51 protein-coding genes and 1 tRNA gene (1 of these 52 only partly in view) are annotated in these 56037 nt (G+C 72.0%); 22 read left to right on the plus strand and 30 right to left on the minus strand.

The window, feature by feature from the left end:
* Positions 1-343 precede the first annotated feature (343 nt).
* Positions 344-2950: an ATP-dependent chaperone ClpB gene (gene clpB / locus BLV24_RS17800; RefSeq protein WP_092684337.1), complete on the minus strand. Its 2607-nt coding sequence runs from the start codon at positions 2948-2950 to the stop codon at positions 344-346.
* Positions 2951-3183: 233 nt separating this feature from the next.
* On the opposite strand from clpB, the gene pyrF reads away from it, so the two are divergent.
* On the plus strand, positions 3184-3918 hold the full coding sequence (gene pyrF, locus BLV24_RS17805) for an orotidine-5'-phosphate decarboxylase (protein WP_092684339.1): 735 nt from the start codon (positions 3184-3186) through the stop codon (positions 3916-3918).
* Positions 3919-4155: 237 nt separating this feature from the next.
* Positions 4156-4962: an N-formylglutamate amidohydrolase gene (locus BLV24_RS17810; protein WP_245710647.1), complete on the plus strand. Its 807-nt coding sequence runs from the start codon at positions 4156-4158 to the stop codon at positions 4960-4962.
* 458 nt (positions 4963-5420) lie between these two features.
* Here the strand turns inward: BLV24_RS17810 and BLV24_RS17815 are convergent, their stop codons facing one another.
* Positions 5421-6824: a DNA polymerase IV gene (locus tag BLV24_RS17815; RefSeq protein ID WP_092684569.1), complete on the minus strand. Its 1404-nt coding sequence runs from the start codon at positions 6822-6824 to the stop codon at positions 5421-5423.
* A gap of 920 nt (positions 6825-7744) precedes the next feature.
* Positions 7745-9346 (minus strand): phosphoenolpyruvate carboxykinase, encoded by a 1602-nt coding sequence (locus tag BLV24_RS17820; RefSeq protein ID WP_092684343.1) that lies wholly within the window; start codon positions 9344-9346, stop codon positions 7745-7747.
* A gap of 417 nt (positions 9347-9763) precedes the next feature.
* Between BLV24_RS17820 and BLV24_RS17825 the strand changes: the two genes are divergently transcribed.
* The 6 genes from BLV24_RS17825 (at position 9764) to BLV24_RS17850 (ending at position 14997) form a co-directional block, all read left to right on the plus strand.
* The gene (locus BLV24_RS17825) at positions 9764-10465 is read left to right on the plus strand and encodes a response regulator transcription factor (protein WP_092684345.1); all 702 of its coding nucleotides are present in this window, start codon (positions 9764-9766) and stop codon (positions 10463-10465) included.
* Between the two features lie 7 nt (positions 10466-10472).
* Entirely contained in the window at positions 10473-12386 is a 1914-nt protein-coding gene (locus tag BLV24_RS17830; protein WP_092684347.1) for a stimulus-sensing domain-containing protein, read from the plus strand.
* Positions 12383-12892, plus strand: coding sequence for an HPr kinase/phosphorylase (locus BLV24_RS17835; RefSeq protein WP_092684349.1), 510 nt, complete (start codon positions 12383-12385; stop codon positions 12890-12892). The genes BLV24_RS17830 and BLV24_RS17835 overlap by 4 nt, the downstream gene beginning before the upstream one ends.
* 49 nt (positions 12893-12941) lie before the next feature.
* Positions 12942-13997 carry a RapZ family nucleotide-binding protein gene (locus BLV24_RS17840; RefSeq protein ID WP_092684351.1) on the plus strand — a complete coding sequence of 352 codons (1056 nt, stop codon included), beginning with the start codon at positions 12942-12944 and terminating at the stop codon, positions 13995-13997.
* Between the two features lie 311 nt (positions 13998-14308).
* Positions 14309-14722 (plus strand): PTS sugar transporter subunit IIA, encoded by a 414-nt coding sequence (locus BLV24_RS17845; RefSeq protein WP_092684353.1) that lies wholly within the window; start codon positions 14309-14311, stop codon positions 14720-14722.
* The gene (locus BLV24_RS17850; RefSeq protein ID WP_092684355.1) at positions 14719-14997 is read left to right on the plus strand and encodes an HPr family phosphocarrier protein; all 279 of its coding nucleotides are present in this window, start codon (positions 14719-14721) and stop codon (positions 14995-14997) included. Before BLV24_RS17845 ends, BLV24_RS17850 begins: the two co-directional genes overlap by 4 nt.
* A gap of 312 nt (positions 14998-15309) precedes the next feature.
* Here BLV24_RS17850 and BLV24_RS17855 read toward each other — a convergent pair whose 3' ends face one another.
* Positions 15310-15891, minus strand: a complete 582-nt coding sequence (locus BLV24_RS17855) for a DNA-3-methyladenine glycosylase I (RefSeq protein WP_092684357.1) — start codon at positions 15889-15891, stop codon at positions 15310-15312.
* A 97-nt stretch (positions 15892-15988) separates the two neighbouring features.
* Between BLV24_RS17855 and BLV24_RS17860 the strand changes: the two genes are divergently transcribed.
* Positions 15989-17020 carry an EAL domain-containing protein gene (locus BLV24_RS17860; protein WP_092684359.1) on the plus strand — a complete coding sequence of 344 codons (1032 nt, stop codon included), beginning with the start codon at positions 15989-15991 and terminating at the stop codon, positions 17018-17020.
* A gap of 442 nt (positions 17021-17462) precedes the next feature.
* Here BLV24_RS17860 and phaR read toward each other — a convergent pair whose 3' ends face one another.
* Positions 17463-18074, minus strand: a complete 612-nt coding sequence (phaR, locus tag BLV24_RS17865) for a polyhydroxyalkanoate synthesis repressor PhaR (protein ID WP_245710648.1) — start codon at positions 18072-18074, stop codon at positions 17463-17465.
* 657 nt (positions 18075-18731) lie between these two features.
* On the opposite strand from phaR, the gene BLV24_RS17870 reads away from it, so the two are divergent.
* The 3 genes from BLV24_RS17870 to phbB all read left to right on the plus strand — a co-directional run bounded on the left by BLV24_RS17870 (position 18732) and on the right by phbB (position 22240).
* Entirely contained in the window at positions 18732-19886 is a 1155-nt protein-coding gene (locus BLV24_RS17870; protein ID WP_143040352.1) for an alpha/beta fold hydrolase, read from the plus strand.
* A gap of 204 nt (positions 19887-20090) precedes the next feature.
* A complete protein-coding gene (locus BLV24_RS17875) occupies positions 20091-21266 on the plus strand; it encodes an acetyl-CoA C-acetyltransferase (RefSeq protein ID WP_092684361.1) in 1176 nt (391 codons plus the stop codon).
* Between the two features lie 251 nt (positions 21267-21517).
* Positions 21518-22240, plus strand: a complete 723-nt coding sequence (phbB, locus tag BLV24_RS17880; RefSeq protein ID WP_092684363.1) for an acetoacetyl-CoA reductase — start codon at positions 21518-21520, stop codon at positions 22238-22240.
* Between the two features lie 225 nt (positions 22241-22465).
* Here phbB and trmB read toward each other — a convergent pair whose 3' ends face one another.
* The 8 genes from trmB to BLV24_RS17920 all read right to left on the minus strand — a co-directional run bounded on the left by trmB (position 22466) and on the right by BLV24_RS17920 (position 30802).
* Positions 22466-23188, minus strand: coding sequence for a tRNA (guanosine(46)-N7)-methyltransferase TrmB (gene trmB / locus BLV24_RS17885; RefSeq protein WP_092684365.1), 723 nt, complete (start codon positions 23186-23188; stop codon positions 22466-22468).
* Between the two features lie 233 nt (positions 23189-23421).
* A complete protein-coding gene (locus BLV24_RS17890) occupies positions 23422-23964 on the minus strand; it encodes a GFA family protein (protein ID WP_218133466.1) in 543 nt (180 codons plus the stop codon).
* 114 nt (positions 23965-24078) lie between these two features.
* Entirely contained in the window at positions 24079-25245 is a 1167-nt protein-coding gene (metK, locus tag BLV24_RS17895; RefSeq protein WP_092684367.1) for a methionine adenosyltransferase, read from the minus strand.
* 232 nt (positions 25246-25477) lie between these two features.
* Positions 25478-27073 carry an apolipoprotein N-acyltransferase gene (lnt, locus tag BLV24_RS17900; protein ID WP_092684369.1) on the minus strand — a complete coding sequence of 532 codons (1596 nt, stop codon included), beginning with the start codon at positions 27071-27073 and terminating at the stop codon, positions 25478-25480.
* A gap of 259 nt (positions 27074-27332) precedes the next feature.
* Positions 27333-28346 carry a hemolysin family protein gene (locus tag BLV24_RS17905; protein ID WP_245710650.1) on the minus strand — a complete coding sequence of 338 codons (1014 nt, stop codon included), beginning with the start codon at positions 28344-28346 and terminating at the stop codon, positions 27333-27335.
* Positions 28336-29064 carry an rRNA maturation RNase YbeY gene (gene ybeY / locus BLV24_RS17910; RefSeq protein ID WP_342708002.1) on the minus strand — a complete coding sequence of 243 codons (729 nt, stop codon included), beginning with the start codon at positions 29062-29064 and terminating at the stop codon, positions 28336-28338. Before ybeY ends, BLV24_RS17905 begins: the two co-directional genes overlap by 11 nt.
* Positions 29045-30082 carry a PhoH family protein gene (locus BLV24_RS17915; RefSeq protein ID WP_092684373.1) on the minus strand — a complete coding sequence of 346 codons (1038 nt, stop codon included), beginning with the start codon at positions 30080-30082 and terminating at the stop codon, positions 29045-29047. Before BLV24_RS17915 ends, ybeY begins: the two co-directional genes overlap by 20 nt.
* Before the next feature lie 210 nt (positions 30083-30292).
* Positions 30293-30802, minus strand: a complete 510-nt coding sequence (locus BLV24_RS17920; protein ID WP_092684375.1) for a DUF1178 family protein — start codon at positions 30800-30802, stop codon at positions 30293-30295.
* Between the two features lie 231 nt (positions 30803-31033).
* Here BLV24_RS17920 and BLV24_RS17925 point away from each other — a divergent pair, with 231 nt between their 5' ends.
* The gene (locus BLV24_RS17925; RefSeq protein ID WP_143040353.1) at positions 31034-32410 is read left to right on the plus strand and encodes an ATP-binding protein; all 1377 of its coding nucleotides are present in this window, start codon (positions 31034-31036) and stop codon (positions 32408-32410) included.
* 247 nt (positions 32411-32657) lie between these two features.
* Positions 32658-33377, plus strand: a complete 720-nt coding sequence (locus BLV24_RS17930; protein ID WP_176954811.1) for a phosphate signaling complex PhoU family protein — start codon at positions 32658-32660, stop codon at positions 33375-33377.
* A 124-nt stretch (positions 33378-33501) separates the two neighbouring features.
* Here BLV24_RS17930 and BLV24_RS17935 read toward each other — a convergent pair whose 3' ends face one another.
* The 4 genes from BLV24_RS17935 to BLV24_RS17950 all read right to left on the minus strand — a co-directional run bounded on the left by BLV24_RS17935 (position 33502) and on the right by BLV24_RS17950 (position 36347).
* Positions 33502-34170, minus strand: coding sequence for a GcrA family cell cycle regulator (locus BLV24_RS17935; RefSeq protein ID WP_092684576.1), 669 nt, complete (start codon positions 34168-34170; stop codon positions 33502-33504).
* Between the two features lie 305 nt (positions 34171-34475).
* Positions 34476-34889: an ArsR/SmtB family transcription factor gene (locus BLV24_RS17940; protein ID WP_092684380.1), complete on the minus strand. Its 414-nt coding sequence runs from the start codon at positions 34887-34889 to the stop codon at positions 34476-34478.
* Positions 34882-35343, minus strand: a complete 462-nt coding sequence (locus BLV24_RS17945; protein WP_176954812.1) for an SRPBCC family protein — start codon at positions 35341-35343, stop codon at positions 34882-34884. The genes BLV24_RS17940 and BLV24_RS17945 overlap by 8 nt, the downstream gene beginning before the upstream one ends.
* Before the next feature lie 86 nt (positions 35344-35429).
* Positions 35430-36347 carry a LysR family transcriptional regulator gene (locus tag BLV24_RS17950; protein WP_092684384.1) on the minus strand — a complete coding sequence of 306 codons (918 nt, stop codon included), beginning with the start codon at positions 36345-36347 and terminating at the stop codon, positions 35430-35432.
* A gap of 118 nt (positions 36348-36465) precedes the next feature.
* Between BLV24_RS17950 and BLV24_RS17955 the strand changes: the two genes are divergently transcribed.
* The gene (locus BLV24_RS17955; protein ID WP_092684386.1) at positions 36466-37452 is read left to right on the plus strand and encodes an NmrA family NAD(P)-binding protein; all 987 of its coding nucleotides are present in this window, start codon (positions 36466-36468) and stop codon (positions 37450-37452) included.
* A gap of 34 nt (positions 37453-37486) precedes the next feature.
* On the opposite strand, the gene BLV24_RS17960 is transcribed toward BLV24_RS17955, so the two are convergent.
* Positions 37487-38263, minus strand: coding sequence for a sulfite exporter TauE/SafE family protein (locus BLV24_RS17960; RefSeq protein ID WP_092684388.1), 777 nt, complete (start codon positions 38261-38263; stop codon positions 37487-37489).
* Positions 38264-38581: 318 nt separating this feature from the next.
* Between BLV24_RS17960 and BLV24_RS17965 the strand changes: the two genes are divergently transcribed.
* The 5 genes from BLV24_RS17965 to BLV24_RS17980 all read left to right on the plus strand — a co-directional run bounded on the left by BLV24_RS17965 (position 38582) and on the right by BLV24_RS17980 (position 42884).
* Positions 38582-40270 (plus strand): acyl-CoA dehydrogenase family protein, encoded by a 1689-nt coding sequence (locus BLV24_RS17965; RefSeq protein WP_092684390.1) that lies wholly within the window; start codon positions 38582-38584, stop codon positions 40268-40270.
* Between the two features lie 71 nt (positions 40271-40341).
* The gene (locus BLV24_RS21735) at positions 40342-40947 is read left to right on the plus strand and encodes a DUF4760 domain-containing protein (RefSeq protein WP_143040354.1); all 606 of its coding nucleotides are present in this window, start codon (positions 40342-40344) and stop codon (positions 40945-40947) included.
* A gap of 30 nt (positions 40948-40977) precedes the next feature.
* Positions 40978-41904 carry an ATP-grasp domain-containing protein gene (locus BLV24_RS17970; protein WP_245710657.1) on the plus strand — a complete coding sequence of 309 codons (927 nt, stop codon included), beginning with the start codon at positions 40978-40980 and terminating at the stop codon, positions 41902-41904.
* Positions 41905-42170: 266 nt separating this feature from the next.
* Positions 42171-42611 (plus strand): Hsp20 family protein, encoded by a 441-nt coding sequence (locus tag BLV24_RS17975; RefSeq protein ID WP_092684394.1) that lies wholly within the window; start codon positions 42171-42173, stop codon positions 42609-42611.
* Positions 42612-42638: 27 nt separating this feature from the next.
* A complete protein-coding gene (locus BLV24_RS17980) occupies positions 42639-42884 on the plus strand; it encodes a DUF1150 family protein (protein WP_092684578.1) in 246 nt (81 codons plus the stop codon).
* 123 nt (positions 42885-43007) lie between these two features.
* Here the strand turns inward: BLV24_RS17980 and BLV24_RS17985 are convergent, their stop codons facing one another.
* The 11 genes from BLV24_RS17985 to BLV24_RS18035 all read right to left on the minus strand — a co-directional run bounded on the left by BLV24_RS17985 (position 43008) and on the right by BLV24_RS18035 (position 52148).
* Entirely contained in the window at positions 43008-43577 is a 570-nt protein-coding gene (locus tag BLV24_RS17985) for a HupE/UreJ family protein (RefSeq protein WP_092684396.1), read from the minus strand.
* Between the two features lie 189 nt (positions 43578-43766).
* Positions 43767-44231, minus strand: coding sequence for a PTS sugar transporter subunit IIA (locus BLV24_RS17990; protein WP_092684398.1), 465 nt, complete (start codon positions 44229-44231; stop codon positions 43767-43769).
* Positions 44232-44328: 97 nt separating this feature from the next.
* Positions 44329-44928: a ribosome hibernation-promoting factor, HPF/YfiA family gene (hpf, locus tag BLV24_RS17995; protein ID WP_092684400.1), complete on the minus strand. Its 600-nt coding sequence runs from the start codon at positions 44926-44928 to the stop codon at positions 44329-44331.
* Between the two features lie 211 nt (positions 44929-45139).
* Complete coding sequence (gene rpoN / locus BLV24_RS18000; protein WP_092684580.1) at positions 45140-46741, minus strand: RNA polymerase factor sigma-54; 1602 nt, start codon at positions 46739-46741, stop codon at positions 45140-45142.
* A gap of 55 nt (positions 46742-46796) precedes the next feature.
* Entirely contained in the window at positions 46797-47612 is an 816-nt protein-coding gene (gene lptB / locus BLV24_RS18005) for an LPS export ABC transporter ATP-binding protein (protein WP_092684402.1), read from the minus strand.
* 6 nt (positions 47613-47618) lie between these two features.
* Positions 47619-48221 (minus strand): LptA/OstA family protein, encoded by a 603-nt coding sequence (locus tag BLV24_RS18010; protein WP_176954813.1) that lies wholly within the window; start codon positions 48219-48221, stop codon positions 47619-47621.
* A gap of 101 nt (positions 48222-48322) precedes the next feature.
* Positions 48323-49030 (minus strand): LPS export ABC transporter periplasmic protein LptC, encoded by a 708-nt coding sequence (gene lptC, locus BLV24_RS18015; protein WP_092684406.1) that lies wholly within the window; start codon positions 49028-49030, stop codon positions 48323-48325.
* A 4-nt stretch (positions 49031-49034) separates the two neighbouring features.
* Complete coding sequence (locus BLV24_RS18020; protein WP_092684408.1) at positions 49035-50072, minus strand: KpsF/GutQ family sugar-phosphate isomerase; 1038 nt, start codon at positions 50070-50072, stop codon at positions 49035-49037.
* A gap of 64 nt (positions 50073-50136) precedes the next feature.
* Positions 50137-50748 (minus strand): ribonuclease D, encoded by a 612-nt coding sequence (locus tag BLV24_RS18025; RefSeq protein WP_092684410.1) that lies wholly within the window; start codon positions 50746-50748, stop codon positions 50137-50139.
* Between the two features lie 240 nt (positions 50749-50988).
* Positions 50989-51075, minus strand: a tRNA-Leu gene (locus BLV24_RS18030).
* Positions 51076-51179: 104 nt separating this feature from the next.
* Positions 51180-52148, minus strand: coding sequence for a DUF1835 domain-containing protein (locus BLV24_RS18035; protein WP_483860477.1), 969 nt, complete (start codon positions 52146-52148; stop codon positions 51180-51182).
* 292 nt (positions 52149-52440) lie between these two features.
* Between BLV24_RS18035 and BLV24_RS18040 the strand changes: the two genes are divergently transcribed.
* The gene (locus BLV24_RS18040; protein ID WP_092684414.1) at positions 52441-53436 is read left to right on the plus strand and encodes a complex I NDUFA9 subunit family protein; all 996 of its coding nucleotides are present in this window, start codon (positions 52441-52443) and stop codon (positions 53434-53436) included.
* A gap of 162 nt (positions 53437-53598) precedes the next feature.
* Here the strand turns inward: BLV24_RS18040 and BLV24_RS18045 are convergent, their stop codons facing one another.
* Positions 53599-54402, minus strand: coding sequence for an undecaprenyl-diphosphate phosphatase (locus BLV24_RS18045; RefSeq protein ID WP_092684416.1), 804 nt, complete (start codon positions 54400-54402; stop codon positions 53599-53601).
* Positions 54403-54676: 274 nt separating this feature from the next.
* Between BLV24_RS18045 and BLV24_RS18050 the strand changes: the two genes are divergently transcribed.
* Positions 54677-56037 carry the 5' portion of an NAD(P)-dependent oxidoreductase gene (locus BLV24_RS18050; protein WP_092684582.1) on the plus strand. It continues 64 nt past the right edge of the window, so the window shows 1361 of its 1425 coding nt (coding positions 1-1361); the start codon lies at positions 54677-54679; the stop codon falls past the right edge of the window.

Genomic DNA, 56037 nt, shown 5'->3' on the forward strand with positions numbered 1-56037 from the left:
ACCGAGTGACGTGCAGTAGCGTCCTAAAACGCCGGTCAAACCCATTAGGCTCGAACCGCCCGCACGTCCCTTCCCATCCAAAACTGTCAAAGAGCGGCGACAACCGATCCACATCGTCCCTTTCCTTGGGGCGATCTGGACCCTAGCGGCTGCCGCTGTCCCGGCCGGTGGAGCGTTGCTCCCCTCGTCCGGTGAGCAGGTATCTAGGGGATTCGCCGGGGGGCGTCAACAGCCCTCCGTCAGAAAAGCGTCACGACCTTCGTTTTTTCTTCCCGACATGCCTGCGCCCCCGACAGAGGGGGGCGCAGGTGTTGTTTTCATTGGATAAATTACTTCCGCAGGGTCAGTGGACGGTCGCCGCCGCCTCCTGCGAAGCGCCCCTGGCGAGGTCCCCGATGAGCAATCCATCGGGTCCTGCGCCCACCGAAACCGACTCGCCGTCGCGAATCCCGCCCGAAAGCAGCCGTTCGGCCAGCGGATCCTGCAGCGCCTTCTGAATCACCCGCTTCAGCGGGCGCGCGCCATAGACCGGATCGTAGCCGCGTTCGGCCAGCCACGCCTTCGCCTGGGGGCTCAGCTCCAGCGAGATCTTGCGATCCGCCAGCCGCGCCTCCAGCCCCTGGAGCTGGATCGACACGATCCCCGCCATGTGGGCCCGGCCCAGCCGCTCGAACAGCACGATCTCGTCGAGCCGGTTCAGGAACTCGGGCCGGAAGTGGGACCGCACCGCGGCCATCACCGGCTCGCGCGCGTCGTCCACCCCCGCCCCGTCGGGCAGAGACGTCAGATATTCCGCCCCGAGATTGGAGGTCAGGATCACCAGCGTGTTCCGGAAATCCACCGTGCGCCCCTGGCCGTCGGTCAGTCGCCCTTCGTCCAGAAGCTGGAGCAGCACGTTGAACACGTCCGGATGCGCCTTCTCGACCTCGTCGAACAGGACCACCTGATAGGGACGCCGGCGCACCGCCTCGGTCAGCGAGCCGCCCTCGTCATATCCGACATAGCCCGGAGGCGCGCCGATCAGGCGGGAGACGGAGTGCTTCTCCATGAACTCGGACATGTCGATGCGCACCATCGCCTGGTCGTCGTCGAAGAGGAATTCGGCGAGCGCCTTGGTCAGCTCGGTCTTGCCCACCCCGGTCGGGCCGAGGAACAGGAAGGAGCCGATGGGCCGGTTGGGGTCGGACAGCCCCGCCCGCGCCCGCCGCACGGCGGCGGCCACCGCATGCACGGCCTCGTCCTGGCCCACCACGCGCTCGCCGATCACCTGCTCCATGGTCAGGAGCTTGTCGCGCTCCCCCTCCAGCATCTTGTCCACCGGCACGCCGGTCCAGCGGGAGACGACGGCCGCCACATGTTCGGGCAGCACCGCCTCCTCGACCATGACGTCCTCGTTCTCGGCGCTTTCGGCCTCGGCCAGGCTCTTCTCCAGTCCGGGGATGACGCCGTAGGCAAGCTCCCCGGCCTTCGCCAGGTCCCCGACCCGCTTGGCCGCGTCCAGTTCAGCGCGGGCGCGGTCCAGCCGCTCCTTCAGGTCGCGGGAACCCGCGAGCTTGTCCCGCTCCGCCTGCCAGCGGGCGGTCATCGCGTCGGCTTCCTCCTGCAACTGCGCGAGATCGCCGGTCAGCTTCTCCAGCCGATCGCGGGAGGCGGCGTCGCTCTCCTTCTTGAGGGCCTCGGCCTCGATCTGCTTCTGCAGGATCTCGCGGTCGAGCGTGTCGAGCTCCTCCGGCTTCGAATCGACTTCCATGCGCAGCCGGCTCGCGGCCTCGTCCATCAGGTCGATGGCCTTGTCCGGCAGGAAACGGTCGGAGATGTAGCGGTTGGACAGCAGCGCCGCCGACACCAGGGCGGCGTCGGAGATGCGCACCCCGTGGTGCACCTCATACTTCTCCTTGATCCCGCGCAGGATCGAGATCGCGTCCTCCACCGTCGGCTCGGTCACGAAAACCGGCTGGAAGCGACGGGCCAGCGCCGCGTCCTTCTCCACATGCTTGCGGTATTCGTTCAGCGTGGTGGCGCCGACGCAATGCAGCTCCCCCCGCGCAAGCGCGGGCTTGAGCAGGTTGGACGCGTCCATGGCCCCGTCGCCCTTCCCGGCGCCGACCAGGGTGTGCATCTCGTCGATGAACAGCACCACCTCGCCGTCGGCGGACGTGACCTCGTTCAGCACGGCCTTCAGCCGCTCCTCGAACTCGCCGCGATATTTCGCGCCGGCGATCAGGCTGCCCATGTCGAGGCTCAGCAGGCGCTTGTCCTTCAGGCTCTCGGGCACGTCGCCGTTGACGATGCGCATGGCGAGCCCCTCGGCGATGGCGGTCTTGCCGACGCCGGGCTCCCCGATCAGCACGGGATTGTTCTTGGTGCGCCGGCTCAGCACCTGGATGCAGCGGCGGATCTCCTCGTCCCGGCCGATCACCGGGTCGATCTTGCCCTCCCGCGCCGCCTCGGTGAGATCGCGGGCGTATTTGCCCAGCGCCTCGAAATTGTCCTCGGCCGACGCGCTGTCGGCGGTCCGTCCCTTGCGCATGTCTTCGATGGCTTTCGTCAGCGCCTGCCCGGTCGCCCCGCCTTCGGCGAGCGCCTTGGCGGCGTCGGATTTTTCGGTGGCGAGCGCGACCAGCACGCGCTCCACGGTCACGAAGCTGTCGCCGGCCCTGGCGGCGAGCTGCCCGGCCTGATCCACGACGCGGGCGAACCCCGGGTCCATGTGGAACTGGCCGCCCTCGACCTTCGGCTGCTTGGCGACGGCCAGGTCGACCGCCTTGCGGACCTTGGCCGCGTCCCCGCCCGCGCGCGCGATCAGATTGGCGGCGAAACCCTCGCCGTCATCCATCAGCGCCTTGAGCAGGTGTTCGGGGGTGAGCCTCTGGTGGCTCTCGCGCATCGCGATGGTCTGGGCCGCCTGAACGAACCCGCGCGCGCGATCGGTGAACTTCTCGAAGTCCATGTCGCTCTCCTTTTCAGCGCCTGGGTCTGTCGGGCGCCCGGATGGCGCGCCCCTGCCCGGCCTGCATCTGGGAACCGCCCGCCCTGCGGCGCGGTCCTCTCGTAAAGGATATGTGTAGCGCCCCGGACCTTCACAAGGCTTTCAGCCGTCCCGGAAGGGCGCATTTGGCTTGCGCGGCGGGGGGCGGCGGGGCTATCGCCGCAGGCGACCCCACCAGAACCGGAGACCGCGCCATGCCCCTCGCCGCGACCGCCCAGACCACGGCCACCGCAACCCAGGCCGATCCCCGCGGCCGCGTGATCGTGGCGCTCGACGTGCCCGACGCGGTGTCGGCGCTCGACCTCGTGAAGCGCATCGGGGACGAGGGCGTTTTCTACAAGATCGGGCTCGGCATGCTGACCACCGGCGGCCTCGCCGCAGCGATGGAGCTGAAGGAGCACGGCAAGCGCGTCTTCCTGGACATGAAGCTCTTCGACATCGGCGCGACGGTGGAGGCGGCGGTGAAGCGGCTGGCGGGGTTCGAGCTCGACTTCCTCACCGTGCATGGCGACCCGCATGTGGTGCGCGCCGCGGTCGAGGGGGCCTCGGGCACGGACCTGAAGATCCTGGCGGTGACGGTGCTGACCTCGCTGGACCGCGGCGACCTGGACGCCGCGATGATCGAGGCCGGCGACATCGGCGCCATCGGGACCGAGCGCGCGCGCCGCGCCTTCGACGCCGGGGCGCACGGGGTCATCGCCTCCCCGCATGAAGCCGCCGCGATCCGCGCCCTGCCCGAGGCCGCGGGCCGGCTGATCGTGACGCCGGGCGTGCGGCCGGCCGGCGCCGCGATGGACGACCAGAAGCGCGCCGCGACCCCCGGCGAGGCGATCCGCGCCGGCGCCGATCATATCGTGGTCGGCCGCCCGGTCTGGCGCGCCCCCGACCCGGCCGCCGCGATGCGCGCGATCCACGCCGAGCTGCCCTGACCGCGCGCGATCAGGGGAGGATGAAGCGGGGGCCGCGCGGAGGACCAGCGGCGCCCCCGCCCCGCCCCCCGCGCTCACGGCTCTTTCATCGAAGAAGTCCGTGAGCGCCACCAATCCTGTTCCCGTCGCGCGCGCAGTCGCTATAGTGGGGATATGAACACATCGGATTTCGCAGATTCCGATCGCTTCCGCATCCTTCGCCCCGCCCCGGGCGCGGGCGGGCACAGCGTCGCGAGCGTGTTCTCCTCGCCCCATTCCGGGCGCGACTATCCCGAGGATCTGCTGCGCGCCTCCCGGCTCAACGCCCATGACCTGCGCCGCTCCGAGGACGCCTTCGTGGAACGGCTGTTCGATGCGGCGCCCGACCTGGGCGCGCCGCTGATCCACGCCCTGGCCCCGCGGGCCTATGTCGACCTGAACCGCGGCCCCGAGGAGATGGACCCCGCGCTCATCGCCGGCGTCCGCGCCGCGGGGCTGAACCCGCGCCTCGCCGCCGGGCTGGGCGTGATCCCGCGCGTCGTGGCCGAGGGCGTCACCATATATAACGGCAAGCTGACCCAGGAGGTCGCGCAGGATCGCCTGCGCCGTTGCTACCGCCCCTATCACGCCGCCCTTCAGGGTCTGCTGGACGAAGCCCGCGCCCGGACCGGGCGCGCGCTGCTGATCGACTGCCACTCCATGCCCTCGGACGCGCTGCGCGCCGTGCCCCGGATCCGCGGACGCCGGCCCGAGATCATCCTCGGCGACCGTTTCGGCGTGTCCTGCGCCCCCTGGATCATGGCGGAGTGCGAGCGGGCGTTTTCCGACGTGGGTTTCGCGGTGGCGCGCAACTCGCCCTTCGCCGGCGGCTACATCACCCAGAAATACGGGCGGCCGGCGCGCGGGGTGCATGCCATCCAGGTGGAGATCGACCGCGCGCTTTATCTCGACGAGGCCCGCGTCGCCCCCGGCCCGGCCTTCGAGGCGGTGCGCGCCGCGCTGCGCCCGGTCATCGCCCGGCTCGCCGCGCTCGGGCCCGACGCGACGGCGCTCGCCGCCGAATGAGCCGGCCCCCGGCGCTCTCCGCCGCATAGTTCCGCCGAATAGTTCCGCGGTCTCGCCGCCATGGCGCGGCCTTGAGCACCGCCGACGCATCGCGCGTCGCGGGGGTGTCGTGGCTGTCGGTCAGGGAAGCGGTCAGGGAGGCCGGACGGCGCGGTCGCCGCAGCGCGGCATGCCCCCGGACGAGGGGCGTCCCTCAAAAAAAAAGGGCCAGGACAAGCCCGGCCCAAGTCTAGGGAGGAAACGCCCAGAAGGGCGGTGACGTCAGACGTCACAAGGAAGAAACTATATGTGCGCTGCAGCAAAGGCAACGGGGATCGCGCGGAAAACCGCTTGCCCCCCTACAAAATCCTGATGTTTAGGCACAATTTTTTGCCCAACCGGGAAAAGTTTCGACTTGCGCACTGAAATTCCGAGCATCTCATCGGCAACTGCCCCCATCTTGGGCAGACATCCCCCGCTCATCGCAATGAGCGTCCCTTCAGAATCGCCTTGTCCCCGAAGCGGGCCCGGATCGCGTCGGAGGCCCGCTCCGCCGCTTCGCGCCGCCCCGCGTCGGGGTCCAGCAGATCCGGCGACCGCCCGGCCTCCGCATCCGGCGCCAGCCCGGCCAGCCCCACGCCCAGCAGCCGGAACGGCGCCGCCCCCATCTCCCGCGCCAGCATCGGGCGCGCGGCGCGGTAAAGCGCGTCGGCCAGCTGCACCGGCTCGGCCAGCGTCGCCCGGCGCGAGATCAGGCGGAAGTCGGCGCGCTTGAGCTTCAGCGTCGCCACCCGCCCCGCCAGCCCCCGCGCCTTGGCCCGCCCCGCCGCCTTCTCCGCCATCCGCCACAGGTGCCCGTCGAGCAGATCGGGGTCGGAGACGTCCTCGTCGAAGGTGGTTTCGTTGGACAGGGTCTTCAGGTCCCGGTCGGGCGCGACCGCGCGGGCGTCCTCGCCATGCGCCAGCCGGATCAGCCGGTCGCCGAAGGCGCCGTGGCGGGCGCGCAGGCGGTCCGGATCGGCCCGGCGGATGTCGCGCAGGGTGCGCAGGCCCTCGGCCTGAAGCTTCTCGGCGGTGGCGGCGCCGATGCCCCAGATCAGCCGGACGGGCTGATCCTCCAGGAACGCCGCGGTGTCGCCCCGCCCGATCAGCGCGAAGCCCCGCGGCTTGTCGAGATCCGAGGCGATCTTGGCCAGGAACTTGTTGTGCGACAGCCCCACGGAGACCGAGATCCCCACCTCCGCCCGGATCTCCCGCGCCAGCCGGGCCAGCGCGGCGGCCGGCGACACTCCATGCAGGCGCGCGGTCCCCGACAGGTCGAGAAAGGCCTCGTCCAGCGACAAGGGCTCCACCAGCGGGGTGAGCGCGTCGAAGCGGGCGCGGATCTCGCGCGAGACCTCGACGTAATGGGACATGCGCGGCGGCAGGACCACGGCCTCGGGGCAGAGCTTGAGCGCCTTGAACATCGGCATGGCCGAGCGGACGCCGCGGGTGCGCGCCAGGTAGCAGGCGGTGGAGACGACGCCCCGCCGCCCGCCGCCGATGATCACCGGGTGGTCGCGCAGGGCCGGGTCGTCGCGTTTCTCGACCGAGGCGTAGAAGGCGTCGCAGTCGATATGTGCGACGGAGAGGGCGTGAAGCTCCGGATGGGCGATGGCCGCCGGGGCCCGGCAGGCCGGGCAGCGCGGGCGGAGGGTCGCGGCCGGCTTCGGGCCGTTGGGGGCGGGGGCCGGGGTCGGGGTTTGGGCCGGGGTCGGGGTTGGGGTCGGGGTTGGGGCGGGCGTTTCGAACAGATGCAGACAGGCCCGGCACAGCGCCGGAACGGCGCCGCGCGGCGGGCGGGCTGGGGCGGGATCGCGGGACGAAACGGGCTCGGCGGACATGGCGCGCAATCTAGCGCGCCTCGCGCCCCGGCGCCCATGGTTTCGCCCGCAATATCGTCCGTGGTTTCGCCTTTGGATTCGGGCTTGCGGTTTCGGGCCCGCCTCGGCCCCGGCCCGCCGCCCGCCGCCGGGGACGGGAGCCGCGCGTCGACCGAAACGCCTATGGAAGCGGAGCGCCCGCGCGGCGCCTGACCGGGGGCGCCCGGCGGCACGGTCTCCGCGTCGCCGGCCGCGCCCCGACGGAGAGGCCGCCGCGACGGAGAGGGCGGCCCGCAAGCCGGCGACCGCGCGGCGGCGCGCTTCGCTCTCGAAAGGGTTGAGATCGGGTGAACGCGCCGCAGAAAGGACGGGACGCCCGGACGCTCCTCCGCGACGGGTCGGGGTCTCGCATGGCGGTCGAGCCGACCGCCACGGCGCCCAAGACGAACCGGAAGTTAGGGCTGAGCGGCTGAAGCGCGGTCCCGCACCCGCCGCAACCCACCCGGCGGGCCTCCGATTCGCCATCGAGGAGGGCGACGAGTCGGAGGAAGGGTGGAGCGGAGACGCGCGCCCCCGCCCGCCGGACGCGCCTCGCGGCCGAAGCCGGCGGACGGCGCGGAAGCCGGGCCCGCCGCCGGCTCCGCGCTCACCGCGCCGCTCCCCCGCGGCCTGGGCGGCCGATCTCGCGGCGGGAACAGGTCCCGACCGGCGCCGTGACCGGGGCGCATGCCGGGGCGGGAGGACGGCCTGCCCGCGCCCCCCCCTCGCCCCGCCGCAGGAACCCGCGCCGGTCGCCCCCCGGCGCCCCCGCCGCAGCGCCGCGCGGGTGCCCCGGCGCCGGCCCGCGGCCCCTCCGACGCGCGGCTCCCGAACGCGAAGGGGGCGCGCCGGTCGACCCGGCGCGCCCCCCTGTCATGTCCCTCGCCGCGGAAGCCGCGGGATCAGGCGCCCGGCGCCGCGGCCCGGACTTCGTCGCCTACATGCGGCTCATACTGGGCGAAGTTGTCGGCGAACATCGCCACCAGCTTGGCCGCCTGCGCGTCATAGGCCGCGCCATCGGCCCAGGTCGAGCGCGGGTCGAGCAGCGACGCGTCCACGTCATGCACCGCCACCGGAACCTCGAAGCCGAAGAACGGGTCCTTGCGGAACTCCACCCCGTTCAGCGACCCGTCCAGCGCCGCCGTCAGCAGGCCGCGGGTGGCCTTGATCGGCATGCGCTTGCCGGTCCCGTAGGCGCCGCCGGTCCAGCCGGTGTTGACCAGCCAGCAGGTCGCGCCGTGCTGGGCGATCTTGTCCCGCAGCAGCGCCCCGTAGACTTCCGGACGCCGCGGCATGAAGGGCTGGCCGAAGCAGGTGGAGAAGGTCGGCGACGGCTCGGTCACGCCCTTCTCGGTCCCGGCGACCTTCGAGGTGAAGCCCGACAGGAAGTGGTACATGGCCTGCGCCGGCGTCAGCCGGGCGATCGGGGGCAGCACCCCGAAGGCGTCGCAGGTCAGCATCACCACGTTTTTCGGCGCGCCGCCCAGGCCCGTCTCCGACGCGTTGGAGATGTAGTCCAGCGGATAGGCGCAGCGCATGTTGGGCGTGAGGCTGTCGTCCTCGAAATCCAGCTCCTTGGTGAGCGGATCGAAGACCATGTTCTCGATCACCGTCGCGAACTTGGTGGTGGTCGCGTAGATCTCGGGCTCGGCCTCGGCGCTCAGCGAGATGGTCTTCGCGTAGCAGCCGCCTTCGAAGTTGAAGATGCCGTGGTCGGTCCAGCCATGCTCGTCGTCGCCGATGAGAATGCGCGAGGGGTCCGCCGACAGCGTGGTCTTGCCGGTGCCCGACAGGCCGAAGAACACCGCCGCGTCGGACGGGTCCCCGATGGCGTGGTTGGCCGAGCAATGCATCGGCATCACGCCCTGGCCGGGCAGCAGGTAGTTCAGGATCGAGAACACCGACTTCTTGTTCTCGCCGGCGTAGGAGGTGCCGCCGATCAGCACCATCTTGCGCTCGAAGCTGATGGCGATGACGGTCTCGGACCGGCAGCCATGCTTGGCGGGATCGGCCTTGAAGCTCGGCACGTTGAGGACGGTGAACTCGGGATCGAAGGTCGCCAGCTCCGCCCGCTCGGGGCGACGCAGCAGGTGCCGGATGAACAGCCCGTGCCAGGCCAGCTCGGTGCAGACCCGGACGTTCAGCCGATAGGCCGGATCGGCGCCGCCGAACAGGTCCTCGACGAACAGTTCGCGGCCGGCGAGATGCGCGACCATGTCCACGCGCAGACGCTCGAAGGCGTCGGCGTCCATGGGCTTGTTGTTCTCCCACCAGATGGTGGACTCGACGGAGGGTTCGCGGACCACGAACTTGTCCTGCGGCGACCGCCCCGTGTGCTTGCCGGTGGAGACGAGAAACGCGCCGCCCCGGCCGATCTCGCCCTCGCCCCGCGCCACCGCCTCCTGCATGAGGCCGGCGTCCTCCAGGTTGTAATGGGCGGCCTTAAGGCCAGTGATCCCCTGGGCCTCAAGGCTCCGCTCGGGATTGAACACGCCTCGCTGCATACCTATGCGCTCCTTCGATCGCTTCCTCAAACGACGCTCCCCCGTGCGGTCGTGGCCGCAGCGTCGTGCGGGCGGAACCGTAACACGCCCGCCCGGCGCGGCGCGATGTGAACGCCGCCTCCGGGCCGAAAAAGCGATTCCGGTCCGCAACCCTTACGGATCGGGCTATAACATATCGGCATGAATGTGACAGAAGGTTCCCCGCGGGCGAAATGGCGCAGTTCAGCCGCAATCGAGCCGCTTTCAGGCCGGATATGTTGCGCATCTCTGCGATAACCCGTCCTGTGGAACGCGGATCCGGCGAACGCGCCTGCGTCAACGCGCGCACCCCGCCGGAAGACGACCGCGCCGCAGGACTGTCGCGGCAGGCGCGTCGACCGCATGGGGGCGGGCGGCGCGCAACGACTTGGAGAGACCATGACCCAGATCGCGCTGGTCGACGACGACCGCAACATCCTGACCTCCGTCTCCATGGCGATGGAGGCCGAGGGCTACGAGGTGCGGTGCTACACCGACGGCGCCGCCGCGCTGGCGGCGCTGACCACGCAGCCGCCGGACCTGGCGGTGTTCGACATCAAGATGCCCCGCATGGACGGCATGGAGCTGCTGCGCCGCCTGCGGCAGCAGTCGGACCTGCCCGTCATCTTCCTCACCTCCAAGGATGAGGAGATCGACGAGGTGCTGGGCCTGCGCATGGGCGCCGACGACTATGTGCGCAAGCCGTTCTCCCAGCGCCTGCTGATCGAGCGGGTGCGCGCCGTCCTGCGCCGCCGCGAGGCCGCGACCGGGGTCGAGGCCGACCGCGCCGAGGCCGACCGCGCCATGACCCGGGGCAAGCTGGCGCTGGACCCGCTGCGCCATTCCTGCACCTGGGACGGGGACGGCGTGACCCTGACCGTGACCGAGTTCCTGATCCTCCAGGCGCTCGCCCAGCGGCCCGGCTTCGTGAAGAGCCGCGACCAGCTGATGGACGCGGCCTATGACGATCAGGTCTATGTGGACGACCGCACCATCGACAGCCATATCAAGCGGATCCGGAAGAAATTCCGCCAGGTCGACGACGATTTCGCCTCGATCGAGACGCTCTACGGCGTCGGCTACCGCTACAAGGAGGTCTGAGCCCGCCATGCCCCCGCCCGCCGATGACTGGCCCCGCGTCGGCTCGGACGCGGAGGCGCGGGCCGACGCCCCCCGCCGCGGCGCGGGGGCGGGCGCAGGCGAAGACGAGGGGGAGGCCGGAGACGGTCCCGCCGGGCGCTCCGACCGGGGCGCCCCCTATGCCGATCCGCTCGACGGCGACGTCTACGACGACGACCGGCACGACGCCGGCGACCGCGAAGTCCACGGGGACGGCTACCGGGAAGGCTACGGGGACGACTACGGTGACGCCCCCGCATACGGCGCATACGGGGACGGCGGGCCGCAGGGCGGCGAGACCGCCGGTCCGCCGCCGCGCACCCCGTCCCGGCTCACCCGGCGGATCGTGTCCTTCAACCTCATCGGGCTCGGCCTGCTGGTCGCCGGCGTGCTGGCGCTCAACGATTTCCGCGGCAAGCTGATCGAACTGCGCACCCAGGCGCTGGAAGTGCAGGGCGAGACCATCGCCATCACGCTGGCCGAATCCGCCGGCCGCGACGACGGCGCGCTCGGCATCGACCCGGAAAAGGCGCAGCTGGTCATCGACCGGCTGGTCGACCCCTCCAAGATCCGCGCCCAGATCTTCGACCGCGGCGCCCGGCTGATGAGCGATTCGAGCCTCGCCGCAGGCCCCGCCGGGGTGGTGGAGGTCGAGCCCCTGCCCGCCTCCCGCTTCGACGACGCGAGCGAGCCGCTGGGCTGGCTCGGGGACGCCCGCGATTTCCTGCGCGAGCTCGCCATCGGCGGGCGCGAGGAACCGCTGGCGACCGAGATCCTCGGCGGCGTCGCGCGCCTTCAGGGCGTCTACGCGGCGCTTGGCGGCCAGGCCGCGCGGGGCGAGCGGATCAATGCGCGGGGCGAGCTGATCGTCTCGGTCTCGGTGCCCATCCAGCGGCTCCGGAAAGTCTACGGGGCGCTGGTCCTGTCCACCCAGGGCGGCGACATCGACGCCATCGTGCGGTCGGAACGCATCTCGATCCTGCAGGTGTTCATGGTGGCGCTGGCGGTGTCGGTGGTGCTGTCGGTGCTGCTGGCCAAGGCCATCGGCCGGCCCATCGAGCGGCTGGCGGAGGCCGCGCTGGCCGCCGAGCGGGGCGAGCACACGCCCGGCGGCGGCCGCGTCGAGCTGCCCGACATGACCGCGCGCGGCGACGAGATCGGGCACCTCTCCGGCGCGCTCAAGCGCATGACCGAGACGCTCTATCAACGCATCGAGGCGACCGAAGCCTTCGCCGCCGACGTGGCGCATGAGATCAAGAACCCCCTGTCCTCCCTGCGCTCGGCCGTGGAGACCATGCGCTACGCCCGCACCGACGAACAGAAAGAGCGGCTGCTCAAGGTGATGGAGCATGACGTGGTCCGGCTCGACCGGCTGGTCACCGACATCTCCAACGCCTCGCGCCTGGACGCGGAGCTGGTGCGGGAGGAGCGCGAGCCCTTCGACCTCGCCCTGCTGATGGAGCAGCTGGCCGAATACAACGCCGAGAAGGCCGAGAAGAGCTCCGTGCGCATCCGCGCCCATGCGGTGCGCGGCCCGCTGCATGTGCACGGGATCGAGGGGCGGCTGGCGCAGGTCTTCGTGAACCTGATCGAGAACGCGCTCAGCTTCTCGCCGGAGAATTCCGAAATCCGCATCGCCGCGGCGCGGGGCGGCGACGCGCGCATTCGGGTGACGGTGGAGGACGAGGGGCCGGGGATCCCCGACGACAACCTCCATTCGGTGTTCGAGCGCTTCTACTCCGAACGGCCGGGGGCGGAGAATTTCGGCAATCACTCGGGGCTCGGCCTGTCGATCTCGCGCCAGATCGTGGAGGCCCATGGCGGCCGCATCCGGGCCGAGAACATCCGCCCGCCGGGCCATGCCCGCCGCGGCGCCCGCTTCGTGGTCGAACTGCCCGGATGAGCCGGGACGGGCCGCCGGACGGGTCCGCGCCCGCCCCGTCCGCCCCGTCCGCGATCCTGCACGCCTCCTGCGTGGCGGCGCAGGGGCCGGAGGGGCGCTGGCTGGGGGCGCTGATTCTCGGGCCGTCGGGCTCGGGGAAATCGGCGCTGGCGCTGGACATGATTTCGCGGGGCGCGCGGCTGGTGGCGGATGACCGCACGGCGCTGTCGGCGGGGGCGGGGGGCGCGATCCTCGCCGCCTGCCCGGCCGCGATCGCGGGGCTGATCGAGGCGCGCGGCATCGGCATCCTGCGCCTGCCGGCGCTGGCGACGGCGGAGCTGGCGCTGGTCGCGGATCTCTCCGCCCCCTCGCCCGCCCGCCTGCCCGACGCAATGCGGTTCGATCCGCCGCGGGGCGCGGGCTTGCCGGATCCCGGCCTGCCGCGCATTCTCTGCGCCGGTCTCCCGGGGGCGGGCGCGGCGCTGCTGGCGCTGCTGCGCGCCGGGGGGCGGCGGCACGCGCCCTGACGCGGGCCGGGGGCGACCGGCGCCTGCACAGCGAACGAGGACGACGACCATGACGGCGGCCAAAGGCGGCGAGCGCGGGGACACGGCGGGGCCCTGCGATTCGCCCGCGCCCTCCCCCCCGGCCCCAGCCTCCCCCCAGGCCCAGCCCTCGCCGATCACGCCGGTCACGCTGGTCACCGGGCTCTCGGGCGCCGGCAATTCCACGGCCATCCGGGCGCTGGAGGACATGGGCCACGAGGCCATCGACAACCTGCCCCTGACCTTCATCGAGCGCCTGCTGACGCAGGCCGGCGCCCCCGAGGCCGCGCAGACCCCGGCCCTGGGCGCCGGCGCCGGCGGTCCCCCGGACGAGAGCGTCCAGGCCGCGGAAATCCGGCCGCTCGCGCTCGGCGTCGACGTGCGCACCCGCGGCTTCACCGCCGAGGCGCTGCTGGAACGCATCGACGCCCTGCGCGCCCGCCCCGACCTGGCGCTGCGCGTGATTTTCCTCGACTGCGCCGACGCGCCCCTGATCGACCGCTTCAAGGCCACCCGACGCCGGCATCCGCTGGCCGGCGACGCGGGCGTGGAGGTGGGCATCGGGCGCGAGCGCGGCCTGCTCTGGCCGGTGCGCGAACGCGCCGACCTGGTGATCGACACCACCGACCTGACCCCGCATGACCTCAAGGCCCGGCTGGCGGCGCTCGGCGCGCCCGGGGTCGGGGCGGGCGAGGCCGGACGGGGCGCGGGGCTGGCGATCTCGATCCAGTCGTTCTCGTTCAAGCGCGGCGCCCCGCGGGAGGCGGACACCGTCCTCGACTGCCGGTTCCTGTCGAATCCCCACTGGAACCCGGACCTGCGCCCGCTGGACGGCCGCGACGCCCCGGTGGCGGCGCATGTGCGGGGGGATCCGCTCTACGCGCCGTTCATCGACGGCGTGACGGGGCTGACGCTGATGTTGCTTCCCGCGTATAGACGTGAAGGCAAGGCTTACTACTGTATGGCCCTGGGTTGCTCAGGCGGTCGGCACCGGTCGGTCGCGGCGGCCGAGGACCTGGCCGAGCGGCTGGCCCAGGCCGGCTGGACCGCGACGGTCCGGCACCGGGAACTGGCCGGGCGGGACTGACCCGCGCGGCGTGACTGCGGCGCGGCCGGAACCGCGGGGCCGGGCGCCCGAACCGGGACCGGGGATGGGAGAACCGATACCGCGGCCCGGGAACGAGGGCGCGGGAACCGGCCGGGCGCGACCCGGCCCTGCGAAGAACGGCCCCGCGGCACGCCGGGCCAGGGGCGCGGCCCGCGGCGACCAGGCCGCGGCGATACGCGACGAGGAGTGCGGATGGCACGGATGAACGCGGGCGCGGAGCCCGAGCAAGACCCCGAGACCGCGGCGAAACCGGCCGCCCCCGCGCCCGGGACTGGACCGGAGGCCCCGGCATGATCGGCATCGTGATCGTCGCCCATGGCGCGCTGGCGCCCGAGCTTCTGGCCGCCACCGAGCACGTGGTCGGCCCCCTTCAGGCCGCCCGCGCCATCGCCATCCACCCCCATGACGACCTGCGCGCGCGCCAGGAGGAGGTCGCCGCCGCGGCCGAGGAGGTCGACGGCGGCCAGGGCGTGGTGCTGATCACCGACATGTTCGGGGGCAGCCCCTCGAACCTCGCCATGGGGGCGCTGTCGCGGCCGATGGTCGAGGTGATCTACGGCGCCAACCTGCCGCTGCTGGTCAAGCTCGCCAAAAGCCGGACCCTGCCGCTGGAGGAAGCGGTGAGCCTGTCGCTGGCGGCGGGCCGCAAGTATCTCGACAGCGCCGGGGGGATCCTGGCCGCGCGACGGCGGGCCAAGGCATGACCCAGACGCTGATGCGCGCCCTGACCATCGTCAACAAGAAGGGCCTGCACGCCCGGGCCTCGGCGCGCTTCGTGTCGGTGACCGAAGCCCATGACGCCCGCGCCACGGTGCGGCGCGACGGGCTCGAGGTTTCTGGCGATTCGATCATGGGGCTGATGATGCTGGCCGCGGCCCAGGGCTCGGTGATCGAGGTCGAGACCGAGGGCCCGGACGCCGAGCGCCTGATCGAGGCGCTGGAAGCGCTGGTCGCCGGGGGCTTCGGCGAGGACGACTGAGCGGGACGACCGAGGGGGCACGACCGGGCGGCGCGACCGGGAGGGACGGCCGAGGGGGCGGGCCTCTCCGATCCCCCGGGCGCCCGGTTGCGCGCGCGCCGCGCGACGACCGGCCCGAGAGCCGCGACGTCCCGCCCGCGCGGCGGGTCCGGCCTGGCGCCAGGCGGCGCCGGGCGCGAGACGGCGACGGGCGCGCGGCCGCCCCGGGTTCAGGTCGCCGCGGGGACGGGTTCCCTTCGGGCCGGGACTGGCCGCCCCCTGCGCATGGCGGCGCTCCCTCGGCGATGACAGGCCCCGGAACGCCGCGCGCCCTCAGCCCGGCGCGTCGGCCATCGCCGCCACCTCCGCATGGCGCGGGCAGCTCAGCAGGTGGTCGTTGACCATCCCCACCGCCTGCATGAACGCATAGGTGATGGTCGGCCCGCAGAACCGGAACCCCTTCGCCTTCAAGGCCTTGGAGATCTCCCGCGACAGCGGCGTCTCCGCCTGCGCCTCGGCCATGCTGGCGAGGTTCCCCTGCAGCGGGCGACCGTCCACATAGTCCCACAGAAAGCGCGAAAAGCCCTGGTCGGCCTCGATCTCCAGCCAGGCGCGGGCGTTGCCGATGGTCGCCTCGATCTTGCCCCGGTGGCGCACGATGCCCGGATCCCGCACGGCGCGATCCACCTCCGCCTCGCCCCAGCGGGCGATGCGCGCCGGCTCGAACCCCTCGAACGCCGCCCGGAACCCGTCGCGCTTGCGCAGGATGGTGATCCAGGCGAGCCCGGCCTGGAACCCGTCCAGCGCCAGCTTTTCGAACAGGGCGCGGCCGTCGCGTTCGGGCACGCCCCATTCCGTGTCGTGATAGGCGACATAGAGCGGATCGGACCCGCACCAGGGACAACGTTCAACCATAGCGCGAACTCCGCTTGACTCGAATCGGGACAAAAAGAGAACATGGTTTCGCGGGGCCGCCAAGGGCCTCCGCGCAACCGATGCAGGAGGCTTCGGGATGGTCCAGGACGGCGGCACGGCAGGGCGGGACGGCGGCGGCGACCGCCGCTACGCGACGAAGTCGCGGCGCGGGCGCTCGCCGCTTGGCCGCGCCGGCGCGGGCGAGGCGCCCGTCGGCATGGCCCCCCTCGCAGCCACACCCGTCGCAGCGCCCCCCGTCGCAAGGCCCGCCGCCGCAAAGCCTCCCGCCGCAAAGCCTCTCGCCGTAAAACCTCCCGCCGTAAAACCTCCCGTCGCCAAGACGAGGATCGTCGCCCGCGCCTCCCGCGCGCTCCGCCCCGACACTCCCGTCTCTCCCGACGCCCTCGACAGTCCCGACCACGCGCCCTCGCGCGCGCTGGCCGCCCTGCTGCGCGGACGGCTTCGCCTCGCCCTGCAGCCCGTCCGCCCCCTCGCCGCCCCCGACCGCCTGGCCTTTTGCGAGGCGCTGGCCCGCGTGCCGGGGCCGGAGGGGGAGATGATCTCCGCCGGCAGATTCGCCGCGGCGCTGGAGGCGCGGGGCCTCGCGCCGCTGCTCGACCGGGCCGCGCTGGACGGCGCGCTGGCCCTGCTGGGCCGGGACCGGGGGGCGCGGATTTCGGTCAACGTCTCGGCCTGCACGCTGGGCGACGCCCGCTGGATGCGCCGGCTGGAGCAGGCGGCGCAGGACGATCCCGACGCCGCCCGCCGCCTGGTGGTGGAATTGACGGAGACCGCGGCGGCGCCCGCGGCCGAGGCCCGGCGCTTTCGCGACCGGGTGGGGCGCGCGGGCCCCGCCTTCGCGCTGGACGATTTCGGATCGGGCCATGCCGACGCGACGCTGGCCCGGGCCGTGGCGCCGGACATCATCAAGCTGGACGCGCGCCTCTGCGCGCCGGGCGCCTGCGCGCGGGCGCTGGACGCGGCGATGGTCGTCGCCCGGCGGCTGGAGGCGATGACCGTGGGCGAGGGCGTGGAGACGCAGGCCGACGCCGCCCGCCTCGCGGCCCTCGGCGTGGACGCGGCGCAGGGCTGGTGGCTCGGCCGGCCCAGCCTCGCCGCGGCGGCCTGAGGCGCGCGCCGGCGAAAATCACGGGAAACGCCCCCGCGCCGCCCCTACCCGGGACGGCAAAACGGCTCCGCGCCATGACGTGGCCAAAGCCTCGGCCCCGGCCTTCCATCTCCGCACCGCCCGAAAAGGGCGCGGCCCTCTCCGGCGTCGCGCGAATCTCTCCCGGGTTCGCGCAAAGCCGACGAGGCCGTGGAGAACGCCGCGCGCTCGCCCCCGCCCCCCGGCTTCGACCCTCGATCGCCCCGCCCCCTGTCCCGAGCCCCCTCCGACAAGCCCCAGGCCGCACGCGCCCCCGCCGCAACGCCGCGCGGGCGCGACGCCGCCGCCCTCGGCCCCGCCGACGCGCGGCGCCCGCCCCGCAAACGCAGCGCGCCGCCCCCGGTCAGGTGCGGCGCGCGAAATCTCTCCCGCCGCGAGGCGGAGGCCGGGGCCGAAGCCGGGCTCAGTCGTTCTGGGTCTTGGCCATGGCGTCGAGCCGGGCCTGCATGGCCTCGAGCTGCTCCTTGAGCGAGGCGAGATCGCTCTGCGTCCGCGCCACCGGCGGCGCCGGCGGCGCATCGGGCGCCTCGGGCGCATCCGCGGCCCGCGGCGCCGCGAAGGGCGCGAACATCCGCATGGCGTTCTCGAAGAAATCCATGTTGGACTTGGCCATCGCCTCGAAATTGGCCAGCGCCGGGTTGGTCCCGAAAGCCGCCGTCACCTGCTCGCGCAGCTGCTCCTGGTTGCGCCCGAACGCCTCCATCGAGGCCTCCAGATAGCCCGGCACCACGCCCTGCAGCGAATCCCCGTAAAGCCGGATCAACTGGCGCAGGAAGCTGATGGGCAGCATGTTCTGCCCCTTGGCCTCCTCCTCGAAGATGATCTGGGTCAGCACCGAACGGGTGATGTCCTCGCCGGTCTTGGCGTCGTAGACGACGAAATCCTGACCGTCGCGCACCATCTGGGCCAGATGTTCGAGCGTGACGTAGCTGCTCTTGGCCGTGTTGTAGAGCCGACGATTGGCGTATTTCTTGATGGTGATCGGCGCGTCGCCCTTCGGCATATCCTTGGCCAACCGGCAGCCCTCCCAATCCCCTGCCGCCATGTCCGTGCCACGGCGCCGCAGTCCTGTTTCATCGCCGACCGTAGCGTGGATGGCGCGGCGCCGCAAACGGGATTTCCGCAATTGCGAACGGCGCCAGGGCCCGAAATCCGCCGCCGCCGCGGATCGCGGCCTGACGCGCGGGTCCGCTTTCCGCGCCGGGCGCCGCCTTGCGCCGCGCCGCGGAGGGGCCGAAACGCGGTCGCCGCGTTGTGAGACGCGCGGCGCGGGGCTAGGCTGGCGCGATGGCGCGAGGGGAGTCGGACAGGCATGGCGCACAGGCGCAGGCAGGCGCGGCGGGGACGGACCTTCCGCCCGCGAGCGATGCGGCGCGGGCGGCCGCCGGCCGTTACCTCGACGCGTGGGAGTTCAATCAGTCCGAGGTCTCGCGTCTCGGGCCGTCGGCGCTCCCGTCGATTCTCGGCGGGTTCCCCAGTCCCTGACGCCCCCCCGGAGCAGGCGCCCGAAGCCGCCGCGCCCGAAATCGCTTCCCGCACGGGCCCCGAAACCGGCCCCGCCCCCGACGCGCGCCCCGACGCCCCCCCCGCCCCGCCCGACCGGCGCGGCCTGCCCTCGCCGCTGCTGGTCCACCTGGCCGCGGCCTCCTCCAGCTACGGCCAGGCCATCGCCATGGCCGCCGCCGCCGACGACCCGCGCTTTCCCTGGACCCCGGGCGCCCTGCCCGAGGGCCGCGCCTCGGGCCGCGACATGCGCGCCACGGGCGACGACGCCCCCTTCGCCGTCGCCGCCGAAGCCGCCCGCCGCCTGCGCGAGATGATCGAGGGAATCGAGCGCTACCAGGCCCATCCCTGGACCCGCCCCCTGCCCGATCCGCCGACGGTCTGGTCCGCGGGCTCCGCCCGGCTGCTGGACTACGGCGCCGAGGCGCCGCCCGGCGCGACCCCGATCATGGTCACGCCCTCGCTGGTCAACCGGGCCTACATCCTCGACCTGCATCCCGACCGCTCGCTGCTGCGCTGGCTGGCGGGCCAGGGCTTCCGGCCGCTGCTGCTCGACTGGGGGCTGCCGGAGGGGCCGGAGCAGGGCTTCGACCTCTCCGCCTATTTCCGCGACCGGGTGCTGCCCGCGACCGAGGCCGCGGCCGAGCTGGCCGGCCGCCCCCCCGCGGCGCTGGGCTATTGCATGGGCGGCGCCTTCGCCGCGGCGCTGGCCGCGCGCCGGCCCGACCTGGTGTCCCGGCTGGCGCTGATCGGCGCGCCCTGGGATTTCGGGAACCTCAGCGGGCTCGGCGGCGCCATCGCCGCGCTGGCCGCCAGGGAGGATCCGGAAACCATCTCCGCCCGCCTGACGGGCCTGGGCGAGGCGCTCGGCGCCGTGCCCGTCGACGCGCTGCAACTGCTCTTCGCCGCGCTCGATCCGACGCTGGCGCTCCGCAAGTTCCGCCGCTTCGCCGCGCTGGCCCCCGACGACCCCAACGTGGAGATCTTCGCCGCCACCGAGGACTGGCTCAATGACGGCGTCACCATGGCCGCCCCCGCGGCCCGCGACGTGGCCATCGGCTGGTACATGCGCAACCTGACCGCGCGGGGCGAATGGATCCTTGACGGCGAGCCGGTGGTGCCCGAAGCGATCGAGGCCCCGGCGCTTGCCTTCTGCTCGGTCTCCGACCGCATCGCCCCGCCGGATTGCGCCGAGGCGCTGCCCCGCGCCATCCCCGGCGCCGGTCTGCGCCGCCCGCGCACCGGCCATGTGGGGATGATCGTCGGCTCCTCGGCCGAGCGGACGGTGTGGAGACCTTTGGCGCGCTTTATCGCGGGCGAATGACTCGCTAGGCTCGCGCGCAACCGTCCCCCCTCTCGCGAAGGAACGGACAAGGCGCCGCAAGGGCGCCATCCCAGTCGACAGGCCGCGGCCCGGTTGTATGCTGCGACGCAACAACAAGCCGAACGGCAGCGGCCGGCCTTCGGGTCCGGCCCATACTTGAACCGGCCCGCGCGACCCTGCGCGGCGCGATACGGAGGAAAAGACATGACCGAAGTTGTCATCGCAGGCGGCGCGCGCACCGCTGTGGGCGCCTTCAGCGGCGCCTTCGCCGCCACCCCGGCGCATGAGCTGGGCGCCGCCGCCATCACCGCCGCCATCGCCCGCGCCGGGATCGAGGCCGGAGAGGTCTCCGAGACCATCCTCGGCCAGGTGCTGACCGCGGCCCAGGGCCAGAACCCGGCCCGCCAGGCCCATATCCTCGCCGGCCTGCCGGAATCGGCCTCGGCCTGGGGCATCAACCAGGTCTGCGGCTCGGGCCTGCGCGCCGTGGCGCTGGGCGCCCAGAACGTGATGCTCGGCGACGCCGACATCGTGGTGGCCGGCGGCCAGGAATCCATGTCCCTCTCCGCCCACGCCGCCTATCTGCGCGCCGGCAAGAAGATGGGCGACATGGAGTTCATCGACACCATGATCCGCGACGGCCTCTGGGACGCCTTCAACGGCTACCACATGGGCATGACCGCCGAGAACGTGGCCGAGAAGTTCCAGATCGCCCGCGACGCCCAGGACGATTTCGCCGTCGCCAGCCAGAACAAGGCCGAGGCCGCGCAGAAGGAGGGGCGTTTCGACGACGAGATCACGCCCGTCACCCTCAAGACCCGCAAGGGCGAGGTGGTCGTCGACAAGGACGAATACATCCGCCACGGCGCCACCATCGACGCCATGCAGAAGCTGCGCCCGGCCTTCAAGAAGGACGGCACCGTGACCGCGGCCAACGCCTCGGGCATCAACGACGGCGCCGCCGCCGTGGTGCTGATGAAGGCCTCCGCCGCCGAAAAGCGCGGGATCGAGCCGCTGGCCCGCATCGTCTCCCACGCCACCGCCGGTCTCGACCCCAGGATCATGGGCATGGGCCCGGTCCACGCCTCGCGCAAGGCGCTCGACAAGGCCGGGTGGAAGGTCGAGGACCTCGATCTGATCGAGGCCAACGAGGCCTTCGCCGCCCAGGCCTGCGCCGTGAACAAGGACATGGGCTGGGATCCGTCCATCGTGAACGTCAACGGCGGCGCCATCGCCATCGGCCACCCCATCGGGGCCTCCGGCGCCCGCGTGCTGATGACCCTGCTGTTCGAGATGCAGCGTCGCGACGCGAAGAAGGGGCTCGCCACCCTGTGCATCGGCGGCGGCATGGGCGTCGCCATGTGCGTCGAGCGCGGCTGACCCGACCGCTTCCGGCCCCCGACCGCTTCCGGCCGGCGTCGCCCGCTCGCGGCGCCGGCCGGGCCAGGCCCGCCCTCTCCCTCGGCCTCCCCGCTCTTTTTCCCGGATCGCGACGCGGCCCCGCTCCGCGCCTTGCGAAGCCGCGAAATATATGAGACGGACGACCTTGGGTGAGCGCAAGAAAATTACCCGACCATTTCCGACCACCGACGCGATGACGCCGGGGTCGACAGCAAACCGGAGGAATCACCATGGGACGCGTTGCACTTGTGACCGGCGGCAGCCGCGGGATCGGCGCCTCGATCTCTATCGCGCTGAAGGCCGCGGGCTACACGGTGGCCGCCAACTACGCCGGCAACGATGAGGCCGCCGCGGCCTTCAAGGCCGAGCATGGCATCGACGTCTACAAGTGGTCGGTGGCGGATTACGACGCCTGCAAGGCCGGCATCGCCCAGGTCGAGGCCGACAAGGGCCCGGTCGACGTCCTGATCAACAACGCCGGCATCACCCGCGACGCGCCCTTCCACAAGATGACCCCGGACCACTGGAAGGCGGTGATCGACACCAACCTGACCGGCGTCTTCAACATGACCCACAACGTGTGGACCGGCATGCGGGACCGCAAGTTCGGGCGCATCGTCACCATCTCCTCGATCAACGGGCAGAAGGGCCAGTTCGCGCAGGCCAACTACTCCGCCGCCAAGGCCGGCGACATCGGCTTCACCCGGGCGCTGGCCCAGGAGGGCGCGCGCGCCGGGATCACCGTGAACGTGGTCGCGCCGGGCTATATCGCCACCGACATGGTCATGGCCGTGCCCGAGAAGGTGCGCGAGTCGATCATCGCCCAGATCCCCGTCGGCCGCCTCGGCGAGCCCGAGGAGATCGCGCGCTGCGTGGCCTTCCTGTCCTCGGACGATGCGGGCTTCATCACCGGCTCGGTGATCTCGGCCAATGGCGGTCAGTTCTTCGCCTGATCCCTTTCGGGATGGCGCATCGACCGGGGGGGGAGGCGGGCGACCGCCTCCCCCCTTTCGATTCCGCCCCGGGCCCGTGCCCGTGCCCGTGCCCGTGCCGCGCAGAACGCAGGCGCCTTGCATCCGCAACAGCCCGGCGCGCGCGCCCCGCTCCGGGCGGGGCGAGGGCGGGCGGGTGGGGAGCCCCGGCCGGAGCGGGGCGCGCGCGCCGTCCCCGGACGACGCTCAGCCCCGGCGGAAGATCAGGTAATGCGGCGTCCGGCCTTCGCGAATCGCCTTCGCCTCGTAGCGGGTGCGATGCCAGCCGGCCCAGGGCTCGCGCCAGTCGCCCGGCCGCTCGGCGGTCCATTCGAACGCCGGATGCGCCGCCACGACCGCCAGCGAGTGCCGCACGTAATCCTCGATATCCGTCGCCACCCGCAGCTCCGCGCCCGAGCTCAGCACCCGCGCGAACAGGTCCAGCCCCTCGGGGTTCATGAAGCGCCGCTTGTGGTGCCGGGTCTTCGGCCAGGGATCGGGATAAAGCAGATAGGCCCGCGCCGCCGAGCCCTCGGGCATCACTTCCATCAGGTCGCGGGCGTCGCCGGGATGCACCCGGACATTGCCGATCCCGCGCCGGTCGAGATCCGCCACGCACATCGCCACGCCGTTCACGAAGGGCTCGCAGCCCAGCAGGTTCACGTCGGGCTGCGCCTCGGCGGTCGCCAGAATGTGCTCGCCGCCGCCGAACCCGACCTCCAGCCAGACCGGCGCCTCCCGCCCGAACAGGGCGGACAGGTCGATGGCCTCCCGCTCCGGGTTCTCGTCCCATCCCACGCGGGGCGGGCGCAGCCGCTCCAGCGTCGTCTCCAGGTGCTGCGCCTGGCCGGCGCGCAGGGTCTTGCCATGGCGTCGGCCATGGAAGTTGCGCCAGGGGGCGCCGTCGCTTCGGATCGGAATATCGGTCATGGCGGGGGCGATACAGCGTCCCGGTCGTCGCTGTCCAGCCGCGCGCGCGGATCGGCGCGGATCGACGCGGATCGGGCCCGGGCCGGGGCGCCTGCGGACCACGACCTCGGACCGGCCCGCGCCCGCGCGGAGCCGGCGCGGGGATCGCCGGCAAGGGCGCGACTGGGGCGGCGCGTCTGGGGCGGCGCGTCTGGGGCGGCGCGTCAGGGGCGGGCGCGTCAGGGGCGGGCGCGTCAGGGGCGGGCGCCCTCCCGCGCGTAGGCGATCATCAGCCCGGGCCAGGCCGCCGCGTCGGGAAAGCCGTCGAAGGCGTGGCGGGCGCCGGTGACGATGCCGGGCTGCGCCTCGGCCCTGCAGGTCTCCACGAAGGGCGTCACCCATGCGTCCCGGTCCAGCATCGCGGCCCGCAGGTTCACCATGTCCGGCAGCATCGCGATGCGGGTGAACATCCAGCTCTTGCAGACCGGGCAGGCGCGATGGTCGAGCGCCGCGGCGAGGTCCGGGTTCTCCCCGCTCCCCAGCGCCAGCCCCCCCTCCAGCGCGGCGCCGAGCCCCGCCCGCACCGTCTCCCCCGCCGTCAGGCGGAAGCCGGCCTCGGGCAGCATCAGGCTCAGCGAATACGCCCCGCCGGTCATCCGCCGGCAGCCCTTGCAGTGGCAGGCGACCGCCATCACCGGCGCCGCCGTCGCCTCCAGCCGCACCGCGCCGCAGCGGCAGCCGCCGGTCCAGGGCGGCGCCCGGCCCGCCGGGTCGCCCGCGCTCCGTTCCATGCTCATCGTCCCGGCCTCTCATCCCGCCCGCATCCCGAAACGCACGCGCCGCCCTCCGGGGTCGGAGGGCGGCGCGCCGGTCTCGTCAGGGTCCCGGCGCGAGGCCGGGCGCGCGCGCCGTCAGACGGCCGCCTTCAGCGCGTCGGTCAGGTCGGTCTTTTCCCAGGAGAAGCCGCCATCCGCGTCCGGCGCCCGGCCGAAATGCCCGTAGGCGGCGGTGCGCTGGTAGACCGGCTTGTTCAGCTCCAGCTTGGTGCGGATGCCGCGGGGGCTGAGATCCATGACCTCGGCCAGCGCGGCCTCGATCTTCTCCTCGGCGACCTGGCCGGTGCCGAACGTGTCGGCGTAGATCGACAGCGGCTGGCTGACGCCGATGGCGTAGCTCAGCTGGATCACGCATTTCTTCGCCAGCCCCGCCGCCACCACGTTCTTGGCGAGGTAGCGCGCCGCATAGGCGGCCGAGCGGTCCACCTTGGTCGGGTCCTTGCCCGAGAACGCGCCGCCGCCATGCGGAGCCGCGCCGCCATAGGTGTCCACGATGATCTTGCGCCCGGTCAGCCCGGCGTCGCCGTCCGGCCCGCCGATGACGAACTTGCCGGTCGGGTTCACGTGCCACACCGTCTCCGGGCTCACCCAGCCCTCGGGCAGCACGCCGAGGATCAGCGGCTCCACCCGCTCGCGCACCATCGCCGAGGTCAGCGAGGCGTCGAGATGCTGGGTCGACAGCACGATGGAGGTGATCCCCACCGGCTGGCCATTGACGTAGCGCACGGTGAGCTGGGACTTGGCGTCCGGACCCAGCCAGCCATGCTCGCCCGACTTGCGGACCTCGGCCAGCTTCTTGAGCATCAGGTGGGCGTAGTGGATCGGGGCCGGCATCAGGGCCTCGGTCTCGTCCGAGGCGTAGCCGAACATGATCCCCTGGTCGCCCGCGCCCTCGTCCTTGGCGCCGGCGGCGTCGACGCCCTGGGCGATGTCGGCGGACTGGGCGTGCAGGTAGTTGTCGACCTTCAGGTTGGCCCAGTGGAAGCCGTCCTGCTCATAGCCGATGTCCTTCACGCAGTCGCGGGCGATCTCCTCGACGGCGCGGATCACGTCGCCGGGGCCGCGGACCTCGCCGCCGATCACCACGCGGTCGGTGGTCGCGAAGGTCTCGCAGGCCACTCGGGAGACAGGGTCCGCGGCGAGGAAGGCGTCCAGGACGGCATCGGAGATGCGGTCGCAGACCTTGTCCGGGTGGCCTTCAGAAACGGATTCCGAGGTGAAAAGATAGCTGTCTCGAGCCAAGTGACGCTCCTTCGAGGGATTCCGCGCAAACGCGCGCGGAAAGGTTGCAACCGCGTTCAGGCCCTTGACTAAGCAGTCCATGGGGATGGGGTCAAGCGAAGGGCAGGCGCGGGCGGATCGGTCGCGCCGCAGCGCGGCATGGCGCGCGCGCCCCCCCCGCGCACCCTCCGGAAAAGGCGGCCCCGGCCCGGATCAGACCGCCCGGCGGCGGCCGCCCGGCGGCGTCCCCGGCTCAGCCGGCGCGGCGCCGACGGCCCGCCCGCGCCGCGCCGGCCGCGGCCAGCAGCGCCAGCAGCGGCGCCGCCATCCACGGCAGGTCGCCGCTGCGCGCGTAGGGCGTCGGCGGCAGCGGCGGCGGCAGGGCGGCCTGAAGGGCGCCGGCCGCGTTCAGCCCCAGCCGCTCCACCACCCGGCCGCGGGCGTCGATCACCGCCGAGACGCCGGTATTGGCCGCGCGCACCAGCGGCAGCCCCTGCTCGATCGCCCGCATCCGCGCCTGGTGGAAGTGCTGCCAGGGCCCCGACGACGCGCCGAACCACGCGTCGTTGGTCACCTGCACGATCCAGTCGGGGCGCTGGTCGGGGCCGGGCCCGGGCATCTCGTGGGGGAAGATGGTCTCGTAGCAGATCTGGGCGGCGAAGGGCGGCAGGCCCTCGATGCGCAGCACCGGGTCGCCGGCGCCGGGCGCGAAGCCGCCGTTCTCCCCCACCAGCGGGCCCAGCCCGATCCCCGCCATCCAGTCATGCAGGGGCATGTATTCGCCGAAGGGCACCAGGTGGCGCTTGTCATAGGCCGACGCGATCCCGCCCTGCGCGTCCAGCGCCAGCAGCGCGTTGCGCCAGCCCGGACGCCCGTCCGGCCCGTCGACGATCCGCCGGGCGCCGAGAAGGACCGGGGCGCCCCCCGCGCTTTCGGCGATCAGGGCGCGGGCCTCGGGCTCGCGCTCCAGCAGCCAGGGGACGGCGGTCTCGGGCCAGATCACCACGTCGGGCGCGGGCTCGCCCTCGGCGGGGGCCGACAGGGCGCGCAGCCGGGCGAAGATGCGCGGGATCTCCTCCGGGTCCCATTTGGCGCGCTGGGCGGCGTTGGGCTGGACCAGCCGCACCTGCAGGGCGTCGGGGGCGGGGGCGTCGGGGGCCGAGCGCCGCTCCGCCCCCCAGACCCAGGCGGCGGAGAGGGCGGCCGCCGGCACGCAGGCCCAGGCCAGCGCCGCGCGCAGGGGCGGACGGGGCGCGGGCCAGGCCAGCCAGGCGACGGCGGGCAGCCCCGCGAGCAGCACCGTCAGAAAGCCCAGCATGTGCGGCCCGAACAGCGCCGCGGTCTGGGCCACGGGACTGTCGGCGAAGGCGTAGGCGGTCAGCCCCCAGGGGAAGCCGGTCAGCGCATGCGCGCGCGCGAACTCCGCCAGGGTCAGCGCCGCGGCGAAGGCGACCGGCGCCGAGATCCCCCGCCCGCCCGTCCGCCGGGCGACCCAGGCGGCGGCGCCCCAGAACAATCCCAGCCCGGCGCCCAGCCCGGCGATGGCGAAGGGCGCCATCCAGCCGTGGCGGACGATATCGACCAGGAACGCCTCGGCCACCCAGTAGAGCCCGGTGAGGAAATAGCCCGTCCCCGCCGCCCAGCCGAGCCCGAAGGCCTCCCGCCGCTCCGCCCGTCCGAAGATCAGCACGACCAGCGCCGGGACCGCGACGAAGACCAGCGGCCAGGCGAAGACCGGCGCCTGCGCAAGCGTCAGCCCCACGCCGCACGCCCCCGCGGCCCAGAGCCTGCGGCGACGTTCCGACCGCGCGGCGCGTTCAGGCTCGGAAAGAGGCGGGCGTCGGCTCATCGGCGGTTCCGGGATGGGGGAGAGGGGGATGGGGGAGAGGGGGATGGGGGAGAGGGGGATGGAGGAGAAGGGGATGGAGGAGAAGGGACGGCGCGCGCGTCCCGCCGGGAGACCCCGCGCGCAGGCGCGGGGACGTATGGCGCGCCCCCCTCCCCCGCCGCCGGGGGAGAGGGGAGAGGCGGAGAAAGGGCGGGGGAGACCCGCGGAGCGGGCGCCCCGGCCTCCGGCGCGGTCCGGAAACCGGGCGCCGCCGCCCGCCTCATTCGGCCGCCCGCGCCTCCGACGCCGCGTCGCTTCCGGCGCCGGACCCCGAGGCCTCGCCGGCCTCCTCCGACCCCGACGCGTCGCCGCGTTTCAGGCGCACCCGCAGCCGCTTGATGCGCCGCGGATCGGCGTCGAGCACCTCAAATTCGTGGCCGTCGGGATGCAGGATCACCTCGCCCCGCTCGGGCACCCGGTCGGCCAGCATGAAGACCAGCCCGCCCAGCGTGTCCACGTCCTCGTCCAGCTCGTCCGAGAGCAGGTCGACGCCGGCCTCCTCCTCGAATTCCGGGATCTCCAGCCGCGCGGCGCAGATGTAGACGCCGTCGGTCTCCTTGCGCCAGGCGAAGGCGTCGGCGACGTCGTGCTCGTCCTCGATATCGCCGACGATCTGCTCCAGCACGTCCTCGATGGTCACCAGCCCGTCGACGCCGCCGTATTCGTCGATGACCAGCGCCATGTGCATGCGCCCGCCCTGCATCTTCTGCAAAAGCCCCTCGATCGGCATCGAGGGCGGCACATACAGCATCGGCCGCACCAGCGGACGCAGGTCCAGCGGCTCATGCCCGTTGCCGTTGAAGCCGAAGCGCAGCGCCAGGTCCTTGAGGTGGATGAAGCCCAGCGGGTCGTCCAGCGTGTCGCGATAGACCGGCAGCCGCGTATGGCGGGTGTGGCGGAAGGCGGCGACCAGGTCGTCGAGCCCGGTCGCGAGGTCCACCGCCTCGATATCGGCGCGGGGGACCATGACGTCGATCACCCGCAGCTCGCGCAGGCGGCGCACATTGACCAGCATGGCCCGTTCGCCGGCGCTGGGGGAGGCGGGGGCCGCGTCCTCCTCATCCTCGTCGGCGGCGCCTCGGCGGCCGAACAGGCGGGAGATCAGCGACGGGGAGGACCCGCCTTCTTCGGAGAGCCCCGCGCCCGAGTCGCGGCCTTGCGCCCCGTCCTCATCGCGCGACATGTCCGACGGCCCGACCCTCGCGGGGTCGACCGAACTTCGATCAGCGTCCATCGCTCCTTGCCTTCTTGGCGCCGGCGCGGGGCCGGGCCTTTTTCGGGATCTTCCCCGGCGTCTCGTCCGCCGGCATGGACTGCGCGAGATAAGGGTCCGCGCGCCCCGCGGCAAGCAGAGCCTCGCTCTCCAGGCCCTCCATCAGGCGGGCGTCGCCGTCGCGCTCGTGATCGTAACCCAGAAGATGAAGGACTCCGTGCAGGCCGAGGTGCCGCACGTGATCGGCCAGCGCGATCCCCTGCGCCTCCGCCTCCGCCGCCACCGTCTCCCAGGCCAGCGCCACGTCGCCGAGGCTGTCGGGCTCGCCGCCCCAGGGGCCGTCGGTCTCGGGCGGGGGCGGGGCGGAGGGGCGCGCGCCATCGGCGCGGCCCTCCGCCTCGGCCCGCAATTCATGGGCGGGCCAGGACAGCACGTTGGTGGGCGCGGCCTTGCCCCGGAAGCTTTCGTTCAGGCGGGCGACCGTGTCGTCATCGGCGAACAGCACGCTGATCGAGCGACCCTCCGCCGCGACCCCGGCCGCGACCAGCGCCAGCGCCGCGGCCTCGGCGGCCAGCGCCTCCAGCCCGCCGTCGCCGCCCAGCGCCTCGGCCCAGCGTTCGTCCTCCACCGCCAGTTCGATGGCGATGGCGGGAAGGGACGGAGGCCGGTCGCCCGCCTCCGTCACCGCATCCATCGCCGCATCCGGGGCGGCGGGCGCGTCAGCGGCCGGGTCGGCCATCGATCCCCTCCCGTCGGCCCTCGTCGCCGTATTCGGCGTCATAGGCCTCGATGATCCTCTGCACCATCGGGTGACGCACCACGTCCGCGGCCTTGAACCGGGTCATGCCCACGCCCTTCACATCCGCCAGCAGCCGCACCGCCTGATCCAGCCCCGAGCGCACGCCGCGCGGCAGATCCACCTGGCTGAGATCCCCGTTGATCGACATGCGCGACCCCTCGCCCAACCGGGTGAGGAACATCTTCATCTGCATCTCGGTGGCGTTCTGCGCCTCGTCCAGCACGATGAAGGCGTTGGACAGCGTGCGCCCGCGCATGAAGGCCAGCGGCGCGATCTCGATCTTCTTGTCCAGCATCGCCTTCTGCACCTGGCCGGGCGGCAGCAGGTCGTTGAGCGAATCGTAGAGCGGCTGCATGTAGGGGTCGATCTTCTCCTTCATGTCGCCGGGCAGGAAGCCGAGCCGCTCGCCCGCCTCCACCGCCGGACGCGACAGGATGATCCGGTCCACCCGGCCCTCCAGCCACATCGACACGCCGACCGCGACCGCGAGATAGGTCTTGCCGGTGCCCGCGGGGCCGACGCCGAAGACCAGCTCGCGGTCGAACAGCGCGCGCACATAGTCGCGCTGGGCCGCGGTGCGCGGCTCCACGGTCTTCTTGCGGGTGCGGATCTCCAGCTTGCCGCCGGCGAACATCTCGAGCTGGTTCTCCCGCGGCGGGCCGGGCGCGGCGGCCGGGTCCGGCGGGCTCTCGGCCCCGAAGCGCAGGGCGGCGTCGACGTCGCCCGGCTCCACCGGCCGGCCCTGTTCGAGCCTCAGGTAAAGCGCGCTGAGCGCCTCGGCCGCCAGCGTCCGGGCGCCGGCCTCGCCATGGATGGCGAGCACGTTGCCCCGTCGCAGGATCTGCACCGTCAGCGCCTGTTCGACCTGGGCGAGATGCCGGTCGAAAGCGCCGCAGAGCGGGGCCAGCAGCGAGTTGTCAGGGAAATCCAGCAGCGTCTCGGAGGACGCGCCGGGCATTGCGGGGTCGTCGTCGGACGGGGTCCGACGGCCGGATTCGGCGGACAGAACAAACTGCGCCAAGGGCTCTCCATCTGGATGCGCGCCGCGCCCGATCAGCGCCGGACGTGGGTTCAGCGTGGCCCATGGCGGGGCCGTGGGCAAGTCGAAATCCGGGGGCGCGTCGTGACGGTATCATGACGCCGGCGCGGCGGGTCGGCGCGGGTCGGATCAGTTGCCCTTGCGGCCGCTCCAGGGCAGCGGTGCGACGGGAATGCCGTCCTCGATCAGCTCGCGGGCCTCCTCGCGGGTGGCCTCGCCGTAGATCGGGCGGTCCTCGGTCTCGCCCTCGTGCATCTCCCGCGCCAGGCGGGGGAAGTCGTGGCCGACATTCTCGGCCGTGGCCTCGACCTTCTCGCGCAGGGCGCGCATCGCGGCCTCCAGCGGCGAGCCGGGGGCAGACAGCAGCGTGGCGCGGTCCTCCGCCGGGGCGGGGGCGGGCGCGTCGGCGAGCGGGCGCGGCGCCTCCGCGGCGGGTTCCGCGGGCGCTTCGACGGCAGCGGCGGCCTTGCGGCGCGACGACGTCACCCGCGGCGCCATCAGCGCCTTCTCGACCTCCGGCGATCCGCAGACGGCGCAGCTCAGCCCCCCGACGGTTTTCAGGCGGTCATAGGTCTCGGCCGACTGGAACCAGCTTTCGAAATCGTGGCCGTCTGCGCAGCGCAGCGTGTAGCGGATCATGTCCGGGCGTCCCTCGGCGGCTGCCCGGCGCGGGGGTCCGGACCCGGGCGCAGGGCGATTCGCGGGCCCGATCCCCTGCCGGGCCGCGCGCGATACATATGTGACCGGACGGCGAAGGCAAAGTCGCATCGCGATATGACCGTTTCGCGAAGCCGAAGCCGCTTCGCGTCGGGGACATGGCGTGCTAACCCGCGCCATTGCGGGACGCAGGCGGAAAGGATGGTCGCGGTCATGGAACTCTGGACGCAGCGGGGCGGGCGCCTCGGGACCGCCGCCGCGGGCATCGGGGCGGCGCTGCTCGCCCAGTCCGCCGGATGGGGCCAGGAGGGGCAGGTCGCCGCCGGCCTGCTGACCGCGCTCGTCGCCGCTTTCGGCCTGCCCAACGCCGCCGCCGTGCGCCGGGCCGTGGTGATCGCCGCCGACCGCCCCGCCGCCCAGGCCGGGCGGACCGGGCGGGCCGAGGACGGCGCCGCCCCCTACCCGCTGATGGAACCCGGCCTGGGCCGCGCCGCGCTGGACCGCCTGCCGATGGCGCTGCTGATGATCAACGGGCACGGCATGGTGATCTACGCCAACCTCGCCGCCCGCGCCCTGTTCGAACGGCTGCGCGAGGGCGAGCACTACTCGATGTCCTTCCGCGCCCCCGACCTGCTCGACGCCCTGTCCGAGTCGCTGGCCGGCGCCGCCCCCTCCAGCTTCGACTTCACCCTGCACGGGGACCGCAGCCGGGTGCTGTCGGCGCATGTGGACGGCGGCGGCGCCGGCGCCGGCGCGCAGCCGGGCGGGCGGCGGGTGCTGTGCCTGTTCCAGGACCGCACCCAGGACATGCGCCACGCCCGCATGCGCACCGACTTCATCGCCAATGCCAGCCACGAACTCCGCACCCCGCTCAGCTCCATCAAGGGCTTCATCGAGACCCTCCAGGGCCCCGCCCGCGACGACGAGGCGGCGCGGGAGCGGTTCCTCGGCATCATGCAGGCGCAGGCGGAGCGGATGCAGCGGCTGGTCGACGACCTGCTGTCGCTCAACCGCATCGAGCTGAACGAGCATGTCGCGCCCACCGACCTCGTGGATCTCGGCGAGATCGCCCACGAAACCGCCGAAAGCCTCGCTCCCATGGCGGAGGAGCGCGGCACGGCCATCACCACGGACCTTCCCGCCCGCGGCCCGAGGGTGCGCGGCGACCGCGACCAGCTGATCCAGGCCATCGGCAACCTGCTGGAGAACGGGCTGAAATACGGCGGCGACGGGCCGGTGGAGCTGAGCCGCGCCCCCGCCACGCCGGACCATCCGGGCATGGTCGGCCTGCGCGTCCGCGACCATGGCGAAGGCGTGCCCGCCGAGCATATCCCCCGGCTGACCGAACGCTTCTACCGGGTCTCGGTCAAGCGCAGCCGCAGCCAGGGCGGCACCGGGCTGGGGCTGGCCATCGTCAAGCACATCCTGTCGCGCCATCGCGGCGAGCTGTCGATCGAAAGCACGCCGGGCGAGGGCTCCAGCTTCACCCTCTGGCTGCCGGTGGAGCGCGCCGGCGCGCCGGCGGCCGAGGACGACGCCCCCGGCCCCGACGCCGGCGTCCCGGCGCCGAGTCACGCCACGGGCGCCTGATCCGGCCGCCGCGGCGCGGCGCGCGGGGTTTTTCGCGCGCCGCGCCCTCCGGATGCGCGCAGATCCGTGAAAACGCCCCAGAGGCGACACAAGACTGCAACAGAGGCGGACTAACCTGCGGGTTCGCGAAATCCCGCCCTCTCGCCATCTCGTGTCCGCCAGCATGTTCGAGCGTTCCCCTCCCCCGCCGCCCCCCGGCGCGTCATCCCACGCCGCCCCCGGAACCCCGGCCGGGCGGCGTCACACCGTGTCGGCCTTCGACGAGGATCTGACCGGCATCGTCGCGCTGACCCTGCGTCTCGGCGGTCAGGCGGAGGAGCTGACCGACCTCGCCCTGCGCGCGATGGAGACCGGCGATCCCGCGCTGGCCGAGGACGCCGCCGCGCGTCGCGCCCGGCTCACCGGCTTCGCCCGCTCGGCCACCGCCTCGGCGGCGTTCGTGCTGGCGCTGCGGCAACCGATGGCGGCGGATCTGCGGCTGGTGCTGGCCGCCCTGCGGATGATCCCGGCGCTGGAGCGGACCGGAGAGCTGGCCGCCAACATCGCCGCGCGCGGGGCCGAACTCCGCCGCGCCGGGGCCTGCGCGGACGGGCGCGGGGCCGCGGCCTCCGCCAGCGCCGGGCCCGACGATCCCGACCTCGCGCTGCGCCGCTTCGGAGGGCGGGCGCTGTCGCAGCTCTCCATGGCGCTGTCGGCGCATCAGGCCCGCGACGCCGCCCGGGCGCGGGCGGTCTGGCGGCGCGACGCGGCGCTGGACGCGCATTTCTCGTCGCTGCTGGACAGTCTGGTGGCCGGCATGGCCGAGCGTCCGCAGGACGTGGCCCGCTTCGCCCAGCGCCTGTTCCTCGCCAAGGATCTGGAGCGGATCGGCGACCAGGCCCGCCGCATCGCCGCCGCGTCCTGGTGGATGCAGTCGGGGCGCGAGATCGACGAGGCCCCGCCCTTTCCCGAGCCGGACGCGGACTGACCCGCCCCCTTCCCGCCCCCTTTCTCCCCGACGCCCTTCCCCGAAACGCGAACCGCCGCGCCCATGACGGGCGCGGCGGCGGGTTGTTCTTCGCGGGCTGTTCTTTGCTCCGGGGGCGCGGCGCTCAGCGGCTGCGGGCGCGGTCCCGGCGGGCGCTCATCGGCTGGAAGGCGACCGAGACATGGGTCTCGCAATAGGGCTTCCCGCCGATCGAGGGCAGGCCGCAGAAGAAGAAGTCATCCGTCGCCGGATCGCCGATCGGCCATTTGCAGGTCCGCTCGGTGAGCTGGAGCAGGTTGAGCCGGCGGGCCCGCTTCTCGACTTCCTCGAGGTTGCGGCGGGCCTCCTCGGAGACTTCGGAGACCGCGGGCGGCTGCGGGCCGTTGGGCGGGATCACCGGCGCGACGCGCGCGACCGGCCGTTCCGCCACGGGGGCCGGGGCGGCGGCGGGCTCGGGCGCGCTGGGCGCGGGTTCGGGCGCGCGGGCGGCGGGCGCGGCGGGGGCCGGCGTCGGGGCGGCGGCGGGCTCCGGCGCCGCCGGGCGCGGCGCGGCGGCCGCGGGCGCCGGGGCGGGCGCGGGAGAGGGCGGCGGCGAGGCCGCGACCGCATCCTCCGGCATGTCCTTGCCCGCGGGCTTGGGCGCGGCGGTGCGGTTGGACAGGCCAAGACGATGCACCTTGCCGATCACGGCGTTGCGGGTGACCCCGCCCAGCGCCTTGGCGATCTGGCTCGCGCTCTTGCCCTCGCTCCACATGCTCTTGAGCAGCTCGACCCGCTCGTCCGTCCAGGACATGGCCATCTCCATCGCTCCGCTTCCGGACCAGGCCCGGAAGGTCGCCGAAACAAAAAGGGGCGCGCGCCGGACGTCTCCGCCCGCCGCGCATCCCCGGCGCCGCGCTGCGGCGGCGCCCCAAACTTTCAGCGCCTATTCTAGTCAGAGGGGCTCAGGTGGCAAGCGCCGCCCCGTCGCGCAAGGGCGCGACGGCGGAATGACCGCGGGGCAGAGGCATTCGCGCCGCGGAATCCGGCGACGCGCGCGGGCGGCGTGGGCGGGACAGGGGGGCGGGACAGGGGGGCGGGACAGGGGGGCGGGTGCGGCTACTCCTCCTCCGCCTCCGCCCCCGCCTCCGCCACCGACTCCACGTCCGCGTCCAGTTGCGCGGCGAGCCGTTGCAGGGCCGCGTCCCACTGCGTCTCGACCCGGCGCAGAAAGACCTGCGCCTCCGCCGCCCCCTGCCGGCGCAGGGCGAAACGGCGTTCGCGGCCCGCGCGCCGCGCCTCCACCAGCCCCGCCCCCTCCAGCGCCGCGAGATGCCGGGTCACGCCCTGACGGGTCAGCCCGTCGGGCGCGATCAGCGGATCGCTGGCCAGATCCCAGGTCAGCTCCTTGATCGAGCGGGGGCGGCCGTCGGCCAGCCCCTCGAACAGGGCCAGCCGGGCCGGATGGCCCAGCGCCGCGAAGATCATGGCGGCGGTGCTCCTGGCGGCGGCAGGGCGGGAGGGCTCAGACATCGGCCGATTCGCCCGCGAGGAACCGCTCGATATTGCCGAACTGGAAGTCCCAGCCGCGCGTATTGCTCCGCAGCGCCTCCTGCGCGCGATTGACGGGAAGGGCGGCGAAGCCGCTCTCGACCACGGTCAGGCGGGCGCCGGCGGCGGTCGGCGCGATCTCGAAACGGACCAGGGTGCAGGGACCCGAAAGCGGGTCGGCGCCCTTCTCCGGGTCCAGCGGGCTCCAGCGCCAGGCGAAGACCGTCTCCGGGATCCATTCCACCACCTCGCAGGCGAAACGGACATGCTCATGGCCGGGGATCGTGAAGCGGCCGACGACGGGCTGGCCGAGGGCGAAGGGCCCCTCCATCGCCACGCCGAACCAGGCGCCGAAGCGGGCGGGATCGGTCAGCGCCCGCCAGACGCGGGACGGCGGGTGGGGAAGCTCCAGGCTGCGTTCGATGATGTCCTGCATGGCGTGCTCCGTCCGCGATGGGCAACTGAAACGTTGCATGCAGCTTGCGCATGGATCCGCACTTATGCAACTCAAATGTTGCGCATTCAGCCCGTCGCCGCCACGACCCGCCCGAGCCCCTCGACCAGATGATCGAACACCCGTCGCACCCTGGCCGAGGCCCGCAGCTCCGCGTGCGCGGCGATCCACAGCTCCAGCGGCGGGATCGGCGCCTGAGGCAGCACCCGGCGCACCCGAGCGTCGCGCGCGGCCACCGCCACCTGCCCGCCTCCGATCCCCGCCCCGGCCGCCACCGCCTCCCAATAGGCGACCTGGTCGTCGGACCGCAGCCGGAACGCCTCGCGCGGCTGGGGCAGGCCCGCGGCGGCGAACCCCCGCCGCACCAGGTCGGAGCGGTCATAGCCCAGCAGGCGATGGCGCGAGAGGTCCTCGGGCGTCTCCGGCGTGCCGTGACGGTCGAGATAGGCGGGCGCGGCGTAGAGCCCGATGGCCAGCATCCCGACCTTGCGGGCCACCAGATCCGCCTGCGTGGGGCGATACATGCGCAGGGCGATGTCGGCCTCGCGCCGCAGCAGGTTGGAGGTCTGGTCGGAGGCCACCAGCTCGATCTCCAGCCCCGGTTCGGCGTCGAGCAGGTCCGCGATCAGCGGCGGCAGGAGATAGGTGGTCACGATGCGCGAGGCGGTGATGCGCACCACCCCCGTCACCCCCCGCCCCCGGCCCCGCCGCGCGGCGGAGAGGGAGAGGCGGGCGGCGGCGTCCTCCATCGCCTCGGCGCGGGCCATCGCCTCGCGGCCCGCGTCGGTCAGGCGGATGCCGGCGGCGCCCCGCTCCATCAGCACGGCGCCCAGCCGCGCCTCCAGCCCGGCGATGCGGCGGGTGAGCGTGGGCTGGCTGGCCCCTCCTTCGCGCGCGGCGGCGGAGAAGGAGCCCGCCCGCGCCACCGCCAGCAGGGCCTGGAGGTCGGACCAGTCGAGGCCGTCGGGGCCGTCGGGGCCATTCATTCGCGCATATCTTCCATCCGATTCCGGGCATTCCGCCACGCAGAAGAATAGCCGATAGGAAGAGGGCGCGCAGCATCCCAACCGGGCGATCCCGCCCGACAGCCCCAGGAGACCTGCCATGACCGACACCGCCCTGATCCTCGGCGCCAACGGGCGCTTCGGCCGCCATGCCGCCGCGGCCTTCGTCGCCGCCGGCTGGAACGTGCGCGCGCTGACCCGGCGCGGCGACGCGGATATTCCCGGCGCGGCCCCCGTCGCCGGGGATGCGCGCGACCCCGCCCAGCTGATCGCGGCGGCGCAGGGGGCGGCCGTGATCGTCAACGGCCTCAACGCGCCCTATCCCGACTGGGCGCGGGAGCTGCCGCCCCAGACCGCCGCGGTGATCGCCGCCGCCCGCGCCACCGGGGCGACGCATGTGTTTCCCGCCAATCTCTATCCCTACGGCGCCGGCATGCCCGAACGGCTGACCGAGGCGACGCGCTTCCGCCCCACCACCGCCAAGGGCCGCCTGCGGATGGCGCAGGAGGCCGCCTTCCGCGATGCGGCCGAGCTGCACGGGGTCCGCACTCTCCTGCTGCGGGCGGGGGATTTTCTGGACACCGGGCCGGGGGCGAACTGGTTCGAGGCGCAGGTCTCGGCCCCCGTCGCGGCGGGCCGGGTCCGCTATCCCGGCCCGCTGGACCGGCCCCATGCCTGGGCCTTCCTGCCGGACATGGCGCGGGCCTGCACGGACCTCGCGGCGCGGCGGGAGACGCTGCCGGACTGGGCTCCGCTGGGGTTTCCGGGCCTGACCCTGACCGGCGCCGAGCTGATCGCCGCCATGTCCCGCGCAGCAGAGCGGGACCTGCGGCCGACCGGGTTCCCGTGGCTGGGCCTGCGGCTCGCGGCCCCGTTCTGGAAGCTGGGGCGGGAGGTGCTGGAGATGCGCTATATGTGGGAGATCCCGCATCGCATCGACGGCGCGGCCTTCGACGCCGCCCTGCCCGGCTTCCGGATGACCCCGGCGAATGAGGCGATCGCCGCGGCGCTGGCCTTCCGGCTGGAGCGCAAGTCGCCCGGTTCCGCCCCGATCCCCGGCGTGCGGCGGCGGGGGCGCGCGGCCTGACGGGCGGCCTGAGGCCCGCCGGCGGGCGCGCCGTTCAGACGGTCAGCGCCCGCCGCAGCAGGTTGGCCCCGGCGATCACCAGCACGATCAGCGTCGCCTTGCGGAACCGCGCCTGGTCCAGCCGGTCCTGCACCATCAGCCCCAGCGCCATCCCCGCCATCGCCGGCAGCACCATCAGCGCCGACAGCTGCCCGCCCTCGCCCAGCAGCAGGCCCGAGCGCAGATGCGCCGCCACCAGGATCATCGAGCCGAGCAGGAAGCTGACCCCCTGGGCGCGCACCATCTCGACCTTGGGCAGTTCCAAGGCCATGAAATACATCAGGATCGGCGGCCCCCAGACCCCGGACAACCCGCCGAAGAACCCCGCCACCATGGCCACGCAGGCCTCGACGATCTTCAGCCGGCGGGGGGAGGGGCGCGGCATGCGCAGGCCCAGAAGCTGGATCAGCGCGAAGCCGCAGACGCCGATGCCCAGAATGGCGAAGAGCGCGGCCTCCGACAGCACGGTGACCAGCTGGGCGGTCACGCCGATGGCGCCGAACATGACGAGGTTGAGCAGCCAGAACCGCCGCAGGCTTTCCCACGCGGCGCCGAGGCCTTGCCGGAAGGTCTGCCAGATATTGGTGATCACCGCCGGCCCGATGATCGCGGCCACCGCCAGGGGCGCCGGCAGCACCGAGCCGATGGTGGAGATGGCGATCATCGGCAGCGCGAAGCCGACGACCCCCTTGGCGAAACCCGCCGCGAGCATCCCGCCCAGGGCCAGCGCCAGCGCCAGCGCGCCGTGATCGGAGAGAAGCTCGTTCAACATGATGCGATGCGCATAGCAGGCCTGCCCGGGCGCGGATAGCGGCTGCGGCGGGGGCAGGAGCGGAGGCGCGGCGGGGGTGCGGCGGGGGCGGGGCGCGCACGATCCCGGCGCGCAACAAAACCACCCAGCCCCACCACCAGACGGAACGATATTGCGCCGCACTTGACCCGCGGCGGCGCGGCGCCTAGCGTCCGCGCCCGAACCGTGACAGATTTTGCGTTGCAACAAACGCGCGCCGCGCCCCCGGCCGACCCCGCGCGCCCGTCGCCACGCAGCCCCCCTACGCAGGCCCCGGCCGCGCCAAACCGAGGATGAGCCATGAACAGCCCCGCCGCGATCCCCGCCGCCCCCGCGCTGTTGGATGACCTGACGGCGCTGACCGCCGCCGCCGCGCCGGCCGCCGAATCCGTGCTGATGTCGGCCCGCCGCGCGCTGTCCGCCATGGTCACCGTGGACGGCAAGGTCTCCGGCGCCCTGCTGGAGCAGAACCAGCGCGCCGCCCACGCGGTCAGCTGGATCGCCACCTACGCCCAGAGCCTCACCCAGATGCAGGCCTGGTCGGAGCGTCTCTCGGCCGCCGGCAAGCTGGGCGAGATCGAGAAGCTGATCCTGCAGCTCGCCTTCGCGGAATATCTCGCCCAGCTTCAGGGCGGCGTGATGATGAGCCAGAACGAATTCGCCCGCCCGGCCGATCTCGGCATCGCCGAGGACGTGGCCGAGGCGCTCGGCATCCCCGAGGTCCAGGCCCTGATCGCGGGCGGAAACACCAACGCCTCGCGCCGCCGGCTGGTGGAGCTGATGGGCGAGCAGAAAGCCTCCTCCACCTTCGGCGACTGCGCGCTGGACGAGGAATTCGACATGATCCGCGACCAGTTCCGTCGGTTCGCCGACGAGAAGGTCGCCCCCTTCGCCCATGAGTGGCACCTGAAGGATGAGCTGATCCCGATCGAGATCCTCAACGAGATGGGCGAGCTGGGCGTGTTCGGCCTGACCATCCCCGAGGAATTCGGCGGCTTCGGCATGGGCAAGACGGCGATGTGCGTCGTCTCGGAGGAACTGTCGCGCGGCTATATCGGCGTCGGCTCGCTGGGCACCCGCTCGGAGATCGCGGCGGAGCTGATCATCTCCTCCGGCACGCCGGAGCAGAAGGACCACTGGCTGCCCAAGATCGCCTCGGCCGAGATCCTGCCGACGGCCGTGTTCACCGAGCCCAACACCGGCTCCGACCTCGGCAGCCTCCGCACCCGCGCGGTGAAGGACGGCGACGTCTACAAGGTGACGGGCAACAAGACCTGGATCACCCACGCCGCCCGCGCCGACGTGATGACCATGCTGGTGCGCACCGATCCCGAGACCACGAACTATTCCGGCCTGTCGATGTTCCTGGCCGAGAAGCCCCGGATGACCGAGACCGAGGATTTCCCCGCCGAGGGCATGACCGGCGGCGAGATCGAGGTGCTCGGCTATCGCGGGATGAAGGAATACGAGCTCGGCTTCGACGGCTTCGAGATCAAGGCCGAGAACCTGCTCGGCGGCGTCGAGGGCCAGGGCTTCAAGCAGCTCATGCAGACCTTCGAATCGGCCCGCATCCAGACCGCGGCCCGCGCCGTGGGCGTGGCGCAGTGCGCCATGGAGCTGGGAATGCAATACGCCGAGGACCGCAAGCAGTTCGGCAAGTCGCTGATCGCCTTCCCGCGGGTCTATGACAAGCTGGCGATGATGGCGGTGGAGATCATGGTGGCGCGTCAGCTCAGCTACCACGCCTCGCGCGAGAAGGACGAAGGCCGGCGCTGCGACCTGGAGGCGGGGATGGCCAAGCTGCTCGGCGCCCGCGTGGCCTGGGCGGCGGCGGACAACGCCCTGCAGATCCACGGCGGCAACGGCTTCGCGCTGGAATACAAGGTGAGCCGGGTGCTCTGCGACGCGCGCATCCTCAACATCTTCGAGGGCGCGGCCGAGATCCAGGCCCAGGTCATCGCCCGTCGCCTGCTCGACGGCGTGAACTGACCATTTTTATTGCTCAGCAGATTGCTCGAGTCTAGTCTTCTCCGATTAACTTCGGGGGAGACAACAACGGTATGGAAGACAATCAGATCAGCATTTTTGCTGCCGAGTTCGGAGCCTTCGTCCGGGAGCACTCACTAGAACTCGACTTAGGAATAAGATCCCTACAGCTACTCGTCGGCATAGGAATTGTGTCTAGCGCGTGGATTGCCTATCAGACATTTCAAGCTAGCAGAAACGAGTTTAGAGCCGCAAGAATAGCCGCAAAGAAAGAAAAGACACTTGAGTACTCACTCACCCGAAACCGCCGATACCAAGAGGCAAGGGAGTTTCTAGAGAAGACATACGAATCCGCATTTAGAGATAATTCACCTCTCAATTATGGCCAAATTCAATCAAACGAGCAAGCCTATTTAAGCGCAAAATACCTCCTTTCGCATTGGGAGGTTATGGCCATTAGCCTCGAAAATGAAATTATTGACAATGACACAGCATATGAAATGGTTGGCCTTACTTTTTACAAGACAGTAGGAATGCTGCGTCATTTTATTGAGGAAATGCAGAGAAACAATGATCGCCGCTACACTACATTGATGAAGCTATACGCAACCTGGGAAGATGACCTAAGAAAACAAGGAGCCGTACCTCCGCGCGACCAGATTCGACGCGAACAGTATTAACTCCAGAAAACGAGCCCCACTTTGCCCAATGTGACGCAACTCAAGATCAGCCTTCTCCAGTCGCGGGACATGGTCCAAGACGCAGATTCGTCGTTTGAGCTAGCACGCAACATGTCGCTACTTGGGGCCGAGATTGAGATAATCGAAATGCAAAATGGCAGCTTTGCAGCACGCCCATACACTAAAATGTACTCAAGATCTCGATTTAATGAATACTTTACCACTCCGGGCTATCCGCCCAAAGCGTCTGCATGCCTAATTAGGCTTGACCCTCCCATAACGTTTGAGACCGCTAATTTAATATCGTCCAATCTCGGCGCAAGTGCATTCATAAATAACCCACTCGCATTAGCGGCCCTCCAAGACAAGTCAACGCTGAGCTATCTTGATAGACGAGACAGCGACGCGCAGATTTTACGCGACCTAGATGACCTTCAAGCCGCTAGGGCCAAATGGGGGGACATAGTTATCCGCAAGCGAATTAGCCATGCTGGAAAATCCGTACAACTTCTTCGCTCTGATGACAATATTGATCAAATAACGTACACACAACTTCGATCGCCAGACAAAGCAGAAGCCCTGGTCGCATCTCCATTTTACCCTGAAATCTGTCAAGGCGAAGTTCGCTCAATATTTGTTGGCAATCAGCTGGCGGGCACATGGCGAAAGGTTCCCCAGCCAGGAGAATGGAGGGTTAACTTTGACTTCTCGCCAACATTGCAATCCTACACACCGCCGAACAACGAGGCCGGCTTCCTCAGAAGAGTATCACGATTTGTAAGCGAGAAAGGGATACTTTTCTTTGCAATTGACTACGTTCGCACCAGTTCTGGTCCGAAGATAATTGAGATTAATGTGTGCAATCCCGGCGGCATCGTCCAAGCAGATGAAACGCTTGGAACGCGCATCTGCAAGACGGCGGCCAAACTATTAATAGAGCGTGTCAGCCACTTGTAGTTGACGCTAATATCTTGAGAATTTACTTCAAACACTATCAGCATCAGCCGGTCGCACCAGGCAGAACAATTAACCCCCTAGCGACTCAATTGAATACAATTGAAATTAACCGCGGCGCTTCAGTGCTTGAAAGAGCCTGATTACCGGAGCCAGTTCCGCCACCGGCAGGTGATTGATTTCCGCGGCGCGCCCACCCATATTTCTCATTGCGGGGGTTGCCACCTACGGGGCCCCCAAGGCACGTCGCTTTGATGAGGACCGCCCGAATGTCGCGAATGACCTTCGCTTCGCATCCGTTCCTGCTCGGGTTCGAGCAGCTCGACCGTCTGGTGGAACGCACCGCCAAGACGTCGAACGACGGATACCCGCCCTATAATATCGAACAGTCGGGGCCCAACGCGTACCGGATCACGCTCGCCGTGGCCGGGTTCCGCGAAGAGGATCTGCAGATCACCGTGGAGGACGCGCAGCTCGTCATCCGGGGTCGGCAGACCGACGATGCGGAGGATCGCGTGTTCCTCCATCGCGGCATCGCCGCGCGCCAGTTCCAGAAGAGCTTCGTGCTCGCCGACGGGATGGAGGTCGAGGGCGCCGCGCTCGAAAACGGCCTGCTCCATGTGGACCTGATCCGCTCCGAGCCCCAGACCGTGGTGCGCACCATCGAAATCAACCGTCCCGAAAGCCTTCGCGACGAGACTGACGACTGACCCGAGACCGACAGGAGGAACATGACCATGACCGATCATTCCCCTCGCGCGCAGGCCGCGCCGCAGCTCGAGATCCCGGGCGACATCGTCTATGTGCGCGAGCTGACCGCCGAAGAAGCCGCGGAGATGCCGAGCACGGAAGGCGTGCCCACGGACCGCAAGCTGTTCGCCATCCATGACGCCGAAGGCGCGCGGCTGGCGCTGACCGACGACCGCAAGCTGGCCTTCGTGCTGGCGCGGCAGCACGACAAGGTGCCGGTCTCGGTGCACTGAGCCCGCGCCCCTCGGGGCGATGGGATCCCGGAATCGCAACGGGCGGCCCCTGTCGGGCCGCCCGTTTTCGTTCTCGTCTCCGGTCGGGCGGCGAGGACGCCCCCCGCGCCGCCCCGCCCCGCCTCAGGCGAAGGCGAGCGCCACGCCGGCGACGGCCGTGCCGGCGCCCAGGCCCCGGACCGCGAGCCCGCCGGTCAGCCGCGCCAGGCCGATGCCCGCGGCATGCAGGGCGGCGGTGGCGACGACGAAGCCCAGGCCGAAGGCCAGCGCGCCGGCCTCGCCCAGCTCGCCCCCATGGGCGGCGCCGTGGAACAGGCCGAAGACCGCCGCGGCCCCGGCGACCAGCCCGGCCGGCATGCGCGCCGCGCTCGCGGCCAGCAGGCCGATGGCGACGACGGAGGCGAGGATCATCGGCTCGGCCATCGGAACCGTCAGCCCGGCCAGCGCCAGCCCGTAGCCGGCGACCATCGCCGCGATGAAGGCGGCCGGGGCGGCCCAGACGGCGCGGCCCCCGGTCTGCCCGGCCCAGAGCCCGACCGCGACCATGGCCAGCACGTGATCCAGCCCGAACAGCGGATGCGTGGCGCCCGCGGCAAGCGAGCCATGCGCGCCCGGCGCCAGATGCGCGGAGGCCGGCGAGGCCAGCAGCGCGGCGGCCGCCGCGGCCGCGAGGGGCGGAAGAGTGCGGATCATGGGGGTCCTCCTTGGGTCAACCCGGCGCCCCGGTCGGGGTCGCGCCGTGCGCGCGTCGCGCGCCGCCCCCTGCCTGCCACGCGCCAGCGGGCCGCTCAAGGCGCGGCCCGACGCAGGGGATCGTCCTGACGCAAGGATATCCGGAGGCGAGGAGGGGGGGAGGAGGAGGAACGCGGGGCGCGAACGCCGTCAGGCGGCGTCGGAGGTCAGGTTCTCGACCAGGATCGCGTAAAGCGCCGCCGGATCGGCGGTGGCCCGCAGCTTGGCGCAGCGGCCATCGTCGCGCAGCAGGCGCGACACGCGGGCGAGCGCGCGGAGATGATCGGCCCCCGCGTCCTCGGGCGCCAGCAGCAGGAACACCAGATCCACCGGCGCGCCGTCGGCGGCGTCGAAATCCACACCCTTGTCCAGACGCGCGAAATAGCCGGTGATCCGGGTCACCTGCGGCAGCCGCGCATGGGGGATCGCGACGCCCCGGCCCATCGCCGTGGGGCCGAGACGCTCACGGTCCATGAGCGCCTCGAACACCGAGCGGGGTTCGAGGCCGATGCGATCGGCGGCGCGGCCGGCGAGCTCGTGGAGGAGCTGCTTCTTGCTGGAGGCCTTCAGGCTCGCGGCAAGCGCCTCGGGCCCGATAAGCTGCTCGAGTGTCATGGCCTGTCTCTCGGTTTGCGGGTCACGGGCGGCGGGACGCTCCCCGCGCCCCGTCGCTTCCAGCTCTGCGTCTGGACTGTCTCGTGATCCGGCTGCGTCAGCCTTCGGGCAGATTCGCTGGGTCGATCCACCCGATATTTCCGTCGGGCCGGCGGAATACCACGTTGAGTCCCCCGTGGGAATTGTTGTTGAAGAGCAGGAACGGCTCGTCGGCGAACTCCATCGCCATCACCGCCTCGCCCACGGTGAGGGTCTGCACCTGGTGGCGCATCTCGGCGATCACCAGCGGATCGAGCCCTTCGGGCTCCACGTATTCCTCGGCCTCGGCCTCGGCCTGGGGGGCGGACTGCAGCACATAGCCGTTGGCCATGGCGGCGGGGATCGGCTCCTCCCGCCGCTTGAGGTGATGGTCCTTCAGCCGGCGCTTGTAGCGGCGCAGCTGCTTCTCCAGCCGCTCGCACGCGCTTTCGGCCGCGGCGTAGGGGTCGGTGGCCCGGCCCTTGGCCTTGGCGATCATGCCGGTGGAGAGGTGAGCGAGCGCATCGCAGACGATTTCATGCCGGTCACGCGAGAAGGTGACGGTGCTGTCGATCGGATTTTCCGCGTATTTTCCGACAGCCGCGACGAAACGGTCCTCGACATGGCCCCGCAGCGCGTCGCCCACATCGATCTGCTTGCCGTTCACCTGGATGTGCATGTCTGACAGCCTCCGCTTGTTGCGCCGGGGCGCGATCCGCCCCCGTAGCGGGGGCGCGCCGCGAACCGGCCATCCCGGCCGTCGGGGGCCCGCGCCTGCGCCCGGATCCCGCGGCCGTCTCCTGTCACTTGGGGAGCGCGCCGGCCTTGCGCGAGGGGGGGAGCCGGGGGGACTTCGCCCCGTCATCCCGCCCGCGCCGCCGGCGCCTCGCTCAGGAGGCGGCGGCGGACTTGAGACGTCTGCGCTGGACCGACGACGGGATGTTCATGCCCTCACGATATTTCGCGACAGTACGTCGCGCAATATCCACGCCGTCGTTACGGAGAATTGCCATCAAACGGTCATCCGAGAGGGTCTTTCGGGGGTCTTCGGCGAGAATCAGGTCCCGAATCCGGTCCCGGATCGCGGTGGCGGAGTGCGCCTCGCCCCCGTCGGTGGCCGCGAGCGCCTGGGTGAAGAACCAGCGCAGGTCGAAAATGCCCCGTTCGCAGGCCAGGTGCTTGCCCGCCGCGACTCGGCTGACGGTGGATTCGTGCATCCCGATCTCATCCGCGACCATGCGCAGGGTCATCGGGCGCAGGGCCGAAACGCCTTCCTCGAAGAAGGCCTCCTGGCGGCGCACGATCTCCACCGCGACCTTGAGGATGGTGCGCGCCCGCTGTTCGAGCGAGCGCACCAGCCAGCCCCCCGACTGACGGCATTCGGAGACGAAATGCTTCGCCGCGGCGTCGCCACCGGCGGCCAGTTCGGCGGCGTAGGCGTTGTCGACCAGAACGCGGGGCAGCGTGTCGGTATTCAGCTCCACCGTCCAGGTTCCGTCCGGGCGGCGGCGCACGAACACGTCGGGCACGGCGGCGAGCGCGGGGGGCGCGGTGAATTCGCGGCCCGGGCGGGGGTCGAGCCGGCGGATCTCGGCCGCCATGTCGCGCACGTCCTCCTCATCCACCCCGCAGATCCGGGCGAGGCCGCGGAAATCGGCGCGGGCGAGCAGGGGCAGATGGTCCAGCAGCGCCGCCATGGCCGGGTCCAGACGGTCCCGATCGGCGAGTTGCAGGGACAGGCATTCCGACAGGCTGCGGGCGCCGATGCCCACGGGCTCGCATTGATGGAGCAGGCCGATGGCCTCGGTCAGCTCCGCCTCGGAGACGCCGAGCCGGCGGGCGGCCTCGTCCTCCTCGATGCGCAGGTAGCCGGCCTCGTCGATGTCCGCGGCCAGGGCCATGGCGGCGTTGCGCACGGCGCGGGGGGCGCGGATCAGGCCGATCTGGCCGGCGAGATGCTCGATCAGCGAGGTCTCGGCGCCCAGCGTCTCCTCCAGTCCGGGGAGGTCGGCGCTCCAGGCCGCGGCGGCGCCGCCCGTGGAGGCGCCGCCGCCGGCGCCCCAGGCGGAGGCCGGGTCGTCGGCGCTGGCGGCCGAGCCGACCCGCGCCGCGGCGTCGGTGTCGTAGAGGTCGTCCGAGCCGGTCTCATAGGCGCCGCTGACGCTTTCGGCCCCGTCGCGCAGGGCGGCGTCGACGGTCAGACGCTCGGGCCGGTCGGGGGTCGGCGGGCCGCCCTGCTCGGCATGGCTGCGGGCCTCGGCGTCGCCCTCGGCGGCGCTGCGGGCGGCGCGGTCCTCGCGCGACTGGCCGCCGCCGTCTTCCGGTCCGGAGGAGTCGGACCCGCGATCGAGCAGCGGGTTGCGCTCGATCTCCTCATCCACGAACCGGGACAGCTCCAGGTTCGACATCTGCAGAAGCTTGATCGCCTGCTGCAGCTGGGGCGTCATCACCAGCTGCTGCGCGGTCCGAAGCTCCAGACGCGGTCCGATCATGCGGCCTGCGCCCCCCATCCCCTCTGGACCGGACGGGTCTCGTTGGACCCCGCTCCTAGTACGAGAAGCTTTCGCCGAGATAGACCCGGCGGACCTCCGCGTCGGCGACAACCTCGCGGGGGGCGCCGCTCATCAGCACCTGCCCCTCATGCAAGATATATGCCCGGTCGATGATCCCGAGAGTTTCGCGCACGTTATGGTCCGTGATCAAGACCCCGATGCCGCGATGCTTGAGATGGGAGACAAGATCGCGGATGTCGCCGACCGCGATCGGGTCGACGCCGGCGAAGGGTTCGTCGAGCAGCACATAGGCCGGATCGGAGGCGAGGCAGCGGGCGATCTCCACCCGCCGCCGCTCCCCGCCCGAGAGCGCCTGGGCGGGCGTGCGGCGCAGATGGGTGATGGAGAACTCGGCCATCAGCTGGTCGAGCCGGGCGGAACGGCGGGCGCGCAGCGGCTCATGCAGCTCCAGCACGGCGCGGATGTTCTCCTCCACCGTCAGGCCGCGGAAAATGGACGCTTCCTGAGGGAGATAGCCGAGCCCGAGCCGCGCGCGCCGATACATCGGCATCTGCGTCACGTCCTGTCCGTCGATCTCGATCAGGCCGGAATCGGCCGGAATCAGGCCGGTGATCATGTAGAAGCAGGTGGTCTTTCCGGCCCCGTTCGGCCCCAGCAGACCCACCGCCTCGCCGCGCCCGAGCTCCAGCGACACATCGCGGACGACCGGGCGGCGGCGGTAGGACTTGCCGATGGAACGGGCGCGCAGAAGCCCCTTCGGGCGCGGCGCGGAGGGGCCGCGGGCGTCGCCTTTCGCGGCGTCCGGGGCCGCGCCGTGGCGGGAATCGGCCTGAAGGGGTCCGTCGGACATGTCGCCTCAATCGCTCGATGCGGGAGGAGTGAACACGCTTTTCACCCGTCCGCCGGTGATTTCGCCGGCGCCCCGGTTCAGATCGATTCGCAGATTCTGGCCGGAGATGGCGTTTTCGCCCTGGGTCAGGACCACGTTTCCGCCCATGGTCACCACCCCGCCCGCCACGTCGTAGTCGGCCCATTCGCCCTTGGCGGTCTCCGCCCCGTTGGACAGGAACACCTCGCCCTCGGCGCGCAGGCTGTCGATGGAGCCGGTCCCCGAGGAGGGCGCCGCGCCTTCGGCCGCGCCCGGCCCGCCGACGCCGCCATATCGCACGGTGACCGTCCGCGCGGTCAGGCGCAGCGTGCCCTGCCCGGCCACCACCTTGCCGGTGAAGGTCGCGGTCTGGGCGGCGTTGTCGACGGCGAGGCTGTCGGCGGTGATCTCGATGGGCTGATTCGCGTCGTGCTTGAAGGAGCCGAACGGGTTCTGCGCGTCCTGCGCCAGCCCGGGCGCCGCCGCGGCCATCCCCAGCGAAACCCCGAGCGCGAGCGCGGCGGCGAGCCGGGAGGGGGGCGCGGCGCGGCGCGGTTCGGGACCGCGGGGCTGCCGGATCGTGGGGGTCATCATCGGAATTCCTGTCTGCCTCGTCCGCGTCGTCGGCCCCGTCAGCGGGCGGCGGCCGGTCGGCGCTTCGGCCGCGGCCCGGCCGAACGCCTCGCCCCGGCTCATGGCGCGGGGGGCGACGGCTTCCAGACCACCCGGACGCCGTTCTCGAACCATAGATAATCACCCGGCCCCGGCGCGCCAAGCGTCGCCTCGGCCGCGGCGGCGGGGTCGCCCTGCCGACGTTCCGCCCGGAAGGAGCCCGAGGCGATGCTGCCCTGGGGGCCGATCGCCTCGACCGGGCCCGGGGCCTCGGCCCGGCCGGCGCGCAGGTCGGCGGTGATCCGGTCGGTGGTCACGACATAGCCGTCCGAGGTCTCCAGCCGCACCGCGCCGGTCAGCGACAGCGCCTGGTCGCGCGGCCGCAGCACGCCGGTATCGGCCAGCAGCCGGATGTCGCGCCCGCCGCTGGCGGAGGCCGCGGCGCCGCCCGCCTGCTCGAACACCCCGCGCACGCGGCTGAGCTCTACCTCGGAGGGATCGGGGCCGTCGGGGGTGGCGCTGTCGGCCTCGACCACGAAGGGCTCTCCGGTCGCGGTGGCGCCTTCGATCCGGGGATTGGTGACCTGCAGCCCTTCGCCGAGCGAGATCAGGTCGGCGGTGGAATAGACCAGCCCGCCCTCGAACGCCTTGTCCTGGGGGATCAGGAACAGCGCCGAGAGCAGCGCCAGCGCCAGCAGCGGCAGGCCGATCTTGGCCCATCGCACCAGCCGCGAATAGCCGCCCGAGCCGCCGGACGCCTTCGACTTCCCCCCGATGTCCGAGGCCATGCGCTCACCCCATGTCCAGGCCGGCGCGCAGGCAGTCATGCACGTGGAGGACCCCCAGCGGCTGCGGGCCGATCGCGGGGTCGGAGGCGAAGATGCACAGCACCGGGCGGGCGGGGTCGTTCATCACCTTCACCGCCTCGGAGCCCAGCGCGTCGGGGCGGATGGTGCGCGGGTTGCGGGTGGCGACGTCGCGGGCGCGACGCTCCAGCAGCCCGTCCATGTTGCGGCGAAGGTCGCCGTCGGTGATCGCCCCGACCAGCGCGCCGGCGGCGTCCACCACCCCGGCCACGCCGAAGCCCTTGGCGCTCATGACCAGCAGGACCTCGCGCATGGAGGCGTCCTCGGCCACCAGCGGCATCTCCTCGCCCGAATGCATCAGGTCGCGCACCTTGATGAGCTGCGCGCCCAGCTTGCCGCCGGGATGGAACACGGCGAAGTGCTCGGCGGTGAAGGCGCGGCGCTCCATCAGCGCGACGGCCAGCGCGTCGCCCAGCGCCAGCGCCAGCGTGGTGGAGGTGGTCGGCGCCATGCCGACGGAGCACGCCTCCGGCGCGCGGGGCAGCTTCAGGCGGATGTCCGACTGCGCCAGCAGCGGGCTTTCGGGCCGGCTGGCCATGCCGATCAGGGGGATCCCGAAGCGCTTGCAATGGGCGATGACGTCCGCCAGCTCGGGCGTGCCGCCGGAATTGGACAGGACCAGCGCCACGTCGGATTCGGTCAGCATGCCGAGATCGCCGTGGCTGGCCTCCGCCGGGTGCAGGAAGAAGGACGGCGTGCCGGTGGAGGCCAGCGTGGCCGCGATCTTGCGCCCGACATGGCCCGACTTGCCCATGCCCGAGACCACGATCCGGCCCTTGCAGTCGAGCATGGCCTGCACCGCGGCGGCGAATTCGTCGTCCAGCGTTCGGGCGAAGCCGGCCAGCGCCTCGGCCTCGATCCCCAGCACGCGGCGGCCGGTGGCCACATCCCGTGCGATGCGGGCGGTCTCGGCCGCGGAGGCTTCTGCTTCGGGGGCCGCTTCGGGCCGGGCGTTGGCGCTCATGACGCTCCTCGGATGCGGCGCGGGAGGAGACCCCGCCCGGATCGGGCGGTCCTGCGCGCGGACGCTAGTGCGAGAAAATATCCTCTTCCGGCCAGCCGGCGAGATCCAGCATGGCCCGGTCAGGTAGGAAATCGAAACAGCGGGTCGCGATTTCAAGGCGGCCTTCGCGGATCAGGCGCGTTTCCAGCTCTTCGCGGATGCGATGCAGGTGGAGCACGTCCGAGGCCGCGTATTCGAGCTGCGCGGCGCTGAGCGCGGTCGCGCCCCAGTCCGAGCTCTGCTGCTGCTTGGAGATGTCGATCCCCAGAAGCTCCGAGCAGAGGTTCTTGAGCCCGTGGCGGTCGGTATAGGTGCGCACCAGCTTGGAGGCGATCTTGGTGCACCAGACGGGCCGCGCCGTGACGCCGAAGCGGTGGGCCATGACCGCGATGTCGAATCGCCCGAAATGGAAGAGCTTGAGCACCGCCGGGTCGGCCAGCAGGCGTTCCAGGTTGGGCGCGGAGGTCGCGTCGATGGGGATGCGCACCACATGCGCGTTCCCGTCCCCGCCCGAGAGCTGCACGACGCAGAGCCGGTCGCGATGGGGCTGGAGCCCCATGGTCTCGCAGTCGATGGCGACGATGGGGCCCAGATCCAGCCCGTCGGGCAGGTCGCCTTCATGAGAATGGACGGTCATCGGGCCCCCTCGGCAGGCTGCGCGCGCCGCCTCCGCGAGCGGCGAGGGAGGTTTGGTGCGCGGGGCCGGCGCCGTCAACCCCCGCGGCCGAATCGCGGGCCCGCGCGGGGCGCTCGGGGAGGCCGGCGCGGCGCGGTGGGGCGAGGGGGAGGGGGAGGGCCTGGGCGGGGGAGGCGGAAAACGAAAAGGGCCGCGGCTTGCGCCGCGGCCCTGTTCCCGACCCTCCCTGGTAAGGGGAGGTGGTGCCCAGGAGAAGACTCGAACTTCCACTTCCTTGCGGAAACCAGCACCTGAAGCTGGCGCGTCTACCAATTCCGCCACCTGGGCAGGTGTCGTGGAGCGGGTTGTTATTGCCCGGCGGGGGGCATGTCAACGGCTCACCCGCGGTTTCTTTCACGAGTTTCGCCGCGACCTTGCGGAAGCCTCCCGCATCAGCGGCGCCGGCCGGGGGACGAGAGGCGCAGACGCAGGCCGCCGATGTCGCGCGAAAGGCCGGCGCGGGCGAGCCGGGAGATCTCGCCCGCCTGCACCGCGCGCCCGAATCCGGTCAGCCGGGCCTCGGCGGCGCGAGGTCGGGCGGGGTCGCCGCGCAGCTCGGCGAGCGGGGCGCCATGGGCCGGGTCGGCGAGTTCCCGCATCAGCCGCCACAGCCAGAGGTCGCCCAGCCGGTCCGGCCCCTTCGCCCGCAGCGCCGCCCCCAGCGCCGGGGCCGCGGGCGCCCAGTCCGGCCCCAGCGCGTCGATCAGCCGGGCCTCGTCCGAGCCGAGCCCGCGGACCGGATCGGGCCTGCGCGCCAGTCGGCTCGCCGCCGCCGCGGGCAGGAAGGCCAGCGGTTCGGCGGGGGGCGGAGACCCGGCGATCCCCTCCAGCCCCAGCGGTGAACGCGCGCAGAGCGCCTCGCGGAACCTCGCCAGCCGGGCGCGGGCGGAGGCGTCCAGCGCGGTGACGCGCGGGGCGGTCAGGGCGGCGGGCGGCAGCTCGGCCAGGCCGCGCCCCTCCGCGCCGCCGTCCCCGCCGCCCCAGCTGCACAGCGCGACCGACAGCGTCGCGCCCGCCTCCGCCGCCAGGCCCTCGACCAGGGCCAGCGCGATCGCCTCCTGCGCGGAGCCGGCCAGCCAGACCGTCGCGGCGCCGGCGTCGCGGAGGCGGGCGGAAAGCCCGGCGTAATGGCCGGGCAGGCTCGCCTCGGGGTCCGGGGTTCCGGCATCGGCCATGAAGGTCAGCGTCTCGGCCCAGAAGCGGGCGCGAAGGGGGGCGAAACCGGGGGTGGTCGGCGCGGCCAGCGGGCCGACCGAGGGCTCGTCACGCAGGGGGAACAACGCCGGCGCGGGAATGCGCGCGGCGTCATGGGCGGCCGCCACGGCCTGCGCCGCCATGTCTCCCAATCCGATATGAATCACTGTCCCGCCCTCGCTTCCCCGCCCGATCCCCGGGCCTGATCCCTGGGCCCGGTCCCTGGGCCCGATCCTTGGGCCCGATCCCGGGCGGCCCCCGCGCAAACCGCCGAATTGCCGCCTTGCCCGCCGCCCGGACGCGGACTAGACGAATTGGTCAGACGTCCTTCAAGGGCGAGCGCCCCGCGCGCCCCGGCTCCGCGCCGCGGCCCGGACCCGCGCCCGCCGCGCATCCAGCGCCCCCGTCCGCCGGCCCGCGCGCCGGCATGGGGACGGCCAGACCGGGAGAGCCACAGACATGACCGAGCCCGCCCCCCTCGTCACCATCTTCGGCGCCTCCGGCTTCGTCGGCCGCCACATCGCCCAGCGCATGGCGCGGCGCGGCTGGCGAATCCGGGCGGCCGTGCGCCGGCCCAACGAGGCGCTGTTCCTCAAGCCCTATGGCGATGTCGGCCAGGTCGAGCCGATCCAGGCCAATATCCGCGACGACGCCTCGGTGGCGCGCGCGGTGGCGGGCGCGGACGTGGTGATCAACTGCATCGGCATCATGGCCCAGGCCGGCCCCCAGACCTTCGACTCCGTGCAGGCCGAGGGCGCGGCCCGCGTGGCGAAGGCCGCCGCGGCGGCCGGGGTCTCGCGCCTGGTGCATGTCTCGGCGCTGGGCGCGGACGCGGACAGCGCGTCGGCCTATGCCCGGGCCAAGGCGGCGGGCGAGGCGGCGATCCTCGACGCCTTCCCCTCGGCCTCGATCCTGCGGCCTTCGGTGATCTTCGGGCCGGAGGACGAATTCTTCAACCGCTTCGCCGGCATGGCCAAGATGGGCCCGGTTCTGCCGATCACCGGCGGCGGGGCGAAGTTCCAGCCGGTCTATGTGGGCGACGTGGCCGATGCGGCGGCGAAGCTGGCGGCGGGCGAGGCGGCGCCGGGGCTCTACGAGCTCGGCGGGCCCGAGGTCGCCACCCTGCGCGACCTGATCGGCAAGCTGCTGAAGATCATCCGCCGGCGCCGGCTGGTGGTGGACATGCCCGCGGGTCTGGCGCGCATCCCCGCCAAGCTGCTGGGCGTGGCGCAGATGCTGACCGGCGGGCTGTTCGTCAACGACCTGCTGACGGAGGACCAGATCGCGCTTCTGGCCTCCGACAACGTGGTGTCGGACGGGGCCAGGGGGCTGAGCGACCTGGGCATCGCGCCGACCGCGATGGAGGCGGTGATCGAGACCTATCTCTACGCCCATCGTCCCCAGGGCCAGTATTCCCGCCTGACCGAAAGCGCGCGGAACCTGCGGGGGGCCTGACCTCCCCGAGCGGGCGCCGGGGGAGGGCCCTTGGCGGGCCTGGAGAAATGAGAAAGGGGCGCGCCCGGCGGATCCGGGCGCGCCCCTTTTCGCGTGCGGGGAGGGGCGGACCGCCGCAGGGCGGGTTTCAACCCGCCGCCGCGCGCCGCCGCCTCCGGCCGATCAGGCGTAGAGCCAGATCAGCAGCGCCCCGCCCAGCGCGAAGCGGTAGAGCACGAAGGGCGTCATCGTCCAGGTCCGCAGCATCCGCATCATCAGCGTCAGCGCCAGCAGGGCGGAGACGCAGCTCAGCCCCGCCGCGATCGCCGCATCCGCGCCCAGCGCCATGTCGCCCGCATCGAGCAGGTCCTTGGCGGTCAGCGTCCCGGCCGCGAGGATGGTGGGGATCGACATCAGCATGGAAAGCCGCGCCGCGTCGGTCCGCTCATAGCCCAGCGCGCGAGCCGCCGAGATGGTGATGCCCGAGCGCGAGGTCCCCGGGATCAGCGCCACCGCCTGCGCCAGCCCCATCAGGATCGCGTCGCGCCAGGACCAGTCCTCGGCCTTGCGGATCAGCGGCCCGAAACGGTCGCAGAGCCAGAGCGCCACGCCGAAGATCACGGTCGACCAGGCGATGACCTCGACGTTGCGGAAGATGTCGGTCAGCCCCGCCGCCGACAGGATCAGCCCCGCGATCACCACCGGAATCGTCGCCGCCACCAGCCGCAGCGCCAGCCCGGCCTCATAGGTCCTGGTCCGGCCGGTCAGAACATGGACCCCGCCGGCCGCCGCCCGTGCGACATCGTGGCGAAAGAAGATCACCACCGCGACCAAAGTGCCCAAGTGCACCGCAACATCGATCATCAGGCCCTGGTCGGCCTCTCCGCTCAGCGCGGGGAACAGCGCCAGATGGCCGGAGGAGGAGATCGGCAGGAACTCGGTCACGCCCTGGATCAGGGCGAGAATAGCTAGTTGCAACAGGGGCATGGGCGGTTCCGTGTGGGAAGGGAGGGGGCTGTCGGGGTATAGGGCGGGACGGCGCGGGATGCCAGCGGAACGGAGGTCGTAAACAAACCGGACCCAATTTCGGGGAATGCGGCGATGCGGGAACGTTCGCGCGCATGCTTTCCGTGTTTATCGGTCAGCAAGACTGTCTTTTATTACGTTTTCGATTCCCTTAGAAAGATCGCAGAGCCCCCCGCGCGCCCACCGCGCGAGGAGTCCCAGCCGTAGCGCAAGGAGGGCGCCCGTGCCGCAGAAGATGCTCAAGTTCGTCGACGTTCCGCGGGGCATGCCCGAAAAGCGGGCGGCCGAAGCGCGCCGCGGCGACTTCGACGAAATCTACCGCGAGTACGCGGCCGCGAAGGCCGAGGAGCAGTCCTCGCGCTGCTCCCAGTGCGGCGTGCCTTACTGCCAGACCCACTGCCCGCTCCACAACAACATCCCCGACTGGCTGAAGCTGACCGCGGAAGGCCGGCTCGAGGAAGCCTACGCCGTGTCGCAGGCCACCAACACCTTCCCCGAGATCTGCGGACGCATCTGCCCCCAGGACCGCCTGTGCGAAGGCAATTGCGTGATCGAGCAGTCGGGCCACGGCACCGTCACCATCGGCGCGGTGGAGAAATACATCACCGACACCGCCTGGGAGGAAGGCTGGGTCAAGCCCGCCGCCCCGCGGGTCGAGCGGCCCGAATCCGTCGGCATCATCGGCGCCGGCCCCGGCGGGCTGGCGGCGGCGGACATGCTGCGCCGCCGCGGCTTCCAGGTCACCGTCTACGACCGCTACGACCGCGCGGGCGGCCTGATGATCTACGGCATCCCCGGCTTCAAGCTGGAGAAGGACGTGGTCATGCGGCGCAACAAGCTGCTGGAAGACGGCGGCGTGACCTTCGAGCTGGGCAAGGACATCGGCGTCGACATCGCCTTCCAGGAGCTGCGCGAAAAGCATGACGCGATCCTGATCGCCACCGGCGTCTACAAGTCCCGCGACCTGGGCGGCCCCGGCGCGGGCCTGCCCGGCATCCTCAAGGCGCTGGACTACCTGACCGCCTCCAACAAGACCGGCTTCGGCGACACGGTGGCGGAATTCGAATCCGGCGAGCTGAACGCCAACGGCAAGAAGGTCGTGGTCATCGGCGGCGGCGACACCGCCATGGACTGCGTGCGCACGGCGATCCGGCAGGGCGCGTCCTCGGTGAAGTGCCTCTATCGCCGCGACCGGGCCAACATGCCCGGCTCGCAGCGCGAGGTGGCCAACGCCGAGGAGGAGGGCGTGGAATTCGTCTGGCTCTCCGCCCCCAAGGGCTTCGTCGGCGACGACAGGGCCAATGGCGTGCGCGTCGCCAAGATGCGGCTCGGCGCCCCCGACGTCACCGGCCGCCAGACGCCCGAGGAGATCGAGGGCGCGGATTACACCGAGCCCGCGGACATCATCATCAAGGCGCTCGGCTTCGACCCCGAGGACCTGCCGAAGCTGTGGGACGTGGAAGGGCTGGACGTGACCCGCTGGGGCACGATCAAGACCGACCACCGCACCCATGAGACCGCGCTGGACGGCGTGTTCGCCGCCGGCGACATCGTGCGGGGCGCGAGCCTGGTGGTCTGGGCGATCCGCGACGGGCG

The sequence above is a fragment of the Albimonas donghaensis genome (genome assembly GCF_900106695.1).
Classification (GTDB): Bacteria; Pseudomonadota; Alphaproteobacteria; order Rhodobacterales; family Rhodobacteraceae; genus Albimonas; species Albimonas donghaensis.

Coding starts and splice junctions, on each gene's coding strand:
- BLV24_RS17950 (WP_092684384.1), bottom strand. CDS start 36,347: ATGAATGGCCCCGACGGCCCCGACGGCCTCGACTGGTCCGACCTCCAG.
- BLV24_RS17935 (WP_092684576.1), bottom strand. CDS start 34,170: ATGTCCTGGACGGACGAGCGGGTCGAGCTGCTCAAGAGCATGTGGAGC.
- BLV24_RS17905 (WP_245710650.1), bottom strand. CDS start 28,346: ATGGACGCTGATCGAAGTTCGGTCGACCCCGCGAGGGTCGGGCCGTCG.
- BLV24_RS17890 (WP_218133466.1), bottom strand. CDS start 23,964: ATGAGCATGGAACGGAGCGCGGGCGACCCGGCGGGCCGGGCGCCGCCC.
- BLV24_RS17855 (WP_092684357.1), bottom strand. CDS start 15,891: ATGGTTGAACGTTGTCCCTGGTGCGGGTCCGATCCGCTCTATGTCGCC.
- BLV24_RS17870 (WP_143040352.1), top strand. CDS start 18,732: ATGGCCGCCGCCGCCGACGACCCGCGCTTTCCCTGGACCCCGGGCGCC.
- BLV24_RS17830 (WP_092684347.1), top strand. CDS start 10,473: ATGCCCCCGCCCGCCGATGACTGGCCCCGCGTCGGCTCGGACGCGGAG.
- BLV24_RS17920 (WP_092684375.1), bottom strand. CDS start 30,802: ATGATCCGCTACACGCTGCGCTGCGCAGACGGCCACGATTTCGAAAGC.
- BLV24_RS17860 (WP_092684359.1), top strand. CDS start 15,989: ATGGTCCAGGACGGCGGCACGGCAGGGCGGGACGGCGGCGGCGACCGC.
- lptB (WP_092684402.1), bottom strand. CDS start 47,612: ATGTCCGACGGACCCCTTCAGGCCGATTCCCGCCACGGCGCGGCCCCG.
- BLV24_RS17845 (WP_092684353.1), top strand. CDS start 14,309: ATGATCGGCATCGTGATCGTCGCCCATGGCGCGCTGGCGCCCGAGCTT.
- BLV24_RS17815 (WP_092684569.1), bottom strand. CDS start 6,824: ATGTCCGCCGAGCCCGTTTCGTCCCGCGATCCCGCCCCAGCCCGCCCG.
- BLV24_RS17955 (WP_092684386.1), top strand. CDS start 36,466: ATGACCGACACCGCCCTGATCCTCGGCGCCAACGGGCGCTTCGGCCGC.
- BLV24_RS17915 (WP_092684373.1), bottom strand. CDS start 30,082: ATGCCCGGCGCGTCCTCCGAGACGCTGCTGGATTTCCCTGACAACTCG.
- BLV24_RS18025 (WP_092684410.1), bottom strand. CDS start 50,748: ATGACCGTCCATTCTCATGAAGGCGACCTGCCCGACGGGCTGGATCTG.
- BLV24_RS17875 (WP_092684361.1), top strand. CDS start 20,091: ATGACCGAAGTTGTCATCGCAGGCGGCGCGCGCACCGCTGTGGGCGCC.
- BLV24_RS17985 (WP_092684396.1), bottom strand. CDS start 43,577: ATGATCCGCACTCTTCCGCCCCTCGCGGCCGCGGCGGCCGCCGCGCTG.
- trmB (WP_092684365.1), bottom strand. CDS start 23,188: ATGACCGATATTCCGATCCGAAGCGACGGCGCCCCCTGGCGCAACTTC.
- BLV24_RS17990 (WP_092684398.1), bottom strand. CDS start 44,231: ATGACACTCGAGCAGCTTATCGGGCCCGAGGCGCTTGCCGCGAGCCTG.
- lptC (WP_092684406.1), bottom strand. CDS start 49,030: ATGGCCTCGGACATCGGGGGGAAGTCGAAGGCGTCCGGCGGCTCGGGC.
- clpB (WP_092684337.1), bottom strand. CDS start 2,950: ATGGACTTCGAGAAGTTCACCGATCGCGCGCGCGGGTTCGTTCAGGCG.
- BLV24_RS17835 (WP_092684349.1), top strand. CDS start 12,383: ATGAGCCGGGACGGGCCGCCGGACGGGTCCGCGCCCGCCCCGTCCGCC.
- BLV24_RS17820 (WP_092684343.1), bottom strand. CDS start 9,346: ATGCAGCGAGGCGTGTTCAATCCCGAGCGGAGCCTTGAGGCCCAGGGG.
- pyrF (WP_092684339.1), top strand. CDS start 3,184: ATGCCCCTCGCCGCGACCGCCCAGACCACGGCCACCGCAACCCAGGCC.
- BLV24_RS17940 (WP_092684380.1), bottom strand. CDS start 34,889: ATGTCTGAGCCCTCCCGCCCTGCCGCCGCCAGGAGCACCGCCGCCATG.
- BLV24_RS18020 (WP_092684408.1), bottom strand. CDS start 50,072: ATGAGCGCCAACGCCCGGCCCGAAGCGGCCCCCGAAGCAGAAGCCTCC.
- ybeY (WP_342708002.1), bottom strand. CDS start 29,064: ATGGCCGACCCGGCCGCTGACGCGCCCGCCGCCCCGGATGCGGCGATG.
- BLV24_RS18040 (WP_092684414.1), top strand. CDS start 52,441: ATGACCGAGCCCGCCCCCCTCGTCACCATCTTCGGCGCCTCCGGCTTC.
- BLV24_RS17975 (WP_092684394.1), top strand. CDS start 42,171: ATGTCGCGAATGACCTTCGCTTCGCATCCGTTCCTGCTCGGGTTCGAG.
- BLV24_RS17965 (WP_092684390.1), top strand. CDS start 38,582: ATGAACAGCCCCGCCGCGATCCCCGCCGCCCCCGCGCTGTTGGATGAC.
- BLV24_RS17850 (WP_092684355.1), top strand. CDS start 14,719: ATGACCCAGACGCTGATGCGCGCCCTGACCATCGTCAACAAGAAGGGC.
- hpf (WP_092684400.1), bottom strand. CDS start 44,928: ATGCACATCCAGGTGAACGGCAAGCAGATCGATGTGGGCGACGCGCTG.
- BLV24_RS17980 (WP_092684578.1), top strand. CDS start 42,639: ATGACCGATCATTCCCCTCGCGCGCAGGCCGCGCCGCAGCTCGAGATC.
- BLV24_RS21735 (WP_143040354.1), top strand. CDS start 40,342: ATGGAAGACAATCAGATCAGCATTTTTGCTGCCGAGTTCGGAGCCTTC.
- BLV24_RS17840 (WP_092684351.1), top strand. CDS start 12,942: ATGACGGCGGCCAAAGGCGGCGAGCGCGGGGACACGGCGGGGCCCTGC.
- BLV24_RS18045 (WP_092684416.1), bottom strand. CDS start 54,402: ATGCCCCTGTTGCAACTAGCTATTCTCGCCCTGATCCAGGGCGTGACC.
- phbB (WP_092684363.1), top strand. CDS start 21,518: ATGGGACGCGTTGCACTTGTGACCGGCGGCAGCCGCGGGATCGGCGCC.
- BLV24_RS17925 (WP_143040353.1), top strand. CDS start 31,034: ATGGAACTCTGGACGCAGCGGGGCGGGCGCCTCGGGACCGCCGCCGCG.
- lnt (WP_092684369.1), bottom strand. CDS start 27,073: ATGAGCCGACGCCCGCCTCTTTCCGAGCCTGAACGCGCCGCGCGGTCG.
- rpoN (WP_092684580.1), bottom strand. CDS start 46,741: ATGATCGGACCGCGTCTGGAGCTTCGGACCGCGCAGCAGCTGGTGATG.
- BLV24_RS17960 (WP_092684388.1), bottom strand. CDS start 38,263: ATGTTGAACGAGCTTCTCTCCGATCACGGCGCGCTGGCGCTGGCGCTG.
- BLV24_RS17825 (WP_092684345.1), top strand. CDS start 9,764: ATGACCCAGATCGCGCTGGTCGACGACGACCGCAACATCCTGACCTCC.
- BLV24_RS17945 (WP_176954812.1), bottom strand. CDS start 35,343: ATGCAGGACATCATCGAACGCAGCCTGGAGCTTCCCCACCCGCCGTCC.
- BLV24_RS18010 (WP_176954813.1), bottom strand. CDS start 48,221: ATGACCCCCACGATCCGGCAGCCCCGCGGTCCCGAACCGCGCCGCGCC.